The 57,671-nt window shown below is 36.4% G+C and carries 38 protein-coding genes and 3 pseudogenes (2 of these 41 running past the window's edge); 28 read left to right on the forward strand and 13 right to left on the reverse strand.

What is annotated here, in order from left to right; genetic code table 11:
• The 3 genes from ANA_RS15030 to ANA_RS15040 form a co-directional block, all read left to right on the forward strand.
• A protein-coding gene (locus ANA_RS15030) for a non-ribosomal peptide synthetase (protein ID WP_015080897.1) crosses the window boundary here: on the forward strand, positions 1-8,738 show its 3' portion. The gene continues 2,200 nt to the left of window position 1, outside the view; 8,738 of the gene's 10,938 nt are visible here — the last part of the coding sequence; its start codon lies beyond the left edge, outside the window; it ends in the stop codon at positions 8,736-8,738.
• A gap of 18 nt (positions 8,739-8,756) precedes the next feature.
• Positions 8,757-9,815, forward strand: a complete 1,059-nt coding sequence (locus tag ANA_RS15035) for an NAD-dependent epimerase/dehydratase family protein (protein ID WP_015080898.1) — start codon at positions 8,757-8,759, stop codon at positions 9,813-9,815.
• An 83-nt stretch (positions 9,816-9,898) separates the two neighbouring features.
• A complete protein-coding gene (locus ANA_RS15040) occupies positions 9,899-11,104 on the forward strand; it encodes a macrolide family glycosyltransferase (protein WP_015080899.1) in 1,206 nt (401 codons plus the stop codon).
• Positions 11,105-11,194: 90 nt separating this feature from the next.
• Here ANA_RS15040 and ANA_RS15045 read toward each other — a convergent pair whose 3' ends face one another.
• The 5 genes from ANA_RS15045 to ANA_RS15065 form a co-directional block, all read right to left on the reverse strand.
• Positions 11,195-12,301 carry an acyltransferase family protein gene (locus tag ANA_RS15045; protein ID WP_015080900.1) on the reverse strand — a complete coding sequence of 369 codons (1,107 nt, stop codon included), beginning with the start codon at positions 12,299-12,301 and terminating at the stop codon, positions 11,195-11,197.
• Positions 12,302-12,388: 87 nt separating this feature from the next.
• Positions 12,389-12,913 (reverse strand): cupin-like domain-containing protein, encoded by a 525-nt coding sequence (locus ANA_RS15050; RefSeq protein WP_015080901.1) that lies wholly within the window; start codon positions 12,911-12,913, stop codon positions 12,389-12,391.
• A 76-nt stretch (positions 12,914-12,989) separates the two neighbouring features.
• Positions 12,990-13,727 carry a glycosyltransferase family 32 protein gene (locus ANA_RS15055; protein WP_041458094.1) on the reverse strand — a complete coding sequence of 246 codons (738 nt, stop codon included), beginning with the start codon at positions 13,725-13,727 and terminating at the stop codon, positions 12,990-12,992.
• 99 nt (positions 13,728-13,826) lie between these two features.
• Positions 13,827-14,048, reverse strand: a complete 222-nt coding sequence (locus tag ANA_RS15060) for an MbtH family protein (RefSeq protein ID WP_015080903.1) — start codon at positions 14,046-14,048, stop codon at positions 13,827-13,829.
• An 89-nt stretch (positions 14,049-14,137) separates the two neighbouring features.
• Complete coding sequence (locus tag ANA_RS15065; protein WP_015080904.1) at positions 14,138-20,593, reverse strand: non-ribosomal peptide synthetase; 6,456 nt, start codon at positions 20,591-20,593, stop codon at positions 14,138-14,140.
• A gap of 284 nt (positions 20,594-20,877) precedes the next feature.
• Here ANA_RS15065 and ANA_RS15070 point away from each other — a divergent pair.
• The 6 genes and pseudogenes from ANA_RS15070 to ANA_RS28560 form a co-directional block, all read left to right on the forward strand.
• Positions 20,878-21,258, forward strand: a pseudogene (locus tag ANA_RS15070) (hypothetical protein); the annotation flags it as partial.
• Between the two features lie 5 nt (positions 21,259-21,263).
• Entirely contained in the window at positions 21,264-22,205 is a 942-nt protein-coding gene (locus ANA_RS23640; RefSeq protein ID WP_015080906.1) for a glycosyltransferase family 2 protein, read from the forward strand.
• Positions 22,206-22,228: 23 nt separating this feature from the next.
• Positions 22,229-30,775 carry a non-ribosomal peptide synthetase gene (locus ANA_RS15080; protein WP_015080907.1) on the forward strand — a complete coding sequence of 2,849 codons (8,547 nt, stop codon included), beginning with the start codon at positions 22,229-22,231 and terminating at the stop codon, positions 30,773-30,775.
• Between the two features lie 61 nt (positions 30,776-30,836).
• The gene (locus ANA_RS15085) at positions 30,837-32,120 is read left to right on the forward strand and encodes an MFS transporter (RefSeq protein ID WP_015080908.1); all 1,284 of its coding nucleotides are present in this window, start codon (positions 30,837-30,839) and stop codon (positions 32,118-32,120) included.
• A 113-nt stretch (positions 32,121-32,233) separates the two neighbouring features.
• Positions 32,234-32,542: pseudogene (locus ANA_RS28555) on the forward strand (transposase); the annotation flags it as partial.
• Positions 32,543-32,566: 24 nt separating this feature from the next.
• Positions 32,567-32,875: pseudogene (locus ANA_RS28560) on the forward strand (transposase); the annotation flags it as partial.
• A gap of 608 nt (positions 32,876-33,483) precedes the next feature.
• Here the strand turns inward: ANA_RS28560 and ANA_RS15095 are convergent.
• The 4 genes from ANA_RS15095 to sufB all read right to left on the reverse strand — a co-directional run bounded on the left by ANA_RS15095 (position 33,484) and on the right by sufB (position 38,495).
• Complete coding sequence (locus ANA_RS15095) at positions 33,484-34,749, reverse strand: cysteine desulfurase (RefSeq protein WP_015080909.1); 1,266 nt, start codon at positions 34,747-34,749, stop codon at positions 33,484-33,486.
• Between the two features lie 153 nt (positions 34,750-34,902).
• Positions 34,903-36,219, reverse strand: a complete 1,317-nt coding sequence (sufD, locus tag ANA_RS15100) for a Fe-S cluster assembly protein SufD (protein ID WP_015080910.1) — start codon at positions 36,217-36,219, stop codon at positions 34,903-34,905.
• Positions 36,219-37,004: a Fe-S cluster assembly ATPase SufC gene (gene sufC / locus ANA_RS15105; RefSeq protein WP_015080911.1), complete on the reverse strand. Its 786-nt coding sequence runs from the start codon at positions 37,002-37,004 to the stop codon at positions 36,219-36,221. Before sufC ends, sufD begins: the two co-directional genes overlap by 1 nt.
• 51 nt (positions 37,005-37,055) lie before the next feature.
• The gene (gene sufB / locus ANA_RS15110) at positions 37,056-38,495 is read right to left on the reverse strand and encodes a Fe-S cluster assembly protein SufB (RefSeq protein WP_015080912.1); all 1,440 of its coding nucleotides are present in this window, start codon (positions 38,493-38,495) and stop codon (positions 37,056-37,058) included.
• 238 nt (positions 38,496-38,733) lie between these two features.
• On the opposite strand from sufB, the gene sufR reads away from it, so the two are divergent.
• The 13 genes from sufR (at position 38,734) to ANA_RS15175 (ending at position 49,151) form a co-directional block, all read left to right on the forward strand.
• Positions 38,734-39,405: an iron-sulfur cluster biosynthesis transcriptional regulator SufR gene (sufR, locus tag ANA_RS15115; protein ID WP_015080913.1), complete on the forward strand. Its 672-nt coding sequence runs from the start codon at positions 38,734-38,736 to the stop codon at positions 39,403-39,405.
• 167 nt (positions 39,406-39,572) lie between these two features.
• Positions 39,573-40,268, forward strand: coding sequence for a hypothetical protein (locus ANA_RS15120; protein WP_015080914.1), 696 nt, complete (start codon positions 39,573-39,575; stop codon positions 40,266-40,268).
• A 49-nt stretch (positions 40,269-40,317) separates the two neighbouring features.
• A complete protein-coding gene (locus ANA_RS15125; protein ID WP_015080915.1) occupies positions 40,318-40,785 on the forward strand; it encodes a hypothetical protein in 468 nt (155 codons plus the stop codon).
• A gap of 27 nt (positions 40,786-40,812) precedes the next feature.
• Complete coding sequence (locus ANA_RS15130) at positions 40,813-43,521, forward strand: CHAT domain-containing protein (RefSeq protein ID WP_015080916.1); 2,709 nt, start codon at positions 40,813-40,815, stop codon at positions 43,519-43,521.
• Between the two features lie 116 nt (positions 43,522-43,637).
• The gene (locus ANA_RS15135) at positions 43,638-44,285 is read left to right on the forward strand and encodes a Uma2 family endonuclease (RefSeq protein WP_015080917.1); all 648 of its coding nucleotides are present in this window, start codon (positions 43,638-43,640) and stop codon (positions 44,283-44,285) included.
• Between the two features lie 15 nt (positions 44,286-44,300).
• Positions 44,301-44,582, forward strand: a complete 282-nt coding sequence (locus tag ANA_RS15140) for a hypothetical protein (protein ID WP_015080918.1) — start codon at positions 44,301-44,303, stop codon at positions 44,580-44,582.
• Positions 44,567-44,965: a type II toxin-antitoxin system PemK/MazF family toxin gene (locus tag ANA_RS15145; RefSeq protein ID WP_015080919.1), complete on the forward strand. Its 399-nt coding sequence runs from the start codon at positions 44,567-44,569 to the stop codon at positions 44,963-44,965. The genes ANA_RS15140 and ANA_RS15145 overlap by 16 nt, the downstream gene beginning before the upstream one ends.
• Before the next feature lie 148 nt (positions 44,966-45,113).
• On the forward strand, positions 45,114-45,326 hold the full coding sequence (locus tag ANA_RS15150) for a type II toxin-antitoxin system HicB family antitoxin (protein ID WP_028082499.1): 213 nt from the start codon (positions 45,114-45,116) through the stop codon (positions 45,324-45,326).
• Positions 45,323-45,550, forward strand: a complete 228-nt coding sequence (locus ANA_RS15155; RefSeq protein WP_015080921.1) for a type II toxin-antitoxin system HicA family toxin — start codon at positions 45,323-45,325, stop codon at positions 45,548-45,550. Before ANA_RS15150 ends, ANA_RS15155 begins: the two co-directional genes overlap by 4 nt.
• Positions 45,551-45,621: 71 nt before the next feature.
• A complete protein-coding gene (locus ANA_RS15160; RefSeq protein WP_015080922.1) occupies positions 45,622-46,269 on the forward strand; it encodes a Uma2 family endonuclease in 648 nt (215 codons plus the stop codon).
• Positions 46,270-46,404: 135 nt separating this feature from the next.
• Entirely contained in the window at positions 46,405-46,665 is a 261-nt protein-coding gene (locus ANA_RS15165) for a hypothetical protein (protein ID WP_015080923.1), read from the forward strand.
• A 242-nt stretch (positions 46,666-46,907) separates the two neighbouring features.
• Positions 46,908-48,596: a SulP family inorganic anion transporter gene (locus ANA_RS15170; protein WP_015080924.1), complete on the forward strand. Its 1,689-nt coding sequence runs from the start codon at positions 46,908-46,910 to the stop codon at positions 48,594-48,596.
• 6 nt (positions 48,597-48,602) lie between these two features.
• Complete coding sequence (locus ANA_RS15175) at positions 48,603-49,151, forward strand: carbonic anhydrase (RefSeq protein WP_015080925.1); 549 nt, start codon at positions 48,603-48,605, stop codon at positions 49,149-49,151.
• Positions 49,152-49,159: 8 nt separating this feature from the next.
• Here ANA_RS15175 and ANA_RS15180 read toward each other — a convergent pair whose 3' ends face one another.
• Entirely contained in the window at positions 49,160-49,795 is a 636-nt protein-coding gene (locus ANA_RS15180) for a hypothetical protein (RefSeq protein ID WP_015080926.1), read from the reverse strand.
• A 236-nt stretch (positions 49,796-50,031) separates the two neighbouring features.
• Positions 50,032-50,358, reverse strand: coding sequence for a YbjQ family protein (locus tag ANA_RS15185; RefSeq protein ID WP_015080927.1), 327 nt, complete (start codon positions 50,356-50,358; stop codon positions 50,032-50,034).
• Between the two features lie 258 nt (positions 50,359-50,616).
• Between ANA_RS15185 and ANA_RS15190 the strand changes: the two genes are divergently transcribed.
• Positions 50,617-51,297 carry a tetratricopeptide repeat protein gene (locus ANA_RS15190; RefSeq protein WP_015080928.1) on the forward strand — a complete coding sequence of 227 codons (681 nt, stop codon included), beginning with the start codon at positions 50,617-50,619 and terminating at the stop codon, positions 51,295-51,297.
• Between the two features lie 150 nt (positions 51,298-51,447).
• On the opposite strand, the gene ANA_RS15195 is transcribed toward ANA_RS15190, so the two are convergent.
• Entirely contained in the window at positions 51,448-51,597 is a 150-nt protein-coding gene (locus tag ANA_RS15195; RefSeq protein ID WP_015080929.1) for a hypothetical protein, read from the reverse strand.
• 245 nt (positions 51,598-51,842) lie between these two features.
• Positions 51,843-52,820: a carbohydrate kinase family protein gene (locus tag ANA_RS15200; RefSeq protein ID WP_015080930.1), complete on the reverse strand. Its 978-nt coding sequence runs from the start codon at positions 52,818-52,820 to the stop codon at positions 51,843-51,845.
• A gap of 305 nt (positions 52,821-53,125) precedes the next feature.
• On the opposite strand from ANA_RS15200, the gene ANA_RS15205 reads away from it, so the two are divergent.
• The 5 genes from ANA_RS15205 to ANA_RS15225 all read left to right on the forward strand — a co-directional run.
• A complete protein-coding gene (locus tag ANA_RS15205; RefSeq protein WP_015080931.1) occupies positions 53,126-53,401 on the forward strand; it encodes a helix-turn-helix domain-containing protein in 276 nt (91 codons plus the stop codon).
• 572 nt (positions 53,402-53,973) lie between these two features.
• Entirely contained in the window at positions 53,974-54,291 is a 318-nt protein-coding gene (locus ANA_RS15210) for a hypothetical protein (protein ID WP_015080932.1), read from the forward strand.
• 71 nt (positions 54,292-54,362) lie between these two features.
• Positions 54,363-56,090, forward strand: coding sequence for a succinate dehydrogenase/fumarate reductase flavoprotein subunit (locus ANA_RS15215; protein WP_015080933.1), 1,728 nt, complete (start codon positions 54,363-54,365; stop codon positions 56,088-56,090).
• Between the two features lie 719 nt (positions 56,091-56,809).
• Positions 56,810-57,535, forward strand: a complete 726-nt coding sequence (locus ANA_RS15220) for a S1C family serine protease (protein WP_015080934.1) — start codon at positions 56,810-56,812, stop codon at positions 57,533-57,535.
• 117 nt (positions 57,536-57,652) lie between these two features.
• A protein-coding gene (locus ANA_RS15225; protein WP_015080935.1) for a COP23 domain-containing protein crosses the window boundary here: on the forward strand, positions 57,653-57,671 show its 5' end (the start). 512 nt of this gene lie beyond the right edge of the window; only the first 19 of its 531 coding nucleotides appear in the window; it begins with the start codon at positions 57,653-57,655; its stop codon lies off the right edge, out of view.

Genomic DNA, 57,671 nt, shown 5'->3' on the forward strand with positions numbered 1-57,671 from the left:
CAAGTCTGCGTCCTTGGTTTGAACATTATGGGGAAAATCAGACGCGCTTGGTGAATATGTATGGAATTACAGAAACCACAGTTCATGTTACCTATAGACCAATTAGCAAACAAGATGTAGATAATTCATCTGGTAGTTTAATTGGTCAACCAATTCCCGATTTACATCTTTATATTCTTGATTCTGATGGAAATCGTCTCCCAACAGGAGTAATTGGGGAAATGTATGTGGGTGGTGCGGGAGTTGCTCGTGGCTATTTAAACCGCCCAGAATTGACAGCAGAAAGGTTTGTTAAAGATCATTTTTCTTCAAGTTCATGCTTGTATCGTACAGGTGATTTGGGTCGTTTTCTGCCTAATGGCGATTTGGAATATTTAGGAAGGATAGATAACCAAGTTAAAATACGCGGTTTCCGCATTGAAATTGGCGAAATTGAAACTGCTTTTTCTCAGTTTCCTGCTGTGCAAGAAAATATTGTTGTAGTTGCGACTGATGCAGAAACAAATCAAAAACGGTTAATTGCCTATCTGGTTTGTACTTCTGAACAACAACCAACTATTGAAACTCTGCGAAATCATCTGCAACAGCTTTTACCGGACTATATGATCCCGTCGCAGATAGTTTATTTAGATAAATTTCCCCTCACTGCCAACGGTAAAATAGATAGAAAATCCCTACCTGTACCAGAAATTAATCGAGAAAATATAGGGATTGAATTTGTCCCACCAGCCACAGAAATTGAGCAAAAAATAGCGGAAATTTGGCAACAGGTTTTAGGTATAAATCGAGTTGGCAGATTTGATAATTATTTCGTTTTAGGTGGCGATTCTATCCGCAGTATTCGGGTTTGTTCTCTAGCACAAGCCGCTGGATTAAACTTAAAAATTGAGCAAATATTTTCCCATCCTGTTTTATTGGAATTAGCGGAATTTTTGGAGACAGCAGCAACAGTAGAAACTCAAGTTTGGCATCAAGAACCGTTTGCTTTAATTACCGATGCAGATAGAGAAAATTTAGAAAATATTGCCATTGATGCTTATCCTTTAGCACAATTGCAAGCCGGAATGTTATTTCATGGTGAATATTCTCAGAGTTCAACAACTTACCATGATGTTTTTAGTTTTCGGATTCGTATACCTTTTGATTTGCAAGTTTGGGAACAAGCTTATGGTCAAATGTTTGCTAGACATAGGGTATTAAGAACGGCATTTTATTTAGCTGAATTTAGTCAACCAACTCAGGTGATTGTTAAAGATGTACCCGCAAAGGTGATTTTTGCAGATTTAACTAATTTATTGCCATCAGCACAAGATAATTATATCAAAACCTTTATTGATCAAGAACGAGTAAGTCGGTTTGATTATAAAAGTGCGCCGTTAATGCGTTTTCATATTCATTTGCTGGATCAAAATGTGATGGAAGCAACTTTTAGTTTCCATCATGCCATTATAGATGGTTGGAGTTTTGCTAACTTTTTAGCAGAATTAACAGGTTTATATCTAAATTTAATGGGTAAGGGTGTGCCGATTTTACATCCTCAAACTAATTTAGAATATTCTCGATTTATTGCTTTAGAACAACAGGCTTTACAAGATCAGAAAAAAAGGGAATTTTGGCAACAACAACTGAAGGAAATTTCTTTTACTAAAATACCTCGTTTACCGATAACAGTTTCCTCGGAATCACAATCAAGCATGGGGAAAATTGATCTAACTTTATCAGACACAATTTCTCAAGGTTTAAAAGATGTATCTCATCAATTGGGTGTACCTTTAAGGACTGTATTGCTGGCGTTACATCTACATATTCTGGCTGTTTTTTCAGGAGAAGAAGAAATAGTTACAGGTTTGGTAAGTAACGGTAGGCCAGATGAAACAGATAGCGATCGCATTTTAGGACTATTTTTAAATACCTTACCATTACGGTTAAAATTACCTCGTGGTTCTTGGGTAAATTTGATTAAAGAAACATGGCGGGCTGAACAAGCATTAATGCCAAATCGTCGTTTTCCTTTAGCAGAACTGCAACGGCTAAATGGTAATCAACCTTTATTTGAAACTTCTTTGAATTTTGTGCATTTTCATGTTTACAAAGGATTACTAAATTGGCGAGAAGTTGAATTACTAGAATCAACATCTTTTGAGGAAACAAATATTCCTTTTGCAGTTACTTGGAATGAAGAGGTGGCTGCTGTTAACATCAGTTTAAATATTACCTACAACAGTCAGGAACTGACCGCAGCACAAATCAATAACATTGCTAATTACTATCAAACCAGTGCAGAATTATTGAGTAAAAATCCTCAAAAAAATAGAGAATATTTGCTCACACCACAGGAAATTTTCACGAATGATAAAAATGATCAATTAGAAATTACTCCAGTCCATGAAATTGTCACTCAACAAGCAGCCGCAAATCCTGATTCTGTTGCTATTGTTTGTGAAGGTGAAAGTTGGACATATCAGCAATTAAACGAAAAAGCTAATCGCCTAGCGCGGTTTTTACAAAAGCAGGGTATTAGTCAAGAACAACCTGTGGGTATTTGTTTAGAACGTTCTCTAGATATGGTTTGTGCCATGTTAGGGGTACTCAAAGCAGGTGGTTGTTATCTACCGATAGACCCCCATTATCCGACCGTGCGTATTCAATCTATGTTGGAGGATGCCAAGGTTAATTTATTGCTAACTTGGTCAGAATTAAAGGTTAATTATGGTGAAACTATTTGCCTAGACATTCACAAACAAGAAATAGAAAACCAATCTACTGACAACTTAGAAATTACCGTTTTTCCTGACAATATTGCTTATATCATTTTTACTTCTGGTTCAACTGGTAGACCAAAAGGTGTAGCTGTTTCTCACCAAGCATTAGCCTATCATCAAACTTGGTTTTTAGAAAATTTTGCAGTTAATAATCATGATGTAGTTTTGCAAAAAACACCATTTAGTTTTGATGCTTCCGTGTGGGAATTTTGGACACCTTTAATGGTGGGTGCAAAACTGGTTATGGCTAAACCAGGAGGACATCAAGATCCAGCTTATTTGGTGAAAACAATACAACAAGAAAATGTCACATTGCTGCAATTAGTACCCAGTTTATTAGAAATCATCTTGGGTGAACCTAAATTTTCTCAATGTTCTAGTTTGCGATTAGTTTTTAGTGGTGGAGAAGCACTGAAAAAACGGGTTTGGCATGATTTTAAAGACAATTTAGCTATTCCTTTAATCAATCTTTATGGACCAGCAGAAACGACAATTGATGTGGCTGTTCATGATTGTCGAGAAAATGAAAATGCTGATATTATTCCCATTGGTGAACCAGTCACCAATACTAAGTTATATGTTCTTAATTCTCATCTGCAACCTGTACCAGTGGGGACACCAGGAGAGTTATTTGTATCTGGATATCAATTAGCGCGTGGTTACTGGAATGCACCAGGAATGACTGGGGAACGGTTTTTACCCGATCCTTTTGTGGAAGGTGAAAGAATGTATCGCACAGGCGATCGCGCTCGTTACTTACCAGATGGTACAATAGAATTTCTAGGACGTGCAGATCAACAGGTAAAAATTCGGGGTTTCCGCATTGAAACTGCTGAAATTGTCGCTGCTTTAGAACAACAAACTTGGGTGAATCGTGCAGTGGTTAAAGCAATTACTACTCCAGGAAAACCAAATCGGCTGATTGCTTATTTGCAACTACAAGAAACAATCACAAATTGGCAAAAGGTTTTGCGGTTGGAATTAGCACAGATTCTTCCCGATTATATGATTCCCGCTTTCTTGGTGAAGATTGAAAATTGGCCATTATTACCAAATGGCAAAATTGACATTAATTCTTTACCAGATCCAGAAATTGCAGAAACAACAAGGGAAGAATATATAGCCCCAGAAAATGAAACAGAAAAGATTTTAACTCAACTGTGGGAACAGGTATTACAAGTATCTCGTATTGGGGTGACAGATAACTTCTTTGAATTAGGTGGAGACTCAATTATTGGATTACAAATTATTGCTAAAGCCAGGGATTTAGGTTTTTATTTCACACCTCAAGATTTATTTAACTATCCCCAGGTCAGTGATTTGGCTAATCATGTCAGGAAAGTTGATAATCGCCCTGCAAACTTACCAACTATTGAACAAGGTGAAATTCCTTTAACTCCCATTCAAAATTGGTTTTTTCAACAATCTTTAGCTTATCCAGAACATTGGAATCAGGCTATTTTATTGGATATCAAACCACAATTCAATATTGCCAAATTCCAAAAAGCTGTAAATCAACTTGTCACCAAACATCCAGCTTTCCGGTTAAAATTCCGCCAAAGTGAAACAGGTTGGATACAAGAATTAGATCCTAATATTCAAGGTGTAAATTTGGATATTGTTGATTTAACAAATATTCCTGAAACTGAATTATCTGCACAACTGCAAACCATAGCCACTAAGTTTCAAAGCCAACTTAATCTAGAAACTGGTACTCTGTTCCGTGCTGTCTATTTCCAAACAGCAGCAAACACAGCCGATAAACTATTATTGATTATTCATCACCTCATAGTTGATGGTGTTTCTTGGCGTGTGATTTTGCAAGATTTAGCAGCGAAAGTTGTGGAAAATATGCCTCAATCTTTGCAAAAGCAGAGTGTAAGTTTTCCACAATGGAGTAATTATTTACAACAAACCATTCAAAGTGCTAATTGGGAAAAAGATGTTGACTTTTGGAAACACCAAACTGTAGATAATTTCACATTACCCCTGGATTTACCTAATAGCTTGCATGGCGACGTAGGAGACATAGAACTAGCAAATAATACAGAAAATTCGGCAACGCAAATTGAGTGTAATTTCACCAAAGAAGAAACGGATAAACTATTATTTGATATCCCTCGTACCCGCAAAGCACGCATTCAAGAAGTTCTCCTCACAGCACTTTTAGCAGCAGTTAGCGAATGGATTGGTAAATCAGAAATTGTCATTGCTTTGGAAAGTCATGGTAGAGAAACCACTTTAGATATATCTGATGCTGTTGGCTGGTTTACATCTCTATTCCCCTGCAAATTAGCAAAATCAAATGGCAATATTTTAGATAATTTAGCCACAACTAAAGAACATCTCAGAAACTTACCCAATAATGGGTTTTCTTACGGTATTCTCAGTCAAAAACCAGAATATGCTGCTATTTTATCGCCCATTCCCCAAGGGATTATTTTTAACTATTTGGGACAATTTGACGAACAAATTACACCAGATGCACCATTTACACCTGCTGTTGAAGATACAGGAATTTCTCGACATCCAGAAAATCAACGTGCTTTTCAATTAGAAATAACTGGTTTAATTGCTAACGGTAAATTGCAAATGCGATTTGGTTTTAGTAAAGCCTTACATCAAGAAGTAACTATTCACAATCTAGTAAATAGTTATCAAAGATGTTTAAGAGATTTATTAACAGCTAGTGATTATCAAGCTGAAAGTTGGCAACCTAGAGATTTTCCCTTGGTTAATTTAACTCAGGAACAATTAAATATAGCTGTCGAGGGAACTACTGATTTAGAAGATATTTATCCTCTAGCACCAGTGCAAGAAGGTATTCTTTTCCATACTAACTATGAAACTGATAAGGATATTTACCTGCAACAAGTAACAGGTAATATTGAAGGAAATTTGGATGTAGAAATATTTAAAACTGCTTGGGAAAGCTGCATTAATCGTCATTCTAGCTTGCGTACTTCCTTTATTTGGCGATCGCTTCCTCATCCTGTAGCTAGAGTGCATAGTAGTGTAAATTTGCCTTTTATCGTCGAAGATTGGCAGAATTTAGGCGTTAATGAATTAGAGTCAATGTGGACAGATTTATTAACAAATGACCGTCAACAAAACTTATCCACAGAAACAGCACCTTTAATGCGGTTAACGTTAGTAAGAACCGAATCCCAAAAATGGCGATTCTGTTGGACTCATCATCATATATTGTTAGATGGTTGGTCTTTACCTCTAGTTTTTGGCGATGTCATTGCTTTTTATCAAGCACAACAAAGTCATCAAGTTTTGCATTTATCACCAACACCAAATTATCGAGATTTTATTGTCTGGTTAAATCAAAAAGAAACTCACACAGCAGAAGCATTTTGGCGGCAAGAATTAGCAGGTTTACAGTCTGCAACTAGCTTAGGATTAATAAATCAAAAATCTACTGATTACCAAATTTTAGAAGCTACTATTGCGCCGGAAATTTACACACAACTGAAAACCTACGCCAATAAAAATCAAATTACAGTCAATACTTTAGTGCAAGCCGCTTGGGGAATTTTGTTGAGTAAATATAGTGGTGCTGATGAAGTTGTTTTTGGGATGACGGTTTCAGGAAGGACAACAGAATTGTCAGGTTTTAGTGAGATGGTGGGTTTGTTTATTAATACCCTACCTTTGCGGTTAAAATTTGATGCAGCCACACCTGTGCAAAAATGGTTAAAAGAAGTAGGCGATCGCATTTTATCCATCAATGAATATTCCTACAATCGTTTGGTAGATATTCAAGGTTGGAGTGATGTCAACAGAGGGGAGTCTTTATTTGAGTCTATTGTGGTTTATGAAAATTACCCCGTAGGCGAAAATTTACGTAACCATCCCGGTGACTTGGTAATCAATGGTGTAGAGTCTTTAGAAAAAAATCATTATCCTGTCAGTCTCTACGCTTTACCAGGAGAAGATCTAACCCTAAAAATTGCCTTCCAAAAAAATATAGGGACGGTAAAAGAACGGGAGCAATTATTACAGCAACTAACCCATATTTTAACCACCTTTGCCACCAAATCACCACAATATATTGGTGAAATTGGTCTGCGAACTTCCCCTGACCAACCAATTACCCATCATCCATTACCAATTAGTACCATCCTAGATTTATTTAGCCAACAAGTCTCACAAAATCCCGACTCCCCTGCTATTCTTCAAGGTAAAAAATGGTTAACATATCGTGAATTAGATCAAAAATCTGATCAAATTGCCCAAGCATTAATCCAGTTAGGAGTCAAACAAGAAACATTAGTAGCTGTATGTTTAGAACGCCATGCAGGTTTAGTCATGGCATTGTTAGGAATTATCAAAACTGGTGCAGCTTATTTACCACTAGATCCAGCCTTCCCAAGCGATCGCTTACAATGGATACTTGCTGATAGTCAGGCTGGGGTAATCCTCACAGAATCCCAAATTGCCCCCCACATACCCACATCATCAGCCCAAATCCTCTTACTAGAAGCAATACCACAAGATCCAACAGTCATTTCTCCACCGCAAACACCCTTAAATTTAGCATACACAATTTACACTTCTGGTTCGACTGGCAGACCCAAAGGAGTACAAATTCAACATCAATCTTTAGTGAATTTCCTCCTCAGTTTCCAAGCCAAACTACAATTAACTGCGGCTGATACCCAAGTTGCGGTAACAACAATTTCCTTTGATATTGCCGGTTTAGAATTATTTTTACCCTTAATTAGTGGTGCAAAATTAGTTCTAGCTGACAGAGAAACAACCCAGGATGGATTTAAATTAGCTCAATTGTTGCAACAATCTCAAGCAACAATTATGCAAGCCACTCCCACAACTTGGAGATTACTATTAACCGCAGGTTGGCAACCACAAAATGACTTTTGCGCCCTCTGTGGTGGGGAAGCAATGCCAGGAGAATTAGCGGCTTCTCTCTTAGAATCAAAGGTAAATCTGTGGAACGTTTACGGACCTACAGAAACTACTATTTGGTCAGCCATGAAAAAGGTAGAGCAACCAGAAGATGCCCTTTCTATTGGTCAGGGAATTACTAACACATCTTTGTATATTTTGGACAGGGGTTTAAATCCACTACCAGTAGGAATTGCTGGTGAATTGTACATTGGCGGCATGGGACTAGCGCGAGGTTATCGTGGCAATCCAAGACTGACATCAACAACATTTATACCTAACCTATTTTCACAACAACCCGGAGAGCGTTTGTATCGCACTGGAGATTTAGCACGGTGGCTACCAAATGGAGAAATTGAATTTTTAGGAAGACTCGATTATCAAGTAAAAATCCGTGGTTATCGCATTGAGTTGGGAGAAATTGAAACTGTTCTAGAAAGTCATCCAGCCATTACTCAAGCCATTGTCCAAGCAATTGGTGAGACTTTTACAGATCAAAAGCTTGTGGCTTATTTAGTGGCTAAATCTGATAACTTGCGTGGCGTAGCCATTGAGGAAACACCAACAATAGAAACCCTGCGCTTATATCTCTCGACAAAACTGCCCGATTATATGATACCTTCGGCTTGGGTCTTTTTAGATACTATGCCTCTTACCGCTAATAATAAGGTAAATCGCCGTGCTTTACCCATACCTACTCAAGCAGATGCACAAGTAGATTATTTAGCACCCAGAAATCCCATTGAAGAAGCATTAGTAGAAATGTGGCAAGAATTACTCAAAGTTGAAAAAGTGGGGGTAAAAGATAACTTCTTCCATTTGGGGGGACATTCGCTGTTAGCTGGGCAATTTCATGGACGGATTAAAAAAGTATTTGCCGTTGATTTGGCATTAAGAGAACTATTTTCTACTGTAACTATTGAAGAAATAGCGCCACTTCTGGTAGAAAGAGAAACCAAATCAGGAAATACAGAAAAAATTGCTAAAGCCTTTTTACGTCTTAAACGCATGACACCAGAAGAAAAAGCCCAATTATTACAAGCCAAGCAGCAACAAAATTAACCCAAGAAATTAACCAACATGAAAAAACTACTTGTCACTGGATCATCAGGATTAATTGGTTCGGAAGTCTGTGAATATTTTGCTCAAAAAGGTTGGGCAATTCACGGTATTGATAATAATCAAAGAGCCGTATTTTTTGGTAATCAAGGGGATACTCGTTGGAATCAAAAACGGCTAGAGTCGAAAATTAAGGGTTTTGTGCATCATGAAATTGATATCCGCGATCGCACTGCTATTTTAGACTTAATTGATAGTCTTAGACCAGATGCGATCGTGCATACAGCCGCCCAACCCAGTCATGATCTAGCCGCCAAAATCCCTTTTGATGATTTTGATACCAATGCTGTAGGAACACTCAATCTTTTAGAAGCAACTCGGCAATTTGTTCCTTCAGTTCCCTTTGTGCATATGTCAACCAACAAAGTTTATGGTGATGCACCAAATGAAATACCGATGCTGGAGTTAGCAACCCGTTGGGATTATGCTGATCTTACTTATCAGCATGGTATACCCGAATCTTTTCGCATTGATCAATCCAAACACTCCCTATTTGGTGCTTCTAAACTTGCAGCCGATATTATGGTTCAAGAATATGGGCGTTATTTTGGCTTAAAAACCTGCTGTTTACGTGGAGGTTGTCTAACAGGTCCTAATCATTCTGGTGTAGAACTGCACGGTTTTTTGAGTTATTTAGTCAAATGTAATTTAGAAGATCGTACTTACAAAATATTTGGATATCAAGGTAAACAAGTCCGAGATAATATCCATGCTTACGATGTTACCCGTTTTATAGAAGAATTTATGGCAGCACCACGTAGTGGTGAGGTTTATAATTTAGGCGGGGGAAAAGAAAATACCTGTTCAATATTAGAAGCTTTTGAAATCGTGGCTGCATTAACAAATAAACCAATGGTATATGAGTATGTGCCAATAAATCGGGAGGGTGATCATATCTGTTACTATAGCGATTTACGCAAAATTAAAGACCATTATCCTAATTGGTATATTACCAAATCCTTAAACTCAATCTTTGCTGATATTGTTGCAGCTTGGAGAGATGAAATTTGCATGAATTAAGCTGTTATCAAAAAATTAGGTAAAACCCCATCCTGATCAGGATCTATCTTGATAACTTTCTATATACAACAGGGAACTTAAATATGGGTCGTGTAGTTTTTTTCAACGTTTCCGCAGCCGGTCATGTCATCCCCACCTTGGGATTAGTGAAAGAATTAATTCACAGAGGTGAGGAGGTAATTTATTATGAAGCTCCTAATTTTCAAGCAGAAATTGAATCTTTTGGAGCTAAATTTCGTTCTTATCCACCGCTAAATCCGGAAACAGCACCACCAGCAGAAAATGAAATGTCTTTAGTCCCTTCCTTAACTTGGTGCGCCCATCAAATGTTGCCAGAATTGCTGGAGTCAGTACGTGCAGAAAAGCCAGATTATATTATTCATGATTCCCTCTGTCTTTGGGGAAGATTAGTAGCCCAAATCCTGAATATTCCTGCTGTTAATTCCATTGCTACGGCAGCTTTTACTCCTCAAACTTTCTATGAATGTCCTTGGCTAAGAAAGAAATTACCAGGATTTTTAAAACAGGCTGCTGCTGGGATGAAACATTATCGTCAATATCAGCGAGAACTACGAGGAATTTATGGTATACCACCCATTAAATTTGTGGATACCTTTACCAATATTGAACCGCTAAACTTATGTTATTTACCACCAGAATTACAACCCTATAGTGATAAATTTGACGAGCGTTTTCATTTTGTTGGCCCTTGTAATCCGGTGCGAGGAATGGAATATGATTTCCCAATGGAACAACTGCAAAAAGATAAGTTGATTCTAATTTCCTTTGGCAATATTCATGACCCCGGTGTGGAATTTTATCGCAGTTGTCTTCAAGCCTTTGGCAATACAGACGCTCAAGTAGTGATGATATTAAGTCCTGCTATGGATGTAACGCTGCTAGGAGATATTCCAGATAATTTTATTATTCGACCTACTGGTACTGTTCCTCAATTAAAAATATTAGAACGCGCCAGTTTATTTATTATGCACGGAGCAGGTGGCGGTGCAAGGGAAGCTGTTTGGTATGCAGTACCAATGATTGCAGTCCCCCAAACTTATGAACAGGAAATAATTTCCCGTCGCATTCAGGAGCAGGGTGCAGGAATTATGATGATGTTAGAAGATGTTACTGTAGAAAATTTGCAACAGACAGCACAGCAGATTTTTGATGATAGTTCTTTTGGAGTCAATAGTGGTCTTTTAGGTGATGCTTGTCGCGCGGCTGGAGGTGTAGAACGAGCAGTAAATGAAATTTGGCGATATGTGTATGAAAAGAATAGCAATTAGAATATTGGTATTAGAGGATATTTAAAAACTTTTTTATGTGGGATCTCACACTTGTAGATTCCACTAAATCAGCATTTTTTAGTGTGTAAACTATATAATATCTTGGAAAATCGGTAAATTCTTCATAATTTTAGTTATGGAAATTGTCACTACAAGTAATCCTCCAAATATTAAATAATGAACATAATGAGGATAAGGTTGTTCTGGAAATAATCGAATAATTATGAATATCAAGAATATATGTAGACAATAAATACCCAAAGAAAAATCAGAGATAATTTTAATTATTAAAGGAGGTAAATGTCTGATTTTTAGCGAAATTAAAGTGACTAACCAAGAGCAAAGAACTAAAGATACCCTAGAATAAATTGGTAAACCTTCTTTGTTAGCAACACCCCAACCCCATATTATAGGCTGGTTAAAATATCGCCACTCAATGACAAAAAAGCAAAATAATAAAATTATTAAAGACCAAATTTGTGGATTATTGAGATTATAATTAGAATCAATTTTCTTTTGTAATAAAGATTTGCTAATTAAAAAAGAAGAAAATATATAAGGTATAAAATTGAGAGGATTATAAACATCAGTTAAAATAGGAAACTTTCCACCCAGTAAAATTTGGATTAAGGGTAAAAGCAAAAGAATAACGCAGGAAAATATTAAAAATATATAAGATATTACTTGATTATTTATTTGATTATTGGTGTCATTGTTTTCAATATAAAAAGCAAATAATTCAGCTAAGGCAGTTATGAAAAATAATGAAAACAAAAAATAAAAAACTGCTGAGTTTCCATCTGTCAAAATAAAAACTATACCATCTTTAATAGTAAATTTAATGTTGATTAAATCTTTAATAGAAGTTAAATTTATTTTGTTAAAATGGGATATTAAGGAAAATAGCTGATAAAACAAACCCCAAAAAATATACAATTTAATTAGTCTAAACAATCTTTTTTTGAGAAAATAATCCGGCTGCTGTTCTCTCTTCAAAAAAAACAGAATCAAAGATATTTGCAGGAACAGAGGAACAGCCAAATCAAATAAGTTGAAAATCAGGATACCATGTATTATTGGATATTCATCAAATATGCAACTTATATTACTATGTAATGCAATAACAAAAATACAACTGATAGCTCTCAGATAATCAAAAGCGTAAATTCTTTCTAAATTGGAGTCAGGTGGGTTCATAACAATTTCTTGGATAGCCAGATTTTCTAATCAATTAATATATAATTCCACTGAAAAGAGAGTAGGTATTAAATTCCTGCAAAATTCTTAATTTTTTGCCAAATCAGACCAGGTATTTGTGATTTCTGACATATCATAATGTAGTTGAGAGATATTACCACCAGCACCCATCCACAGATTTGTAATAATAAATAATTTTTTATCAATATAATCTGGAACTTCAATATCTGAAACCAGTTCGGGAAAGGTGTCCTTAATGGGACTTTGCTGAAGATAATAATATTCGTCTGTTGTTTTTTCCTCAAGAATCCAATCTGTGAAGTCAGTAAACTTCATTTTTTTACTAGGTATAGTAAAGTCTATTTTAGGATCAAAATTGAATATCTTGTTTTTGGAAAAGTTGACATTAATTTCTTTATGACCTACAACATCCTTTAAATAATCAACTGACCATGAAGAATATGCTTTCCAATCAGTTATTTTACCAGTAATAATCACTGGTTTCCTGGAAGGGAAAATTTTTCGTTTAAACTCATCTAATGTAGGTTGATAAATGCGCTCAATTTGATTTAGTGATGTTTTGTCAAAATTATTTTTTACACTAATATTCATAAATTTTTCCTGACGATTAAAGTGGAACTTTTAGTGGGTTAAGAAGATAATGAGGACTATAGCCAATATGAAATAATTATACTTTACTTTGTACAAAAGAGCGGAAAAACCAATATGGCTCTAAAATTATACCGAATAAAACTCTAGCTATTTGGTGTTTTTTAGGCAACCAAGAAGTAGTCATGTGGTGTATGGTATAAGTCTCTGATGTCTGCCGACTTTTGAAGATTTTACCATTAAGTTCCATTGGCGCACCGGGTTCAAAAATGTACCCTGGACATACAAGAACTGTAGGGTTTTCATGAAATTTACCTGCTACTACACAATCATTTAACATGATTGGTCCGGTACTGTAGCCAACATAAATAGGCATAGTTTTATTGTCTAAATTATGTTGACGTTTTTCTAATTCTTCAAATACTTTCAGCCACAGGGGATGATTGGGAATACTACCCATAATTGCATTACTAAACCCCACTAACTTTGATAATACAAGCTCGAAATCTGCTAATAAATCATCAAGTGGTTTAAGGGATTCAACATCCATATCCAGATAAAATCCTCCGTAGTGATAAAGGATAAAATAACGAATAGCATCACGACGTTGAATATCATGGGGATAACCGTCAAATACTGGTAGAAACCAGGAATAATGTGCTTCCATAAATTGTCTGGCTTTGGCTTCATCCCAAAATTGATGTTCCCAATGAGGATGATTTTGCAGAACTGTTTGATGATAAAGGCGATATTTTTCTGGTACTGCTGCTTCTCCTAGAAAGAAAATCTGATGGATGATTTTGGGAATTTTATTCATAGATTTAGTTATTGATTGGATGCAATGCAATCAAGGGCGCAGGCCCTGCGCCCCTACAGGGCTTTCGATTTACTGAATGTATCTCATTCGAGTGGTTGTTTAATTTGATGATTCTTGCATGGCTTTACGTAAACTTAAAGGACGCATATCCGTCCATACTTCTTCAATATAAGCCAAACATTCAGTTTTAATACCTTCTTTACCCACAGATTTCCACCCTAATGGTAGTTCCTGTTTCCATTTAGGCCAAATTGAATATTGTTCTTCATGATTGACTACTACAAGATAGATAGTTTCGTCGTTTTGTTCGTTGTTACTCATGGTTTTTTATTTCCTTGATCTTATTGATTGGATTATATAATGACAGAACAAAATTACACAGATTAAATTTGATTTTGTCCAAGGACTTGTTATCTATTGTCTTTAACTAAAGTACCATCATCACTTAAGTTGACAGAACGTCTTTGTCGGTTGGCTTTGGGGATATCAGTGGTTGTTGATGCTGTGGGAGAATTTGCTGGTGATAAAGGGATACCTTCGGTCAGCTTGGCGATCGCTTCTGGGGTACGATTACTAAATAACTCCGATAAGGGAAATTCGCTGTTGTATGTTTGACGCAGACGCATGGCTAGTTGTGTTACTAACAAGGAATCTCCACCAATTTCAAAGAAATCATCGGTCACTCCCACCCGTTCTAGCTTTAATAAGGAAGCCATGAGGTTACAAATAGTTGCTTCTTGGTCATTTCTGGGGGCAATATAAGGTTTACTTGTCCAATTCCAATCCGGTGCAGGTAAGGCTTGTTGGTCTACTTTCCCGTTAACTGTTAAGGGTATGGTTTCTAGTGGCACAAAGGCCGCTGGTATCATGTAATCGGGTAGTTTACTCTTTAAAAACTCTGGTAGGTCTGTTTTCAGGTGTGGTGCGGTGTCAGATGTAAAATAAGCAACTATGCGATTTTCCCCAGTTGTGGCTTTTTGCACCATGACTAATGCTTGTTTAACTTGAGGATGGCTATTAATAACTCCAGTAATTTCTCCTAGTTCGATGCGGAAACCACGTATTTTAATTTGCTGGTCAGCACGTCCGAGATATTCTATTTCTCCCTCTGGTAAACGCCTAGCTAAGTCACCGCTACGATATAAACGACTACCAGGGATTTGGCTGTAAGGGTTGGGAATAAATCTTTCTGCACTCAAGCGCGGTTGATGCAAATATCCCCTAGTCACTCCAGCACCACCAACATAAATTTCCCCTGGAACGCATAAGGGTGAAGGTTCTAAGTTCTCATCTAAGATATAAAGTTGTAAATCGGGAATAGGCTGACCGATAAGGCTACCGCGGTTACTGATTATATCTGCTTGAGTAATCGGTCTATAGGTGACGTGAACGGTGGTTTCGGTGATACCGTACATATTAATTAATTTTGGTTGTTCGTCACCATATAATTCCGTCCAAGGTTGTAAACTTGGTAGTTCTAAGGCTTCTCCACCAAAAATTACGTAGCGCAAAGGTAACTTTTCTTGCTTTTCTTTGGCAATGGGGATTAATTGTTTAAAGGCTGAAGGTGTTTGATTTAATACTGTAACTTTGTGTGTTTGTAGCAGTTGGAAAAAGTCTGCTGGTGAACGACTTGTCCAATAAGGAACTACCACCACTTGACCACCATATAATAAAGCTCCCCAGATTTCCCATACTGAGAAGTCGAAGGCGTAGGAGTGAAATAAAGTCCAGACATCTTGACTGTTAAACTCAAACCAGGATGCGGTAGCTTTGAGGAGGCGAATGACGTTACTATGAGTGACTATACAACCTTTGGGCGTGCCTGTAGAACCACTAGTATAAATTACATAGGCTGGACAATCTGGTAATATACGGACTATTGGCGGTTGAGAATTTTCCGGTTTTAACTGGGTGACAATATCTTCGAGGATGAGGATTTCTTTTTCACATTCAGGTAATTGGGAAATTAAGGCTTTTTCTGTGATTAAGAAGATAATACCACTATCTTGTAACAAAAATTCTATGCGATCGCTTGGGTAATTAGGATCAATGGGAACATAAGCAGCACCAGCTTTCAAAATCGCTAAAATGGTAATCACCAATTGTTCTGAACGTTCTAAATACACACCTACCAAGCATTCCGGCTTGACTCCTTGAGTTTGCAGATAATGGGCGAGGCCATTGGCACGGGTTTCTAATTCTGTAAAACTGAGGCTGGTTTGTTGATGAACTAGGGCAGTTTTATTTGTATATTTTATTGCTGCTTGACTAAAGACAGAAACTATGGTATCAGCAGATAAAAAGTTTTGGGGGTTGGTGTTGACTGCTTGCAGTAATTGTTGCCGTTCTGGGATAGAGATGAGTGATCGCCTGTGATATGATATTTGCGGATGAGTCGCCATCTCCGCTAAGGCAGCTTGGTAATACTGGCTATATTGCTCAACTTGTGGATCTGTAAATTGTTGGATGTCATAGATTAAATTCAGTTCTAAAGCTGCACTTCCTGGTACTAAACAAAATTCTGTCAAGAAAGGGAAATCCGTTTCTTCAAAAATATCAATTTTGTCAACTTGAATTTCTGGTAAATTTAGCAATGCTTCATAGACGTGAAAATGCACATAATTAAATCCCACTTCAAATAGGGGGCGTTTGTCAATGAGGCGCTGAATTTCCGCTAAAGGAAAGTCACGATAGGGAAGAATTTCTGTCTCTGCACGAAAAACAGCCTGTATCAAATCCATCCAACTATCAGAAGTTAATTCCAAGCGCAAGGGTACTGTATTCACAAACAAACCCAATAAATTTTCACTATCAGTAGTTTCGGGTCTGGCATTAATTACGTTACCTGTTACCACCTCTTTTTGTCCAGTGATAAAGGAGAGAACCCGCAGATGTAAAGCTAAAAGGGCTGTTTTTAAGGGAACACCGATATTTTTTGTGAGTTTACGAATATTATTGGCTAATTCCTCATTAATAGTTACTGATAGGCGTTTTAACTGGCGTTTTTGAGATTCTTTGGCAGTGCTTCCTGTATGAAGACGCGGGAGGGTAGTTACTTGTAAATTACTGAGATGTTGTTGCCAAAATTGCCGAATTTCTTGATTAGCGATCGCATTTTGTTCTTGAATAATAAAATCTTTGTAAGTAATCTCTGATATGGACAAAGGTAACAAAGTTTCCGATTCTAAATACTGCACATAACGCTGTAATAGTTGCGTTAGTAAAGTTGCCACACTCCAACCATCTAGAATGACATGATGAAAACTAAAACTAAAACTGAGTTCTTCATCTGATACTCTATGAATTTGGAAACGGAACAGAGGTGATTTCTTAATATCAAAAGCCCGGTTTTTTTCAGATTCGATCCATGCAGCAATTTGTGCAAGTGCATTGGCTTTCAAAGTTCGCAAATCAACTACAGTTAAAGGTAGTTCAACGTCTTTATGTACAATTTGGATAGGAGTGCTATATCCTGTCCAATGAAAGGAACTTCTTAACACTGGATTCGCTAAACAAATATCAAGAATTGCCTTTTTCCAGGCTGATTCTGAATAACTCAAATGTAAATCAAAGGTAAAAATTTGGTGAAAAATTGCCGAATCAGGATGTAATTCACTGTGATAAAGCATTCCTCCCTGTAAACTAGAAAGAGGATAAGCATCTTCAGCATCTTGCGGTAAAAGCTGTTTGTCTGCTGCTGAAATTAAATTACTTGCAGGAGTTTGATTAATATTAGATGATGATATTGTACCTGTTGCTTTTTTAGTAGCCAAATAACGCACAGTTGCAAATTCATATAACTCTCTAGCTGAAATCGCAAAACCAGCTTTTTTAGCTTTAGCAATCACTTGTAAAGCTAAAATTGAATCTCCACCAATTTCAAAGAAATTATCATCAATACCTACCTTTTCCAAACCCAAAGTTTCCGCCACAATAGCACATAAACTTTCTTCATCAGCATTGCGGGGAGCGACATAATCCTCTTCTACTCTTAACAAATTCCAATCTGGTGTAGGTAAAGCCTTAACATCAATTTTACCATTCACATTCAAAGGAAAAACATCCACACTTACATAAGCTGCGGGAACCATATAATCAGGCAACTTATTCTTCAAATATTGACGCAGTTCATTTCCATGCAGTTGAGATTCTCCAGGCACATAATAAGCAACTAGACGTTTTTCTTCTTCCCATTCATCAGTAATAACCACCGCTTCTCGGACTTGAAAATGGGATGTTAAAGCTGCTTGAATCTCTCCCAACTCAATCCGAAAACCGCGAATTTTGACTTGTTGATCTATTCTCCCTAAATACTCTAAATCTCCATTGCTTAATCTTTGCGCTAAATCACCACTGCGATAAATTCTTCCACTACCAAAGGGATTTGGTAAAAACCTTTCTGCTGTTAATCCTGGACGATTTAAATAACCACCTGTCACTCCTGCACCAGCTACATAAATTTCTCCAGGAATACCATCAGCAACCGGTTCTAATTTTTCATCTAGTAAGTAGATCGAAAGATCAGGAATTTCTCTACCAATTACACTCGCTTTTACTTTTAAATCCTGACGAGAAATAGGACGATAAGTAACATGAACGGTAGTTTCTGTAATCCCGTACATATTCACTAAACGAGGTTTTTTATCCCCATATTTTTCTAACCAAGGTTGCAAACTTTGTAAATCTAAAGCTTCACCACCAAATATTACATAGCGTAATGCTAATTCTCCCACACTAGCTTCATCAGTGCGAATCAATTGATAAAAAGCTGAAGGGGTTTGATTGAGGACTGTCACTCCTTCTGTGGTGAGAAATTCTCGGAATGTTTCTGGTGTGCGGCTTAACCAAAAAGGAACAATAATTACCTTACCACCATATAATAAAGCACCCCACAATTCCCATACAGAAAAGTCAAAAGCAAAGGAATGAAACAGCGTCCAAATATCATTTTCATTAAAACCAAACCAGGGTTCTGTAGAACGCATTAACCGGATAGCGTTACTGTGAGTGACAATACAACCTTTAGGAGTTCCAGTCGAACCGCTAGTGTAAATAATATAGGCAGGAAATTCCGGTTTTACCGTGATTTGTGGTGATGTCTGTGGTTGCTGGATAAGTTCAGATTCGATAGATTTGAGAGTAAAAGCGGTAATTTTTTCGTCAGTTAATTCTGATAGTAGTGTTTCTTCTGTAATTAATACTAAAATGCCACTATCTTCCAGAATTAATTGCCGACGGACAGCAGGAGAATTAGGATCAAGGGGAACATAAGCTGATCCAGTTTTGAGAATTGCCAAAATAGCAGTAATTATCTGTTCCGAACGTTCCAAACATATTCCTATTCTTGTCCCTGGTTTTACTCCTTGACTAAGTAAATAATGTGCCAACTGATTGGCTTGACTATTCAATTCTGTATAATTCAGAATATGTTTATTAAATTGAACTGCTGATTTTTCTGGATATTTTTGAGCAATACTTACAAAGGCAGAAATTAGTGTTTCCGTGGTGTCTTTTATTAATATTTCGGGTTGAGAAATAGTAATATCTCTTGCTTCTGGCAAGGAAATGGCAAGATCACAAATCGTACTTTCTAAATTATTTGCTGCTTCAGTAAATAGATTTTGGAAATTTGTAGTTATCTGCTCAACTGTTTCTGCATCCAGATAAGAAAGGTTATAATCAAAATCTATTTTAATATCGCTATTTTCTTCATATTCTCGCACATAAATAATTAGAGGGACTTTTTGCTGCTGACTATAAAGAGGAATACAACTTGTTTGAGTATCGGCAAAATATTCATTGTAATCATGTCTTTCATAGGAAAGATAAACTTCAAATAAATGTTCTTTATTATTGGATTGAAACCCAGAAATACGCTTCATTTCTCCCACAGGAAAGCGTTGATGACGATAATCTTGGCGTAGTAAAGAACGAATCTTATTTAATAACTCATGAATTGTTTCATTACCATTAACATCCACACGAAAAGGAATGGTGCTAACAAATAAACCAATGGCATCTTTAAAGCTTTTTTTATTCCGGTTTAAGAGAGACAAACCTACAACTAAATCTTTCTTGCTATAGCGTTTAGTTAAATATATGGAAATCAAACTCAGGATAAAATGAAATACGTTTGATTGGATGTTTTGGCAAAGTTGACTAACCCGGTTATATTGTTCACGGGAAATGTAAATAGATTGTCGTTGTCCGTGCAATTCTTGTTGTTTAATTGAGGTGAAAATATTAGGGGAAATGTCGCTTAAACGTTGCTGCCAATAATTGCGATCGCGCTGAAAATTCTTTGATTCTAAATATGCTGCTTCGTCATCTATATATTCAGCAATTACCCAATCTCTTTCTATTTGATTATCCTTACCATCATGGATAATTTGATTGTAAGTTTTAATTACCTCTCGAAAGAAAATAGCGGTTCCCCAACCATCAGTAATAGCATGATGATATTTTGCGAAAATAATATGGTAATCCTCTCGAACTCGAATTAATTGAAAGTCAACCAAAGAGGCATTTTCACCAAAACTAAAAGGTTTTTTAAATTCCTGATTTATATATTCTTCAGCCTGTTCTTTGCTGTTTTCCCGAATGGAAAAATCAATCAAAGGAATATTAGCATTTTCATGATTTGCTATGGTCTGTAAAGGTTTACCTTCAACTTCATAAATTCGTGTCCGCAAACCGGGATAACAATCAATTATCTTATTCATGGCATAGTTGAAAACTTCCCGTTTAAAAGTGCCATAAACAATTACAGTCGCACCAATATTGAGATGAAAACCTTCTGCCCACATCCTTTGGTCAATATAGATTTCTCTTTGATTGATTGATAATGGCAATATCTGATTCATAATGTATTAGTTCCTTAAATCAATGAACTGTTTAAAATATCTGATGATGCTTTGATAATCAAAACTTTATTTTTTACCACAACACATAATAAGAACCTATCATTGGTTTTAGAAGCATTTGATTGACAAGAAGATGATTATATGAAATATATGGTAATGTCAATACCGTAACCTAAAAAACATAGTGTTGGAGTAAAGATTTAGAAGCATTTGATTGACAAGAAGATGATTATATGAAATATATGGTAATGTCAATACCGTAACCTAAAAAACATAGTGTTGGAGTAAAGATTATGCCTGATTTTTTAAATAGTCCTCAAAGTGAGCATTTGAGAACTTTGGTTGATGTCACAGACCAGCTAAGTTTCTTCGTTCCCTTAGTTCTCCCCGAATCTGGTGGGGAATTGGTAGTCTATGGAATGGAGTGGGACGGTGAGGAGTTAGCATTTGACAACATAAATCGTTCGTATTATAAATCACATTCATTATTTGATCAAGAATATGGGAGTATGACTTTTAAGCCGAATGTTGGAGATATGATGCTTTTTGATGGTGGTCGTTTTTATCATTGTATTGTACCAACAGTGGGCGATCGCACCAGAATAACTATTGGTGGATTTCTTTCCTTCGCTAAAGAGCATGATGCAGTCTATTATTGGAGCTAATTTCTATGGTTCATGTAAGTATTATCACTCCCTGTTACAATGCCGATAAATTTATTGGTAAAGCCATAGAAAGTGTTCGCGCTCAAACATTCACCGATTGGGAACATATTATTGTAGATGATGGCAGTACCGACAGTTCCGCCGAAATTATCGCATCCTATACAGAATTAGAACCACGTTTAAAGTTAATTAGACAGTCTAACTGTGGTCCCTGTGTTGCTAGGAATAATGGCTTTAAAGCCTGTTCTGAAAAATCGCAATACTTACTATTTTTTGATGCAGATGACTGTATAGAACCGCAAATGCTAGAGATAATGATTGCCTACCTGAACACACACACTGATGTTGGGGCAGCTTACTGCGATTTTTATCACATTGATGCGGAGGATAACCCCATAGAAACTGTTTATTGTCCTAGATTAATTCCTTCTGTGTTTGGTGTGAAAACTTTACCATACAATATACCTGAAACACCTTTAGTAGCTATTGCGGCTGGGTTAGGAGGAGGACTAGACGCACGTACTATGTTCCGTCGCAGTATCTATGAACAAACATCAGGATGGAATGAGAATTTTGGAAGAAATAGTGGACAAATCATTGATATTTTGCTACAAATCGCTTTAATTAGCAACGTTCATTTTGTGTCCGAAAAACTGTATCAATATCGTTTACATAATAGCAACCAACTACATATAAATGTCAATTTTGAAGAAGAGGCTAAAAAAATTATCAATAAGTGGAAAAATCAAAACCATTTAAATTCCGAACAAAAAAAACAAGTTGATCACGCCATATTTTTTTATGAAAAAAGATTGGTTCCTTTAGTAGCAATGATGTCTGCTAATCAGTTAATTACAGAAAGGAAAATCCTGCCAGCTTTGAGTTTATATTTCCAAGGGGCAAAAAACTACTTCCTGTCATTGTTTTTTCTGTCCACTTTCAACTAGACATAATTTTAACCAGAGTTAATATGATAAATCACTCAGAAGCTGAAGATATTGATCTTTTAGAATTACTGCTCGAAGAAGAAGGAATCGAATTACAAAACAAAGACCTATTGATTTCCCGTCGTAACCTCACCCAAGCACTTGCTTCCTTTCAACAAAGGCGGTTATGGTTTCTCTATGAATTAGAACCAACATCCTCTGCTTATAATATTTGTTCGGTTTTTAGTCTCCAAGGATTGTTAAATGTCCCAGCTTTGCAGCAAGCTTTTCAACAATTGCAACAACGACATGAAAGCCTACGCACCACATTTATAGATATTGATGGAGAACCTTGGCAAAAAATTCATCCTCATCCTTTGACTGAACTGGTATTAGAAGATTGGAGTACAAATACAACTGAAACTGCACCAATAATTGCTAAAATAGCCCGTTCTGAAGGTGATTATACCTTTGATTTACAAACTAGTCCATTAGTTCGCGCTCGCCTTTTTCAACTTGCAGCAAATCAACATATTCTCACCCTGACTTTACATCATATTATTGCTGATGCCTGGTCTATTGGTGTAATTTTACAAGAAATTGCCCTGCTTTATCAATTAGCAATTGCCGGTGAACAAATAACACTTCCTGAATTAAAATTTCAATATACTGATTATGCCCTATGGCAAAAAGAAAAATCTCATAATTCTCATTTAGAAAATAGTCTCAATTATTGGGAGAAGCAATTAGCAGAATTACCAATTTTACAATTTCCCACTGATTTTTCTAGACCCCGTTTACAAACATTTCGCGGAGATTTAGTTAAATTTGAACTATCAAATCATCTAACTACAGCCATTCGTACCTTGAGTCAAAAAGAGGGGACAACCCTATTTATGACCTTGATGGCTGCTTTTCAAGTGCTATTATCACGTTACACAGGACAAGACGATATACCTGTAGGAACTTCCATTGCTAACCGTCCGGGAATGGATGCAGAAAAACTGATTGGGTTTTTCGTGAATATGTTAGTAATTCGCAGTAATTTAGCTGATGAACCTAGTTTCAAAACTCTATTAAATAGAGTTAAAACAACAATTTTGACGGGTTTTGAACATACAGAAGTTCCCTTTGAAACTTTAGTAGAAAGATTAGATTTAGAAAGAGATACCAGTCGCAATCCTTTATTCCAAATTGCCTTTACTTTATTAAATGCACCCAAACCAGAATTTAGCACAGGTGATTTAGAAGTTTCCATTTTAGCAAATCAAGAAGCGGCTCGTTTTGATTTAGAGTTGTTCATTACTGAAAGCGAAGATAGGTTAAATGGAGTTTTATCCTACAACGTAGATTTATTTAAAAGAGAAACAGTAGAAAGATTTGCCCGTCATTTTTGCCAACTCCTAGAAAATTTAATCTCCCAACCAGATACCCCAGTCAGTCGTGTACCTTTTTTACGAACAGAAGAATTAGCTGTTTTAGCACCAAATCAACCTTCCCAAACTTTTCCTGTGCAGTTTTGTTTGCATGAAATTTTTACTCAACAAGCAAAATTACGTCCTCAACAAATAGCATTGATATTTGAAAATGAGAACCTCACTTACTCAGAAGTAAATCATCGCGCTAACCAATTAGCACATTATTTAATTAGTGCTGGAGTGATACCAGAAGCAAGAGTGGGACTATGGTTGTCCCGTTCCTTAGATTTGATAGTGGCTATTTTGGCTATTTTGAAAGCTGGGGGTGTTTATGTTCCCTTTGATCCTGACTATCCGAGCGATCGCATAGCCTATATGTTAGAGGATAGTCAAGTTACAGTTTTACTCACACATACTCAATTTGAAACACAAATACCACCCCATTCAGCTAAAATTATATTTATTGATAACTGTCAAACTGAACTGGCACAAGCGCCAACAACAGATCCAGAAATATTAGTCTTTCCAGATAACGCCGCCTACATTATTTATACCTCCGGTTCTACAGGAAAACCCAAAGGAGTTGTTGTCAGTCATCGTCATGTTGTGCGGTTAATGTTAGCAACTGAAAAATGGTTTAACTTTAACGCCAAAGATGTTTGGACACTCTTTCATTCCTGCGCTTTTGATTTCTCAGTTTGGGAAATTTGGGGTGCTATTTTCTTTGGTGGTCATTTAGTAATTGTTCCGTATCTAGTTAGTCGTTCACCTGAAGAATTTTATAACTTATTATGTGATTCTAAAGTCACAGTTTTAAACCAAACACCCTCAGCTTTTCGGCAATTAATTCAAGCAGAATCAATACTTTGTCGAGAAGCAGAAATAGAATTACGTTATGTTATTTTTGGAGGTGAAGCCCTCGATTTAGCAAGTTTAGAACCTTGGTTTGAACGTCATGATGATCAATTTCCCTTACTCGTAAATATGTACGGAATTACAGAAACCACAGTTCACGTTACTTACCGTCCGATTTATTTAAAAGATGTTAAACAACGGTTAGGAAGTTTAATTGGTAAACCAATTCCTGATCTTTCCTTATATATTTTAGATCGTCATTGTCAACCCGTTCCCATTGGCGTAGTTGGGGAAATGTATGTTGGTGGTGCAGGTGTAACTCGCGGTTATTTTAATCGTCCACAATTAACCGCAGAGAGGATGATTCCCAATCCATTTAATAATTCAAAACCAGAACGTCTCTACAAAACTGGTGATTTAGCTCGCTTTCTTGATAACGGTGAAATTGAATATATAGGAAGAAACGATCATCAAGTAAAAGTTCGTGGTTTCCGCATTGAATTAGGTGAAATTGAAGCAGTTATTAAGCATCATCCAGAAGTACGTGATGCCTTAGTCATTGTCAGAGAAGAAGCTGAAGAAGATGTACGAATAGAGGCTTATATTGTTCCTAAAAATCAAATTTTCGACTCGGAAACTTTGATAAGAGAACAAACCGAAGAATGGCAATATACTTTTAACGACACCTATCATCTGACTGAAACAGAAACTAACGAATCATTTAATATTATCGGTTGGAATAGTAGTTACGACAATCAACCTATTCCTGCTGAAGAAATGCGTCAATGGTTAAATAATACCTTAACACGAATTCAAGCTCTAAAACCCCAAAGAGTTTTAGAAATTGGTTGCGGTACAGGGATGATATTATTAAATATTGCTGATCAAGTAGAATCTTATTGGGGAACAGATTTTTCCCAAGCTGCAATTATTCGCTTGACAAATATTCTCCAAAATCGCTCCTGGAATCATATCAATTTATTAACTAGAGAAGCCACTGACTTTTCAGAAATTCCTGAAAATTATTTCGATAGCATTGTGATTAATTCTGTTGCTCAATATTTTCCCTCTATTGAGTATTTACAGCAAGTAATTACAGGTGCTTTACGAATACTAGCACCAGGAGGAAGTTTATTTATTGGTGATAATCGGAATTTATCACTTTTAAATTATTTTCATGCCAGTGTTGCCTATTTTCAAGCTAATGATAATACAGATAAAGAAACCTTTAATACCCAAATTAGGCGCATAGCCAAAACAGAAAACGAGTTAGTAATTGATCCGCTTTTCTTTGTTAATTTAACAGAAGTATTCCCCGATTTAACAGCAGTAGAAATTCAACTCAAAGCCGAAAATAGCGATAATGAACTTACTAAATATCGTTATGATGTCGTTTTAGATAAATTAGGTACATCAGCAAATCAACCAATAAAAGTTATTTGGCAAGATTGGGAAACAGCAAATTTACAATTAGAAGATTTAAAACAGCAAATTATCAAAGTGGGTACAATTGGTTGGTGTAATATACCCCATTCTCGGTTAATTAAAGATGTTGCCATTTGTCAATGGATATCAGAGAATAATAGTGAAAATACCATTGCTGAATTAAAGCAAGTTATTGAAAATATTGATATCAAAAAAGCAATTGATCCAGCAGATTTATATGCAGTTGCTCAAGAAATTGGTTGTCAAGTAACTATTAGTTATTCACTAACAAAGCCTGATTATTTTGATGTTTGTTTCTATCCCACAACAGAAGGAAAACGTCTTGCACCAGTAATGCCAATTAGCAGTAAAATATCCACTGAAAGTAATCAATCTTACTGGATTAATCCACTTAAAGGACGTTTTGCCAAATCCTTAATTTCCCAGCTAAAAAAACAGGTGCGGGAAAAATTACCAGAATATATGCGTCCATCTGCTTTTGTGATGTTAGACAGTTTCCCCATGACTCCCAGTGGTAAACTAGATAGACGTGCTTTACCTATACCAGAGCGAGATTTAACTATTAGTAAACAAGCTTTTATTCCAGCCACAACTTCAACAGAAAAGAAATTATCTCAAATCTGGATTGATGTTTTAGGAATTGATAATATTGGTATTACAGAGGATTTCTTCCATTTAGGTGGACATTCACTTTTAGCCACTAAATTAGTTTCTAGAATTAGAGAAGAATTTAGTTTAGCTTTGCCTTTACGTGCGGTTTTTGAATATTCCACTATTGGTGGTTTAGCAGATGAAATTGATAGTTTATCTCTAGTGAGTAATTCTACAAATACACCTCAAGATATTATATCTCATCTAACTCACCGAGAAAATTTACCACTTTCTTTCTCTCAATCTCGACTGTGGTTTTTAGATTTATTAGAACCCAATACTCCTGCTTATAATATCTCTGTTGCTTTCCGTTTAGATGGCAATTTAAACCAAGAAGCATTACATCAAAGTTTGCAAATCATTATTCAACGTCATGAAGTATTACGTACAACCTTTGATAGTCAAGACGGTGTACCAATCCAAGTAATTCATGAATTTTTAGAAGTGCCGTTAACAGTAACAAATCTTAGTCATTTAGACTCTCAAACCCAACAAGAAACACTGAAAAATGCCGTTAAAGAAGTCATCATTTCTCCTTTTAATTTGCGTAAACTGCCTTTATTGCGTGTCCATCTCTATCAGTTATCTGAAGACGTTTATATATTTGTTTTAGTAATACATCATATCATTTCTGATGCTTGGTCTTTGGGATTAATGATTAAGGAATTATCCTTATCTTATACTGCACTCTGTCAGGATAATATCAAATCTTTATCTCCTTTATCTATACAATATGCTGACTTTGCTAATTGGCAACGGACAACTTTTGAGCAAACACAATTACCTGCACAATTAGCTTACTGGAAACAAAAATTAGCTGGTGCAACTGAGGTTTTACAATTACCAACAGATTATCCTCGTCCCCCAGTTGTTAGTCATCAAGGTAGTGCAGTATCCTTTACCATTAATAAACAAACAAGTGAGAAGTTGCAAAAATTATGTGAATCTCAAGGTGCTACCTTATTCATGGGATTATTAGGGGTATTTAGCATCTTATTAATGCGTTATTCAGGGCAAGAGGATTTATTAATTGGGACACCAATTGCTAACCGTAATCGTAAACAAGTTGAAGATTTAATTGGCTTTTTTGTCAATACTTTAGTGATTAGAAATGATTTAAGCGGTAATCCTAATTTTATCAATTTACTCTCCAGAATTAAAGAAGAAACCTTACAAGCTTACGCTTACCAGGATGTACCTTTTGAAAGAATTGTCGAAGAACTACATCCCGAAAGAAATTTGAGCCATCATCCCTTATTTCAGGTGATGTTTGTCCTGCAAAATACACCAATGGGTAAATTAGAATTACCCAATTTACAACTAACTCCCTGGGAAATGGAACAGGTGACAGCGAAGTTTGATTTAGTTCTGTCAATGGTAGAAACAGAACAGGGATTACAAGGGGAATGGGAATACAATACTGATTTGTTCCAGGAAACAACCATTCAGCGAATGGTAGGACATTGGCAAACTTTGCTAGAAAATATTGTTGCTAACCCTGAACAGAGGATTAGGGAATTGACCTTATTAACAGCAACAGAGCAAAATCAATTGTTGTTACAATGGAATCCTCCTCAAGTTGATATTCTTCAAAATCAATGTATTCATCAATTATTTGAATTACAGGTTGAAAAAACACCGGATGCAATTGCAGTGGTGTTTAAAAACAAAAGTCTGACCTATCGGGAGTTAAATCAACGGGCCAATCAATTAGCAAATTATCTGCAATATTTAGGAGTAAAACCAGATGTATTGGTGGGGATTTCTATTAAACGTTCTTTAGAGATGATAGTGGGATTATTAGGAATTTTGAAAGCTGGTGGTGCATACATTCCTTTAGATCCTGATTATCCTCTAGAACGCTTAGAATATATTATTGAAGATACTGGTTTATCCATACTGTTAACACAGGAAAAATTTGCGTCAAAACTAACAGTAAATCACACAGAGATAAATATAGTATGTTTAGATGCAAACTGGCAAAAAATTAACGAATATAACCAAGAAAATCCAGTTAGTATAATTCACCTCAAAAATTTAGCCTATATTATTTATACTTCTGGTTCAACTGGTAAACCAAAAGGAGTAGCGATCGCTCATCAATCTTTAGTTAATTTTGCAACAGTAGCTATTAAAGAATACGAAATCACATCCTTAGATCGCATTATCCAATTTTTCTCCATTAACTTTGATGCCTCAGTAGAACAAATTTATCCCACTCTCATTGTTGGTGCTACCTTAGTTTTACGAACCGATGAAATGTTACTCTCTACCAAAAGTTTTTGGGAACATTGTCATTATCACCAGTTAACATTTATGTCACTACCTACTGCTTTCTGGCATCAGTTAACTTCGGAAATTATCCCTAAAAACATGATTCCTGAATCTATACGGTTAATTGTTTTTGGTGGAGAAAAAGTATTACTAGAAAATGTTCAGAACTGGCAAAAATCTGTATATCACTTACCCCATAAAACTAAATTATTAAATACCTATGGACCCACAGAAGCAACAGTAGTATCATCTATCTATAATTGCAATAACACAGATAAAATATCAATTCCCATCGGTAAACCAATTGATAATGCTCAATATTTTGTTCTTGATCAATATTTACAACCAGTTCCTATTGGAGTTTCAGGAGAATTATATATTGGTGGTAATAATTTAGCCAGGGGTTATTTTCACCGTCCAGGATTAACTGCGGAAAAATTTATTCCTCATCCTTTTAGTTATCAACCTGGTGCGCGTCTCTATAAAACAGGTGACTTAGTTTGTTATCTTTCTGACGGTAACATCGAATTTTTAGGACGCATTGATCATCAAGTAAAAATACGCGGTTTCCGTATCGAATTAGGAGAAATTGAAACGGCATTAATTCAACATCCAGATGTACTTAATGCTGTGGTGATTACTTCGACAGATTCATCTGGTAGTAACTGTCTCATTGCCTATATTGTTACTCAGCAACAGCCATTAATCTCTTCAGGTATATGGCGCGATTTCTTAAAAGCAAAATTACCTGATTACATGATACCCAGTAATTTTGTGATTTTAGATCATCTACCTTTAACACCTAATGGTAAAGTTGATCGGAAAGCCCTATCTACCCTAAGTGTAGACAGAAATATTGACTCTGATCAACAAATTTCACCCCGCACACCTTTAGAATATAAGTTGGTGGAAATATGGGAAGAAATATTAAAAGTCAGTCCTATAGGTGTAACTGAAAACTTCTTTGATTTAGGTGGTCATTCTCTCTTAGCCATTAGATTAATAGCTGCCATTGAACAAAAATTAAAATGTAATTTACCAGTTGTTTCCTTATTCCGAGAAGGCACAATAGAAAAAATTGCCACCTTACTGGAGCAGGAAAAACCCAGCAGTAATTTAGATGTTCTCATTCCTTTGCAAACTAAAGGTAATTTACCTCCCTTATTTCTCATTCACCAAGCAGGTGGTTATGGTTTATCCTATTCAGTATTAGCCGAAAAATTAGCTAAAGAACTGGATAAACAACGTCCTATTTATGCAATTCAAGCACGTGGTTTAGATGGTAAACAACCGCCTTTAGATACTATCGAAGCAATGGCAACTAGTTATATTAGTGCTATTCGAGAAATACAGCCTTCTGGACCTTATTTATTAGGTGGTCACTCTTTAGGAGGATTAATTGCTTTTGTAATGGCTCATCAATTAGAAACTGGAGGAGAACAAATTGCACATCTATTAATTATGGATACCCATCCACCTTTAGCAACTGATGAAATTACAGCTTCCCTTGAAGATGATGCTGGTATTCTTTGCTTTATTGTTGAACAAATAGGATTGCATTTTCAAAAAACCATCAATATTGCCTATGAAGAACTAGCAACTTTAGATCAAGAATCCCAATTTGAATATGTGCTACAAACTTTGCAGCATCATGAAGTTATCCCACCAGACTCAGGACGGAATCTAATTGCAGGTTTAATTAACGTTTATAAAGCTAATTTACAAGCTAGTCTAATTTATCAACCACAGCCTGTGAAATCTCCTATTACAGTCTTTAAAACTGCATCCTTAGCAGAACAGTTTCCAAATGATCCTACAGTTGGTTGGGGAAAATTAACCTGTGAAAAAGTGCGTGTTTCTTGCGTAACAGGTGAACATCAGACCATGCTCAAAGAACCTGATGTCAGAAATTTAGTAGCTGAAATTGTGAAGATTTTAGATAACTAGCTTGTAGCTTGTTATGCTAGTCTCATCTAGATTTATGTGCAGTAGGTTTTATAAATAAAAAATGCAGACTTTTACATTTATTTGGTTAGGACAACTAATTTCTTTAATTGGTGTTTCCATGACCGGGTTTGCTCTGGATATCTCAATTTTTCAGGAAACTCGCTCTGCCACCCAATTTGCTTTCCTTACCGTTGCTTGTACAATACCAATCATTATTGTTTCGCCTATAACAGGCATATTAGTTGATCGTTGGGATCGTCGCTTGATCATGATCATTAGTGATGTCTGTCAAGGACTGTTTACTCTGATGTTGATAGTGCTAATAAGTATTGGTCAATTAGAGATTTGGCACATCTATCTCAGAAATATTTTTACTTCCATCATTGGTGCCTTCCATTCATCTGCTTATCAAGCTTCTATTACCTCTCTAGTGCCTAAAGATGATTTAACACGGGTAAATGGAATAATTCAACTAGGAACGGGCATTCAGCAACTTATTGGACCTTTACTCGGAGGTATTTTGCTGGGTATTCTGAAGCCAAGAGATATTCTTATCATCAACTTTGTAACTGTGTTAGTTGCTCTTGTTCCCCTTGTATTGGTACGATTCCCTCAGTTAAATCATGCTGCTGATGGGAAGCGGGACAATCCATCTTCTTCATTTTGGCAAGAGGCACTAAGCGGTTGGACTTATCTAACAGAGCATCCTGGATTACTTAGCTTTCTGATTCTATTCACCATTTACCAATTTTTTACCGGTTTAATGAGTGTACTAAGCTTTCCACTAATTCTTTCTTTAACCAGTCCATCTGGTTTAGGACAGATAGTATTTGTTAGCGGTATGGGGATGTTAATCAGTTCTATAGTAATGAGTACATGGAAGAAAAATTGGCAGAACTTGATCAATCCTATTCTCATCTCTATGTCGCTGAGTGGGTTGTGCATAATTCTTGCTGGTTTACGCCCTTCTATCATTCAAATTGCTATTGCTACTTTACTTTTCTTCCTGACTACACCTTTTATCAGTGGATCAGTGCAAGTTATCTTACAGACAATAGTTCCTGAATCGTTACAGGGAAGAGTATTTGCCTTAACTGGAGCGATATGGGTAACGGTTGTACCGCTTGCTGCGATTATTGCTGGACCGCTTGCTGATTATGTTTTTGAGCCACTCATGTCTTTTGACGGACCTGGGGCTGGATTACTATTAGGCCAAATAATTGGGTCTGGTCCTGGTCGTGGTATTGGACTATTATTTGTAATCATAGGATTTCTTCTATTAGCGACAGTATTTATTAGCTCTCAATACCCTGCCATTCGAGATTTGGAAGTATCGGCTCAATAAAGAATTGGGAACGAAGTAACCCCCTGATCCCGGATTTCTCACAAAGAAAAGAAAAAAAGGGGTCAAAAACTGCGAAAATGTATATGTAAAAAGCATTTCAGCAATTATAAAATATGACCCCAATAAGAACAGATAGTACACCAAAACAGTTCACTTTTAAACAAGAAAAACTCCCTCCAGTAGTAGTGAATTTCCAGGGTGGTAAAGTAACATCGGATGCAGGTCTAAGTTTAATTGCGGAAATAGACCGAAAATTGCAAATAACATCACGTTTAGCTTTGGGTTTCCAAGACTACAGAAAGCCAAATAAGACGTTACATCCCATAGAAAGCTTATTAACACAACGGATATATGGCTTAATCATGGGATATGAAGACTTAAATGACCATGAAGAATTACGTCATGATCCCATGTTCGCACTGGCATTAGGAAAAAGCATTAGTCAAGAGAAGGAACAACAATTAGAATTATTTAGTGATAGAACCAGTACCCATACATTTGCAGGTAATCAATTACGTTTGTGGTTCTCTTCCATTGCTTATGTTTTGATGAATGCTTTGCGAAATAAATGTTTAGTTAAAACTGAATTACAGAATGCTCAAGTTGGGACTATCCGTACCAAGTTGTTGAAGTTAGGAGCTTTGATTACAATAACAACTAGACGAGTTTTAATTGCGATTAATAGTTCTTGTCCCTATCAGCATATTTATGCTACTGCTTACCGTTGTTTGCAGTTGTTACCCAATCCTGGTTAATTCTTTTGGGACGATTATTACGCTCATTTTTAGCTTTAATTTAGGGTGGGGATAAAAGTTTTTTCTTCACTCTGTTTTCAGATGCCTAATTTTACTATTAAATTATTTATATCAGTATATATTGCCTGAATAGCTCTTGATATTTAACTGAGTTTCTCAAATATATACTTAGAAGATTTCCTTTTTTCATCTTTGCTATTTATGTATCAAATAAACTTCCTTTTTTTCGCTTTTTATGAATATTTTTTTTCGCTTGTGAGAAATCCGGGAAGAAGCTTTAGGCGATTTTACTTTTCTTTACACAGATTGGTTTTATTGTGTTCACTTACTTAATCAATCTGAAATTGGGTGTAAATAGTGTCCATATTGTTAAAACGAGTTGTGTAGGATTAGTGGGCATTACAAATATGAACACTTTGTTAAAAATTATTACAGCATTAATAGGGTAGATCAAAATTAGATCAATTATTTTAGATGTAGTCAAAACCATTACTAACACTGGGTTTTAGATAAATAAATTCTGCCTTGTAATCGGAAGGTCGTAGGTTCAAATCCAACTGCTGGCCTTTATTATTAATTAAAAAAGGTGGGAAATACCCACCCTACATTTACTCAGCAAACACTCCAGCAAAAAAGTCCAAAGTCTCCTTCAAAGCTTTGATGAAAACATCAATTTCCTCACGGGTATTGTAAAAAGATAAACTGGCCCGTGCAGTTCCTGCTAAACCTAGATGACGGTGTAATGGTTGAGTACAATGATGTCCAGAACGAATTGCCACACCTTCTTGATCTAACAAAGTTGCTAAATCATTAGCGTGAACACCTTCTGCCGTAAAAGCTGCTAATGCGGCTCTCCCTTCCCCTTCAGCATTGGGTTTCGGTCCGTGGATTCTAATTTGGGGTATTTGCCCTAATTGCGCGAATAAATAAGCCGTTAATTCCGCTTCATAAGCATGGATTTTATCCATACCAATATTAGTAAGATAATCTATCGCTGCACCAAGGGCGATCGCTTCCCCAATAGCCGGAGTACCAGCTTCAAATTTATGGGGTAATTCTGCATAGGTGGAATGGTCTAAAAATACCTCTGCAATCATCTCACCACCACCGAAAAATGGCGGCATTGCTTCTAGTAATTCCAACTTACCATACAAAAAGCCAATGCCAGTGGGAGCGCACATCTTATGTCCAGAAGCTACCAACCAATCACAGTCTAGTTCTTGAACATCAATAGGAGTATGGGGGACACTTTGACAAGCATCAAGTAAGAACTTCGCACCGTATTTATGAGCAATTTCGGCTATTTCTTTAGCTGGATTTATGCAACCCAAAGTATTAGAAATATGCAGAATAGACACCAGTTTTGTTTTTTCAGAAATCAGGTTTTTAAACTGCTCTAAATCAAAAGTTTCTTCGGTCGTCAACTCCACAAACTTCAATATTGCACCCGTTTTTTGAGCGACAAATTGCCAGGGAACGATATTACTATGGTGTTCCATGACCGAGAGAATAATTTCATCTCCTGGCTGTAAATTGTTCATTCCCCAACTGTAAGCGACTAGGTTAATAGCCTCAGTTGCGTTGCGGGTGTACACAATTTCTTGGCGTGATTTGGCATTAATAAATTTAGCGATTTTATCACGCGCACCCTCATAAGCATCAGTAGCTTTTCCGCTGAGAAAATGTGCGCCACGATGGACATTTGAATTATATTGTTCGTAATAATCACGCCAAGCATTTAATACGAATAAAGGCTTTTGAGAAGTAGCTGCATTATCGAGATAAACCAGGGGTTTACCGTGGACTTCCTGATGTAAAATGGGGAAGTCAGAACGAACTTTATCAGCGAGAGATTTGGTAGAAGTGATGACCATTTTTAATAAAGAGTTCAGGAGAATTTTAAACCGCCAAGGAATAAATTCCCTGGCTAATAGCAGAAGTCGGTTAAAACCGACTATTAATTATTCAGAAATTTAGTTCGTTTTAATGAACTTAAGCTATTAGCCTTGTACTAAAGTGCAAGGCATTTATTTATTCGTGAGACTGGTAACAGTTTTCAACAAACTCTCACGCAAAGAAGCAACAGGAATAAAGTTAATAACTTCCATTGCGAAACCATTAACTAATAATTTTCGAGCATTATTTTCATCAATGCCGCGACTTTCCAGGTAGAATATTTGATCATCTTCCAACTGACTGACCGTAGCACCATGAGCGCATTTAACATTATCAGCAGTGATTTCCAATTGAGGTTTGGTGTCAATTCTGGACTTAGATGATAATAGCAAATTGCGATTTAATTGAGATGCGTTAGTTAATTGCGCCAGTTTAGGAACAAATATTTTACCATTGAAGACACCATGAGCGCGATCGCCTATAATGCACTTATGTAACTGTTTACTCACACCATGAGGATGATTTAAAGACAAAGCACTGTGAGTATCAGCCACCTGATTATCAGCAATCACAGTTAAACCATTCAGCGTCGTTTCCGTTTGTTCACCAGTTTGCAAAATCTCCAAATTGTGACGAGAGATTTTCCCCCCAACCGTCACAGCATTACAACTATAACGACTATATCGCGCCTGAGTAACAGCAGTTTTCCCAACATGAAAAGCCGCAGCACCTTCTCGTGCAATTCTATTATGACTCACCTGAGCATTTTCATTTACCCAAATTTCCGTAACACTATTAGTGAAGTAAACACCCTCATTTTGTGAAGATGCAATATACTCTTCAATTAAAGTTACTTGAGAGTTACTTTCAGCTACTACTAAAACGCGAGGTTGGGAAATAGTCGCAGACTCACCAGAAACAGAAATAAATAATAGATGAATTGGTGTTTCCAGCACCACATTTTTACCAACCCATACCACAGCGACATCATTTAAAGCCGCAGTATTTAAAGCCGTAAAAACTTCCTTCGCACCTTCCGCTTGAGCTAAATATTCCCCTACAATCTCACTGGATAAAACATTCAAATTACCAACAATTAACCCAGCAGGTAAATTTTCAGTATTAGATAAATCAGGTGAGTAAACACCATTAACAAACACTAACCGCTGAGAAACTTCAGGTAAAATATCAGATCCTAAAGATGTTTTCTGAAACATCCCTAACTTAAAATCTACCTGTTTCAAAGATGATAAATCAGTAAACCGCCATTCTTCCTCGCGGGTATTGGGAATAACAGAATGACGAACCCATTTAGCAGCACCGTCACGAAGTTGTTTTAAGCAATCATCCTTTTCCGATACAGTTACCTGATTTAACAAACCAGTTAAAAAAGGATCTCTATCTAATAGAGAATTAGGAATAGAAGTAAGAGAAACTGGAATAGACATTACACACCCACTCCCAAAGCTTCTTCGAGAACCCAATCATAACCACGAGATTCTAACTCTAACGCCAACTCCTTACCACCACTTCTGATAATTTGTCCTTGTGCCATAACGTGAACAAAATCAGGAACAATATAATCGAGAAGACGCTGATAGTGAGTAATCATAATTGTGGCATTTTCAGCATTGGTTAACTGATTAACTCCATTAGCAACAATTTTCAAAGCATCAATATCCAAACCAGAATCAGTTTCATCTAAAATCGCCAACTTTGGTTCTAAAATCGCCATTTGCAGAATTTCATTCCGCTTCTTTTCCCCACCAGAAAAACCCTCATTCACACTGCGATTCAGAAAAGAAGAATTCATCTTCACAATTTCTAACTTTTCCTCAACCAAATCATCAAAATCGAAAGCGTCAACCTCTTCCAAACCTTGAGATTTGCGACGAGAATTATAAGCCACCCGCAGAAAATCCAAATTACTCACACCAGGAATTTCCAGAGGATATTGAAAAGCTAAAAACACACCACCCCTAGCTCTTTCCGCAGCTTCCATTTCCAAAAGATTTTGTCCTTGAAAAACCACCTCACCACCAGTCACAGTATAAGCTGGATGTCCCGCCAAAACCTTAGAAAACGTACTCTTCCCAGAACCATTCGGACCCATAATCGCGTGAACTTCCCCAGCGCGAACCTGCAAATTCAACCCCTTTAAAATCGGAGTTCCATCAACATCAGCCGTCAAATCCTTAACCGACAAAATCAAATCACTATTCTCAACAATCATCTTCTCTTCCTCTCTTTCTCTGCGTACTCTGTGCCTCTGTGGTTCGTTTTCTTAACCCACACTACCCTCTAGTTTCAGACTCAACAACTTATCAGCCTCAACAGCAAACTCCATAGGAAGCTGATTAAAAACATCCTTACAGAAACCGCTAATCATCATCGAAATAGCATCTTCCGAAGAAATACCCCGTTGAGCAAAAAAGAACAATTGATCTTCACCAATTTTAGAAGTAGAAGCCTCATGTTCCACCTTTCCCGTATTATTCTGAACTTGAATATAAGGAAAAGTATTAGCTTGAGCATTATCCCCAATTAACATCGAATCACATTGAGAATAATTTCTTGCACCTTTCGCAGTGGGATTAATCTTCACCAAACCTCGGTAACTATTACTAGATTTACCAGCAGAAATTCCTTTAGAAATAATAGTGCTGCGGGTGTTTTTCCCAACGTGAATCATCTTACTTCCAGTATCAGCTTGCTGCATATTATTTGTTAATGCAACCGAGTAAAATTCACCCACAGAATTATCACCAATCAAAACACAACTGGGATACTTCCAAGTAATCGCAGAACCTGTTTCTACTTGAGTCCAAGAAATCTTAGAATTGACACCTTGACACAAACCACGTTTAGTTACAAAGTTGTAAATTCCGCCTTTACCATTGACATCACCAGCGTACCAGTTCTGCACAGTAGAATATTTAATTTCCGCATTATCTAAAGCTACCAATTCAACAACCGCCGCGTGTAATTGGTTGCTGTCGTACATTGGCGCTGTACAACCTTCTAAATAAGAAACATAACTTCCTGCTTCGGCGACAATTAAAGTCCGTTCAAATTGTCCTGTATCTCCGGTATTAATGCGGAAATAGGTAGACAATTCCATTGGACATTTTAAGCCTTTGGGAATATAAACGAAAGAACCATCACTAAACACAGCCGCATTCAAAGCTGCGAAATAATTATCAGCAATGGGAACAACGCTACCCAAATATTTTTTAATTAATTCTGGGTGTTCTTGTAAAGCTTCCGAAAAAGAACAGAAAATTACGCCATCTTTGGCAAGTTTTTCTTTATATGTAGTCGCAACAGAAACACTATCAAAAATCGCATCAACAGCAACGTTACTTAATCGCTTTTGTTCATTTAAAGGAATACCTAATTTTGCAAAGGTTTCCAATAAAGTCGGATCAACTTCGTCTAAACTGTTGAGTTTAGCTTTCTTTTGTTTCGGTGCGGAATAATAAATAATATCCTGATAATTAATAGGCGGATATTGGACATGAGACCAAGTTGGTTCTGTCATTTTCAGCCATTGATGATATGCTCGGAGACGATATTCCAGCATAAATTCCGGCTCATTCTTTTTGGCGGAAATTAGGCGGACAACATCTTCGCTTAACCCACGAGGAATAGTATCGGCTTCAATATCGGTAACAAAGCCGTACTTGTAAGGTTGGTTGACTAAGGTGGTGACGGATGCGCTCATCGGTTCTCTTGTGTTCTCTTTAAAGGACGGGCGACGGGTTGCACAAAGCTAATTCCCGTTTTCTGTTACCAATTCCTAACAGGACTGCTAGAATAGGTTTAACGACTAAAACAATTCGGCTGTTGTTTAATCTATTTTCATTGTACGATAGATTAACAACAACAATGTTGTTTAAGTTAAATTTTCAGAAAAAAAAGTTTTTTATTTTGGGACGTTTGCGAAGCGTCTAGTAGAGAAGATGGCGACTACCCAGCAGACCTCAACTAAGCAGGATATCCTAGAGTATCTATTGAAACACTCACAAGCAACGGCTGTTGAGTTGGCGAACTTTTTGGATGTGAGTCCCCAAGCGATTCGTCGTCATTTAAAGGATTTAGAGATGGAGGAGTTAGTTCTATATTCGGTATCAGAACAACCGAGTATGGGCAGACCCCAGCACGTTTATCATTTGAGTCGGGGGGGAAGATCACATTTGCAAAAAAGTGCTAACCGCTTAGGTGATGGTTATGGCGAGTTTGCGGTTTCTCTTCTTGACACTTTAGCGGAAACTGTGGGACGTGACCAAGTAAAGTCTATTTTACGGAAACAGTGGGAACGTAAAGCCCAAGAATATCATGAACGGGTGGGTAATGGTTCTTTGCAGGAACGGGTCGCAAATTTGATAGAATTGCGAAAGGCTGAAGGTTTTATGGCGGAGTTTCACGCTGTGGAATCAGATGCTAGTGGTGCGGAAAGATTTATTTTTGTGGAACATACTTGCGCTATTTCTGATGTTGCGGAATCTTTTCCCAGCGTTTGTGGTCATGAATTGGAAATGTTTGCGGCTATTCTTCCAGATTGTACTGTGGAACGGACTCATTGGTTGATTCATGGTGAACATCGTTGTGGTTATTTGGTGGAAAAAAGTTAATTAGGGGTTATTTGTATGCTTCTATACCCACCCGGAAATCAATTTCCGGGCTAATAGCTTAATTACGTTAAAACGTACTCTGGTTAACTAAATAAATTGTTACTTTACAAAACCATTAAAAATATATAAACTAAATAAAAAATTTTATTATTTTTCAGGTATATATTTTGCATCCACAACAGATTAAGGAAAAACTAAAATCATTAATTGAGGAAGCATCAACTATAGATCCCAGTTTAGCAATTAAGTTAAACCAGATTAATAACTGGATTAAAGATGTTAAACCTGGTACATTAATGTCTAAACGTTTTGTTATTTTGTTTTTACAACAATTTATTCGAGATACAGAAATTAGACTTGATATAAAACGTTTAACTTCTGAAGCAGAAAGACAAGACTTTTATGAATCAATGACACCTCCCGAAAGATACTGGTATAGTGAATTGTTTCCTAGATGGTTAAGTAAAAATGACCCCAAATTTCATATTTGGAGAAGAAAATTAATGTCTGGTGAGTTCAATCAGGAGGATGAAAAATTAATTAATTTGATTGCTAATGTCATTAAGCTGAATGGTGGTCAAGCCTTACAACGCTATATTGTAGACTTATCTATGGCAAGTGATATAATAGTTAGTAGTGTTCAAGAACAACCCCTTTGTATTCAGCTGACTAGCCAATCTCAAGAATTTACACAAACAAAAGCTGATGATTGGGAAGATACTTTAATTTCTTGGGGAATAGAGAGAGGATTATTTTTAAGTTTTAATCCTGGTGAAAGTGATTTTATTAATCAGATAGTTAATTTAGCACTAGATAAGAGTGATAATCTGAATAATGGTATTTATCAAAAAATAAATTTATAGTGTTTGGTTAGTTTGATTATGTATAGCAAAAATTCTCACAGAGGTAATTATGATTAACCAAGAAATTACTGAACGTCAAAAAAGACTAGAACAGTTTTTACAGCATTTAGAATCAGCCCGTCAATTAGAAGATGATATCAGAAAATATGGGTTAGAAGCGGCTGATTTATATTTTGAAAATATAGATAGTGATTGGTTGGAAACTTGGGGGGATGATGACGATGAACCGGGTTATATTGAGAAACTTACTACTTTCTTAGAAAGTAATGATGTGGTTGCGGTAAAGGTACGGGAACGGTTACAGGATAAGTCTCTTGATGAAATTATTGGTGGTTTAGAATATTGTTTGAGTCAGTTAAAAGAAGAGGATCGAATTTTTGCTGCTAAGGATTTTTTATTTGGTGATGTTGTGGTTTCTGAAAGTTGTCGCGCTTCTGGTAATAGTTCTATTAATGAGGTTGAGTTGTTGGAGTTAGCGGAAGATTTGATGGAGAAGTTGACAGAGATTTTGGGATAATTTTTATTTAATCAAGGTGCAATAAATATGGCTAAGGGATTTGGAAAGAAGCAAAAAAAAGGTAAATTAAAACGCAGAGATTATTTAGAATTTCTGCATAAAATATTATGGACAATTCGAGAGAATAAGGCTGATACAACAATAAAAATTCTAGAAGATAATGTAGATAAACTAGATAAAAATTTTATATCTATTTTCAGAGATTGGGCAACTGAAACTCTGTCACAGTTAGAACCAGATAAAGCTTATAAAAGAGCTTTAAGTATTGCTAATTTAAGTAAAAATATTAGACACTTGAGAGATGGAAACCAATCTAATAATTTAAATCTTGCGATTCTTTGTTGCGAAGTAATTGAAATTGTTTTTAATAGTCATATAGATCGAGAAGATTGGGCTATAAATAATTTGAATTTAGCTAGTCTTTACATGGATAAATTTGATAGCATTTCTTTTTCTGAACAGCAAGAAAATATAGAAATTGCTATTCATTATTGTAAATTCGCATCAGAAATATTTAATTCAAAAAAATACAAATACGGATTAAACTGGGCTTTTACTCAAGCTATTCTAGGCAGAGCTTATTCTGAAATATTAACTCAGAATATCACTGAAAAAACAGAATACTTAGAATTAGCAATTGCAGCTTATAATAATGATGTTTTAGATATATTTAAACAAAACCAATGTTTTGAAGAATGGGCAAAATGTCAAATGAATTTAGGTATTATATATGATGAAAGAAACAGAATTAAGGGAGAAAAAAATCCAGAAAATTACAATTTAGCATTAACAGCTTATCAAGAAGCATTAAAAGTATATAATCCTAAAAATCTTCCTATTGAATATGCTCAAGTTCAGTATAATCTAGCCATTACTTATGAAATTTTAGGAAAAATTGATGCTGCAATCAACTGTTATAAAATATCTTTCGATATTTTTAAATCTCAAGGATTACCTAGTAAATTAAAAGATGTAGCTGATAAACTTGGATATTTAGCTTTTCAATATCAATTTTGGGAAACGGCTATTGAGGCTTACAAATATGCGATTGAAGCAGTTGAAAAAATTAGAACTTGGTCAAACTCTGAACAGAATAGGGAAGAATTTTTAGAAAAATATATTGAAATTTATCAAAACATAGTACAAGCCTACATCAATACAAACCAAATAGATAAAGCCTTTGAATATTGTCAACGCTCCCGTTCTCAACGTCTAGTAGACTTAATGGCAAGTTTCAACCTCTCCCAAGGTGAAAATATACCTCCAAAAGTCCAAGAATTATTACAAAAATACGAAGAATTAAAACAAAAAATTCACATAGAACGCCAAAATTATAAATCAGAAAATAACCGCCGTACAACCCGCGCTATTTGGCAGGTATACGATAAAAAAATAGAATTATTAGAAACTGCAAAACAAAAAATTTGGGAACAACTCAGAGGAGAAGATCCCATTTTAGCAGGTGAAATTCAAGTTAAACCTCTGAGATTATCAAAGATTCAGAAATTAATTGATCATCCCAAAACCGCTATTCTCAGTTTCTACACTACCAACTCTGATACCCATATTTTTATCATTACCCAAGACTCAATTTATCTCCATACCTGTATAGGTGAAGGATTAGAAAGATTACAAAACTGGATTAAACACCATTGGTCATCACCGTATCAAGAATATGTAGAAAAGAAGTTTAAAGACTGGGAATATAACATGGAATATTTTCTTTATGAACTTTCAGAGAGATTACAATTATCAAAAATAATCCATCAATATCTTCAAAACATAAAAGAATTAATTATAGAACCTCATTTGTTATTACATCAAATACCTTTTGCTGCTTTACCTACAGGAGAAAATAAAAAATATTTAGTAGATAGATTTTTAATTCGTTATACTCCCAGTTGTCAAATTTTAGATTTTTGTCATCAAAACCAAAAAAAGAAACGCCTAAATTTAGATGTTCAATATTTCCAATATGGTACAGTGGCAGATACCGTAGATAATGATCCTCTACCTTTTTCCAGATGGGAAGAGGAAGAAATTGCTAAAATGTATAATATTCCAGCAAACAAAAGATTAATAGGTAGTAGTCAAGCTACGGTTCAAAATTTCCGAAAATTAGCTGAAAATGTGCAAACTCTCCACTGCTGTCACCATGCTGTATCTTGTTTATATAATCCTTTAGAATCTCATTTAAACTTAGGCGGTGGTGATAGTATTACTTTAGGTCAATTAATGTCTCCTAGTTGGCGTTTCCCTAATCTTGTAGATGTGTTTCTTTCTTGTTGTGAAACTAATTTAGGTCAACCCAATATAACTGATAATTTATTGACACTTTCTACTGGTTTTTTATGTGCTGGTGCGACAAATATAATTAGTTCTTTGTGGATGGTTGATGATTTAGCAACTGCGTTATTGTCTATTTTTTACTATCAACAAAGACAAGAAGGTAAAAATTGTCCAGCAGCACTAAAAGAAGCACAAATTAAATTACGGGAGTTAAGAAAAGCAGACTTAGAAGAAATATCCCAAGCAGCAGAAAACCAGCGTCAACAAGCTAGAAATCAGAAAAAACAATATCCACAAGATTCAGAAGAATATTTGGAGTGCGATTTACAACATAAAAAATCTCTAAAAATACTAAATACAATTAATAACATCCAAAAATCAAAAGGAGAATTTCCCTTTGCACATCCCCGTTATTGGTCGGCTTTTATTGCTCAGGGATTACAATAATATCAAGTTAAAAATTGACAACTTTTGTTATCAACTCCTTTTTATCAATCATTTCCTCTAATTGAAATTGATGATAGTGATATAATAGAACAATTAAAACTGCGAGGTGAATTTCTATGGTAACTCTAGCACCTACTCACAGCGACACTCACACCAATAGCGTCATTCTCCATAATATTTCCTGGCAGACATTTGAACGAATTTTATTAGAAACAGGTGATGATCGCCATAACAGGTTTACTTATAATCAGGGAATCTTAGAAATTATGACTCCATTAATGCCCCATGAACATAATAAACGCTTATTAGAAAAGCTAATTGATACTTTAGTTGAAGAATTAAATCTCAATGTCAAAAGTACAGGTTCATTAACTTGTAAAAGAGAAGATTTAGCTAGAGGTGTAGAACCTGATTCTAGTTTCTATATTCAAAATGAACCAATCATGAGAAATAAAACAAGTTTAGATTTAACTCAAGATCCCCCACCTGATTTAGTAATAGAAGTTGATTATGCTAGTTCTTCTATTGATAAATTACCGATTTATTTAGCTTTAGGTGTTCCTGAAGTTTGGCGTTATGAAGAACCTGTGATGCAAATTTATAGTTTATCTGAGGATAAATATATTCCTTGCAATAGTTCACCAACCTTTGCGAATTTACCTTTAAATACAGAAGTTCCTCAGTTTTTAGCTTCTAGTTTACAAGTGGGTGAGGTGTCAATGATTAAGAATTTTCGGAGTTGGTTAAAAACACAAATTTCCTGATTAAATATAAAAAATATGAACAACCTATCAATTCCAGCGCAAACATTACAAGAAGCATGGGAAAAAGGTTTACTGCAAGGTTTAACCCAAGTTGCTATAAATATGTTACGAGAAGGTATTGATTTAGATTTTATCGTCAAACTAACTGGATTACCATTAGCCGTAGTTAAAAATTTACAAGCTGTTGATATAGATGATAATAAAATATTGGTCAAAGAATTTTTAGAAATGAGTGAATCATCATTAAATAAAGTTTGGCTTAATCCAGAGGAAGACGAAGCATGGAAGGATCTATAGAACATTTAATTAAAGGTGATGTGATATCTGTTCCTTTTCCTTTTTCTGATACATCTACCACAAAAAAACGACCAGCTTTAGTGATAGCAGAATCAGACAATAATAATATTATAATTTGTCCTATTACCAGTAAACCAGGACGAGATTATGAAATTAAATTAGAAGATGAAGATTTTAGAGTAGGTAAATTAAATTTAAGCCCTTGTTATATTCGCCCTAATATTATTGCAACGGTTGATAAAAGTAACGTAATTCGGTACATTGGAAAACTCAAAGATGATAAACTTCATCAAGTGATTAGTACAATTATTGAAATTATAGAAAAGCCATCATCACCACTACCAGCATCAAAAGCTTGGGAAAGAAGCAAAAAACCAAAATGATGAAATACCCAGATTCCAGACTTCTTTGATAAATTAACATGATTTACCAAAGATTAAATTGGGAAGTCGGGGATTTTTCGTTTATGTTACAATAAAAGTCGAATATTGCTAACTTTATTAGTAAACTATCGCCATGACAAATAAAACCATGAAAAACAAAGAATTTTATGTAGTAATTGAAAGAGATGAAGATGGTATGTATATTGGTGAAGTTCCTCAACTTAAAGCCTGTTATAGTCAAGGGGAAACTATTGATGAACTTATGAAAAATATTAAAGAAGTTATTGAAATGTGTTTAGAAGAACTAGAAGAGGAATCAATAACTGAATTTATTGGTGTGCAAAAAGTAGTATTATCATGACTAAATTACCAACAATTACAGGAGAAGAACTGATTGCTGCATTAGAAAAAGTAGGTTTTTATATAGTCAGACAAAAGGGAAGTCATGTCAGAATGAAACATGAAGATAATCGAGTTGTTTCTATTCCTTCTCATAGTGGTAAAACTATCGGAAAAGGTTTATTAGTAAAAATAATTCGAGATGCAGATTTGACTAAAGATGAACTGATAGAACTTTTAAATTAGTTCTTAGGGAGAATTTTCCATATTCCCTAAAGTGATATAATAGAATAATTAAAACTGCGAGGTGAATTTTTATGGTAACTCTAGCACCTACTCACAGCGACACTCACACCAATAGCGTCATTCTCCATCATATTTCTTGGCAGACATTTGAACGAATTTTATTAGAAACAGGTGATGATCGCTATAACAGATTTACTTATAATCAGGGAATCTTAGAAATTATGACTCCATTAATGCCCCATGAACATAATAACCGTTTGTTACAAAATCTAATTATTGTTTTAGTTGAAGAGTTAAATCTCAATGTCAAAAGCACTGGTTCATTAACTTGCAAAAGAGAAGATTTAGCTAGAGGTGTAGAACCTGATTCCAGTTTCTATATTCAAAATGAACCAATCATGAGAAATAAAACCAGTTTAGATTTAACTCAAGATCCCCCACCTGATTTAGTAATAGAAGTTGATTATGCTAGTTCTTCTATTGATAAATTACCGATTTATTTAGCTTTAGGTGTTCCTGAAGTTTGGCGTTATGATGAACCTGTGATGCAAATTTATAGTTTATCTGAGGATAAATATATTCCTTGCAATAGTTCACCAACCTTTGCGAATTTACCTTTAAATACAGAAATCCCTCAGTTTTTAGCTTCTAGTTTACAAGTGGGTGAAATGTCAATGATTAAGAATTTTCGGAGTTGGTTAAAAACACAAATTTCCTGATTAAATTAAGAAATCGGGAATCTGGGTATTATGTTTTTTAAGGTTGAGTTACTTATTGCTCTGCTTTTATTGCTCAGGGGTGACAATAATATGATTTAATGGTAGAAAGGCAATTAAACAGAATTTTGAATTTTTATGGATATCTCACCTAATCAATCATCAACTCAATTTTTATCTTCAGAAGAATCCGCTCAAGTTGACGCGGCTTTGTTATCTTCTCCTGAAAAGTTTTTAAGTAGATTGACAATTTCCTCTTTGCGGATTTTACAACACATTGCTCAGGAATATGATGTTTCTATTGAGGAATTGACGACAAAGCAAATTATTACCTGGTTTGAGATTGATGCCAAAATTAGAAGAGAGAAAGGGATTGAGGAAGCGTTTTTGAAGTGGTAAGTTGTGTCTTGCAGTAATCTTTTCACTGTTCAACGCCAATATAAAGTATTGGGGGTTGACAATTGATTTAAAATTTGCTATAATGGTTTCGATAAGGAAGAACTATCTTGTAATAAATACCATAAGAAATCGCGTGTTTGGTAGACAGCGATGTTTTAGAGAGCAAAATTAAACCTTACTAACAAGTAAATAACTATTACTGCGTGTATCAACTAATTTTGTATAAGAGTTGAAATAACAATATGGCAATCTCTGATACCCTGCAAGAATCAAAGCTTTCGCGTCTAGGTTCCTGGTTGAGTAGTTTCCGTGGCGATTTGACGGGAGGATTAACAGCAGCAGTAGTAGCATTGCCTTTGGCTTTAGCTTTTGCTGTAGCCAGTGGAGTCGAACCAAAAGCGGGACTCTATACTGCTATTGTTGCGGGAATTGTGGCGGCCATTTTTGGCGGTTCTCCAGTCCAGATTACCGGACCAACGGGGGCAATGGCCGTGGTTTTGGTGGGAATTGTGGCTAAATACGGGATTGAGAAAGTTTGGATTGCTGGAGTAATGGCTGGTATGATCCAAATTGCTTTGGGTGTGGCCAAACTCGGACAGCTAGTGAAGTTTATTCCCTACCCAGTGACAGCAGGTTTTACTAATGGGATTGCTGTTATTATTTTTTGTGGTCAATTAAATAATTTCTTTGGTTTAAAACTACCCCGGAGTGAACATTTTTTGCCGGGAGTTTGGCAAAGTTTAACTCATGTAGAAGCTTTAAATTGGGCAGCAGTGGGACTGGCAATTGTGGTAATTGTCACTACAGTTTTGTGGCCGAAGATTAATAATACCATACCCGGTTCTTTAGTGGGGTTGGTGTTAGCGACGGGAATAGCTACTTATTTCCATCTGAATATTCCCACAATTGGGGCGATTCCCCAATCTTTACCCATGCCCCAAGGGATTCCCCATTGGAATGATTTTAGTGTCATTCGAGAACTAATTAATCCAGCTTTGGCTTTGGCAGCATTGGGAAGTATTGAATCTTTATTATCAGCGGTTGTGGCTGATGGGATGACGGTCAGTGAGAAACATAATAGTGATCGCGAATTAATTGGTCAAGGGTTAGCAAATATCATTGTCCCATTTTTTGCTGGTATTCCTGCCACGGGGGCAATTGCGCGAACTGCTGTGAATGTCCGTTCTGGTGGAAAAACCCGACTATCTGGAGTAATTCACGGTGCTGCATTAGCCATGATTGTGCTAACTTTAGCACCCCTAGCGGCACAGATTCCCCTAGCGGCATTAGCGGGAATCCTGATGGTAGTTAGTGTGCGAATGATTGAATGGGAAGCCATTGGTTTATTAATGCGGGCTACCTATTCTGACTTTGCGGTGATGATTCTGACTTGGTTGGTAACAATCTTGTTTGACTTAGTTCTCGCTGTCGAGGTAGGATTAATTGCTGCCGGCGCTTTGTTCATCAAACGCATGAGTGATTTGAGTTTGGTGAAGATTCCCGAAACCGAAGTATTCCCCCCCGGAACTTCGCTAGAATTAGGGAAAGAAATTGCTGTTTATCGAGTAGATGGTCCGGTATTTTTTGGGGCTGCGGAGAGATTTGCTACCTTTATTCGAGATGAACCAGAGGTAAAATACTTAATTCTGCGGTTGCGGTTTGTGCCAAATATGGATACCACTGGGTTAGTAGCGTTAGAGGATATTTACCACGACTTAGAACGCCATAATTGCCGTTTAATTCTCACAGGTTTACAACCGGAAGTTAAACAACTGCTAGAACGTTCAGGATTATTAGAAACTATTGGTTTATCAAATTGTTTTGAAACAACCACAGATGCTATTTGTTCTATTTCTCCCCAGATTGTCGGATGTTTGCAACCGGGCGCAACTGATTTAAAATCAAAAGAATTGCTGGAATTAAATGACTAATCAAATATGAATAAAAATATCAATCAGTGTCTTTGTTGTTCTAGTCGTCGTCATTTTCTGAAATCTTTCCTTCCGGGAGTAATAGCCTTTACTGTCCTGCAATCAGCGCAATCAGCTAAGGCCGAAGTTCATCAAACAAAAGCGTTAGTTCTCAGTTGTATTGACTTTCGGTTTTTAACAGCAGAACAGTCTTTTTTAAGGAATAAAAATTTAACTGATAAGTATGATTTAACAGCTTTAGCAGGTGCTTCATTAGCTTTAACAGGATTCCCCCACCCATCTGATGCTGAAGCATTTTGGGATCAGTTAGATATCTCCTACAAACTCCATCATATCAACAAAGTTATTATTATTGATCATCAAGATTGTGGGGCTTATGCAATGATGATTGATGCTAATTTAAGTAAAGATCCAGAACGAGAGTTGCAAGTACATACAGATTATTTAAATCAAGCGTATTCATCAATTCGCAGTCGCTATTCTGATATTGAAATTGAAATGTATTTTGCAACTCTCAATCAAGGAGAATTTCCACAAATTTTCCCGAAATTGTAATTTTTAAATCAAGAATTGTAATTATTAATTCGAGGAGTTCGCGCCCCTGCAACTGCTCCCAATAAAGAAGTAAGTAAACCTAATAAAGAACCAAAAACATAAAACCACAAAGTTCTCGAAGTTGCAGCAGCAACATCACGAGTTTGTTCAGCAGTTAATATCGGTACATTCGGTGCTATAACATTTCCTTGTTGCTGTAGTTGATTAATAACTTGTGCTGTATTATAAGCCACTACACCAAAAGCCCCCCAGACTCCATTTGCTAAGAGAAAAGAGCTAAGTGCTAGAGTTGTTGCCCAGAGAATTGCCCCGTTGAGTATGGCTGTATCTCTGTGCATTGGTCCACAAGCACGAGTCGTTATCCAAGCACCGATAAATAGAGATAGTAATAAAGCAATTGTTGACCAAATTCCGACATTACTAATAATAGTAGGAGCAATTGTTCTTGGGTTTAAAGAATCAGCAATTCTCCCCGCACCAAGGGCGCTAAAAAATGAACTCAAGACTAATTGAGTTGCTAAAGCCACTAACACACCGGAAACTATTGGACCCCAGCGCACTCTGTCCCGATATTCAGTTACTCTACCAGCTAACAAAGACTCGGAAGAATTAATTTCCTCGCCTACCCGATTTATGTATGCCATAGCTATTTTTCTCTCTTGCTATTACAGCAAAGTTACTCACAGATTGGATATTTTTACAGAAAAAAATCCCTGGTTTTGAATTCTTTTCTGCTTACGTCTTTTTTATCCCCATGTTTAAAATTAAATCGCTAATTATAATTCTCAATCTCTATCAATAGCAAGAGTTATTTGCTATTTCTTTAGTTATAAATTGGCTGAATGAGTAATTGTTTGAAAATTACAAAATCAGGAAAATATTAACGAATTTTTACGGCTGTTCCTGTGGCTGTAATGACTAATAAAACACCAGATTGATCAACATTAATTGTGCCTGTATCAACGGCAATGCCGACAACCGCATCTGCGCCTAAACGTTGCGCTCTTTGTTCTAATTCTTCCATTGCTTTCCGTTGTCCTTCTTCAAAGAGACGCTCATAGCTGCCAGTGCGGCCACCGACAATATCTCGAATACTCGCTAAAAAATCCCGCAGGAAGTTGCTACCATAAACAACTTCGGCTGTGACAATACCTAAGTATGAGTGAATTACAGCACCTTGAATAACATCAGTAGTAGTTAAAAGCATAAATTTAGGTAAAATAGGTAATTATGGCCAAATTTAGGGATAAATATCCGTTAATACTTCATTATACCTGTAATTTTGTGTAATTTATCAGTACCGATTGGCGAAAAGATTAATTTATTGCTATAATTCCGAAGGTATCAAGTGATTTAAGAAATTATTAATATTGTATAAATGTGAATAAATACAGATTACAAAGATTAATATTTTTGTTTTAATGTAGGAATAAAAACGGTTTAAGAGAATTTAGGAAAATTTACTATGTACAAAAAAACATCACTTCTGTTAACTACTTTATTATTAGGATGTTTATTTATTAGTACACCTGTAGTAGCGAAAGCTGATGTCTTAGTGACACAGGCGAATAATCCAGAGTTAAAAAACTTGATAGATGAGGGGAAAAGACTGGTAGATTCTAAAGATTATAATGGAGCGATCGCTGTTTATCAACAAGCAGCAAAATTAGATCCCAAAAATGAGAGAATTCATGCTGGTATTGGCTACTTATATACTCAACAAGGCAATTTTACCTCAGCCTTAGATGCTTATCGTCGAGCTATTGCCATTAATCCTAATAATAGTGATTTTTACTATGCTGTGGGTTATCTTAAAAGCAGTACGAGAGATAACAAAGGTGCAAAAGAAGCTTACCGTCGGGCTATCCAGTTAAATCGCAATAATGTCAACGCCTATTTAGGATTAGGAGTTGCTCAAACTAGCTTAGGTGATTATCAATCAGCCCTGTGGGCTTATGAACAAGCAGTTAATTTAGATAAAAATAATCCCCGCACCTATGAGTTAATTGGTTCTATGTTCAAACAAAAACGGCAAACTCCACAAGCAAATAAAGTTCTCAGGAAAGCATTAGATTTATATCAGCGGGGAAATGATCCAGAAGGCGCTGCCAGAATACAAACAATGCTGCAAGAAATAGGCGGTTAAAAGCACCTCATAGGATTCAGATCCCCGACTTCTTCAAGAAGTCGGGGATCTTTTTATTCACCAAATCTAGAACTCGTTATTTGCCAGTTCCTTGTTAAAATCTTGGGAATGCCACCCAAAGAAATGGTATGACTTTTCTCAAGTCAATACTTACCAAACTGCTTTACCTTTTTTATATATACTACCTGTAAAAGGCTGTACCCCAGTCACAGGATAGGCATCATTAGCAGGGGTGAAAATCCGCATGAAGGCTTCAGAAATAAACTGAGCCATATCAATAAACATTTTGGAGATAGTCATAATACTATAGCCCCTTTTTTAAGTCTTTTAATTGGTCATATCTGCACCTTAATACTATTATTATCTAACTGCTCATATTCTTCATATATCTATATTAAACACAATGTTTTTTGAGATAACTTTGCAATAATTTATAATCTAGATTGTTATAACTTTTTTAGTTGATGGGATGATGATTCTCGTCCGGTTTCCAACCGGGAATATCAAGCAATTTTAGCTGATATTCCCGTTGAATGTGCTACTATTTAAAGTCTATGGGAAGCAAGAAAAGCCTCAACTTCCGCCGCAGTGGGTTGGGATGCGATCGCACCTGGTTTAATAGTAGTTAATGCTCCCACAGCACTGGCATAGGTGACAATCCTGTTTGCTGTATCTCCGTCTTTAAGGCTGTGAATCCCAACTTGTTGTAATTGATGAATAAACCCAGCCAAGAAACTATCTCCTGCACCAGTGGTATCCACTACAGACATGGAAAACGCCGGGATTTTACCTTCATTTTCCCCTAAACAATAGGCACAACCATTTTCACCATCTGTGACCAAAACCCCTTCCAAGGAATTGAGTCTATAAGTAATTGCTCCTGGATCAGTAGTATCAAATAGCCAATGAGCTTCCTCTTTGGTTAGTTTGAGAAAATCAAATCGCTTTAATAATGCCAGAATTTTGCTCTTAGCTGTATTTTCATCTTGCCAAAATACTGGTCGCCAATTGACATCGAGAATAATTTTTAGGTCATATTGTTCTGCTAAGTCTAAAGCCCGCAAAACAGCTTTTTCACTGTCAGGATAGGCTAGTTCTAAAGTTCCCACTACCAAAAAATCAGCTTCATTAAAAAGCGCAGGTGGCAATTTTGCAGATTCTAGACGGGTATCAGCAAATTCGGAAGTATCATATTTACCAAAACCTGCAAAAGTGCGATCGCCCCCCAAATCCCTAACCACGTATACTTGTCTAGTTGGTGCTGTAGAATGACGTTGTACACCCATTGTATCTACACCAACATCTTCTAATAATTTTACCAGTGTATTCCCTGCTTCATCCTCACCCACAGCACCAATAAATCCGGCTGATGTCCCCAACTTCACCAAAGCACAAGCCACATTAGCAGGCGCTCCTCCGGGGTAGGGAGTCCATGATTTCACTGCATCTAACTCAAGTCCCAATTGATCAGCTAAACAATCAAACAAGACTTCACCAAGACATAAAATAGAGGGATTACTCATTGCATTTTTGATTTTCGATGGGGCATGATCTAAATTTAGTTTGACACTAATTGAAAATGAAGCTCCAGATCATCAGGTTTCCAGAATTATTTAACGCAGATAAACGCAGATAAACGCAGATAAATTACGTGTAAAGTTAAAGTAAATACCTTTGATCTGTAGCATCTGTGACTACAAACCTAAAATTAAAAGAAAATCTTGATATTAGTATTATTAGTAACATTTAAAACTATCTACCTCGGAAAGAATCTTCTAGAATGAGGAATAAGATTTGAGTACATATACTAAGGGAGAAATAGTAAGTCATGGCTACTAGTGAGCCTGGGACCCGTGTTAGTCTGTCAGACAGAGAACTGCAAATCATCGACTTAGTGGCCACAGGCTTAACTAACCAAGAAATTGCGGTCAAACTGGAAATTAGTAAACGGACAGTTGATAACCACATCAGTAATATTCTCACCAAGACAAAAACTGATAACCGTGTGGCTTTGGTGCGTTGGGCTTTACAATGGGGTAAAGTCTGTTTAGATAATGTTAATTGCTGTTCGCTTTTGCTGAGGAATGATGAAAGTATGTCTTAGTCACAATACTATTGCCAAAATAAGAGCCTTGATAATTTTTGGCAAAAACGGCAAAAATAATCATATATAAGCGTTTCGATGAAAAGGTAGTTTAGAATCTAAAACCCTTATCCTACCGTCAATACATTTAAAAAATCCTTGTCGGAAACCTTTAAGGAATTTTTAGGGGTGATTGTTTTTGCCAAGCAAGAGCGAGGAACGGGAGTTCATGGTTAAAGCATTATCATCTCACCCTCGTAATTTGACTAAGGTATTGAGTCAAGCAGCTAATTAATCTAGCTTTTTTGCTATTTTGTAGATTGCTGATTGAGAGGATGGGTGGTTGATTTACGCTGTTGTGTACTACTCTGCATCTTTAATAAGATAAAAACACAGGTATTTAGAGGCGTAAATCAATTATCCTGCAAATATGATCAAATATGTAGATTGACAATTTTGCAGAAGATGTGACTGAAAAATTAGTTTTTTGTAAAGTAATATTACAAACCTTGGAAAAATATTGAGAAATTGTTCTGGAGGCAAACATAGATTTAAGGTAGAAGCTAGAGGACAAAATTGAGGCCAGTTTTAAAATGAACAAAAATAATATTCAAAACTATCGCTTTGTCTGTACCTTAACTTTTGGTGATATTTACGGTCAAATTATTATTTGGTTAATTACGATTACCATTAGCTTGGCTTCAGCTTTAGCACTGATGGGTGCAAAAAGACCAGTATACGCTTTAGCTACAGTAGGTCTTGTTGTTCTCTTATCTCTACCTTTTTTACTTTTTGCCTTTGTGACGACTTTATTAAATAATATTGAACTCAATGCTGTAGAGCCAAAAACAAAGACAGAATCAATCTCAAATAATATTCCCCAACAAAACCCAGTCCAAGCAACTAGCTAAAAGGAATTTTATCAATTTCTCTATTACCCTGTCTTGTAGATGGGGAATTTTTTTATAATTGGTGGTTAATAATGCTCGAACATGATGTAATTATTGTTGGTGGCGGTTTAGCTGGATGTCGGGCTGCGCTGGAAATCGCCAGGACTGACCCTAGTTTGAAGGTAGCGGTAGTTGCTAAAACTCACCCGATTCGCTCTCATTCAGTGGCTGCTCAAGGTGGAATGGCGGCATCTTTAAAGAATGTGGATGATACCGATTCTTGGGAAGCTCACGCTTTTGATACTGTTAAGGGTTCTGATTATTTGGCAGATCAAGATGCAGTCGCAATTTTGACCCAAGAAGCCCCAGATGTGGTGATTGATTTAGAACATCTGGGGGTGTTATTTTCTCGTTTACCTGATGGTCGCATTGCTCAACGGGCTTTTGGTGGTCATTCTCACAACCGCACTTGTTATGCGGCTGATAAAACCGGTCATGCAATTTTACATGAGTTGGTGAATAATTTGCGCCGTTATGGTGTGCAAATTTACGAAGAATGGTATGTAATGCGCCTGATTTTGGAGGATGGTCAGGCTAAGGGTGTGGTGATGTTTCACCTCTTGGATGGACATATTGAGGTATTACGAGCAAAGGCTGTGATGTTTGCCACCGGGGGCTATGGTCGCGTTTATAACACGACTTCTAATGATTATGCTTCCACTGGTGACGGTTTGGCAATGACCGCTTTGGCTGGTTTGCCTTTGGCAGATATGGAGTTTGTCCAATTTCATCCTACCGGTTTGTATCCTGTGGGCGTGCTGATTTCCGAGGCTGTGCGCGGTGAAGGGGCATATTTAATTAATGCCGATGGCGATCGCTTTATGTCCAATTATGCCCCCAGTCGCATGGAATTAGCCCCTCGTGATATTACCTCACGGGCAATTACCTATGAAATCCGGGCTGGTCGTGGTGTAAATACTGATGGTAGCGCGGGTGGTCCCTTTGTCTATCTGGATTTACGCCATTTAGGTAAGGAAAAAATCATGAGTCGTGTTCCCTTTTGCTGGGAAGAAGCCCATCGTTTGCTTGGTGTAGATGCTGTCACTCAACCTATGCCTGTGCGTCCTACCAATCATTATTGTATGGGTGGTATTCCTGTCAACACTGACGGACAAGTTAGAAGTAATAATGATAGTTTTGTCGAAGGCTTTTTTGCGGCTGGGGAAACTGCTTGCGTGTCGGTTCACGGTGCAAATCGTCTCGGTAGTAACTCCTTATTAGAATGTGTAGTTTATGGTAAAAGGACTGGAGCAGCGATCGCTAATTATGTCCAAAATCGGCAATTACCATCCATAGATGAAACACGCTACATCAACGAAGCCAAACAACAAATACAACTCTTAATAGACCAACCAGGACAGTACAGAATTAATCAAATCCGTCAAGCTTTTCAAGATAATATGACTGAAAATTGTGGCGTTTTCCGCACCGACGAAGTCATGCGTCAGGGATTGGAAAAAATCGCCCAACTACAACAAAAATATTCACAAATATATTTAGATGACAAAGGAAAAAGCTGGAATACAGAATTAGTTGAAGCCTTAGAATTGCAAAGTTTAATGGTAGTTGGACAAACAATTTTAACTTCTGCCCTCAACCGTCAAGAAAGTCGCGGCGCACACTTTAGAGAAGACTTTGCCGAAAGGGACGATAATAAGTTTTTACAACACACAATGGCTTATTATTCACCCACAGGAATTGACATTCAATATCGTCCCGTGACAATCACAATGTTTGCACCAAAAGAGCGAAAATATTAATTAAAGATACAGCACTTTCCGGTGTTATGAGGTACATATCCAGCGGGCAAGATGCCCGCACTACAAGAGTTTCATGATTCAACTTTGTACCTCATAAGAGCGGAAACCGCTGTAATATTTAATTTTCTAAAATATGCGGTTATTCGGTTCTTTTTATGGAAAACCTGGTTCAAAATCAATGGCGGCCTTAGAGGATGTTTGAAAAGTCCCTCATGGTGTATCAAATATTTTCAGATCCCCCTAAATCCCCCTTAAAAAGGGGGACTTTGACTCTAGTTCCCCCCTTGCTAAGGGGGGTTAGGGGGGATCTGTAAGTGCCTAAAATCACAACCTAAAACTTTTCAAACAACCTCTTAGAGGATGTTTGAAAAGTTTTTAATGTATCAATAAACCCCTCTCCAAACCTCTCCCCGACGCGGGGAGAGGCTTTGAAACCCCCATTCCCTTGTAGGGAAGGGGGGAAGGGGGGTTAGGTTTCGGAGATTGTTGGTTTCATCTAATACTTTTCAAACAACCTCTTATTGTGTGGGCATTTCATTGAAAATATAGAGATAATTGTTCAGAACCCTTGTCCCGCAAGGGTTTTGTTATAATCAATTCTCAATCATCATCAAAGAGGCTGTTACAAAAATGGTAACAACAGTTGAATTTTGTCAATTATCCTAGATAATCTTCTAAATACAATGTCATAGCTACCTTAGTCTATACCAAGTTCACCAATGAACAGAAAACCATATCTGATAGCAGTTACAGGGCTTGCTGTTTTATCCATACAGGCTCTAGCATCACCAAATGGCTTGGCATTTCCCCAACCAAATCATCATTCCAACCCTGTCATAGCCCAAAACTCGGAGGAACAAACGCGCATTCGAGTGAATCAAAAAGCCAGTCCAGCCGTAGTTTATATCAACACAGGTAAATCAAGCGGCAGTGGCTTTATTGTTAGTTCTGACGGGTTAATTATTACCAATGCTCACGTTTTGCAAGATGCACCCGCAACCGTTACTGTAGTTTTAGAAGACGGGAAACGACTTCCTGCTAACGTGATTGGCTTTGCTAAAAATGGAGTAGATTTAGCAGCCATTAAAATTCGTAACCAGAAGAATTTACCCACATTATCTTTAGCAAAATCAGCCCAAGTGGGACAGTCTGTATATGCTATTGGTAGTCCCTTTGGCTATGGCAATCTAAATAATTTTACTGCCGGTGTTTTGAGCAATATTGACGAGCAAGATGGTATAATTAAACATGATGCTAGAATTAATCCCGGTAATTCTGGTGGTCCACTTCTCAATTCCCAAGCCCAAGTTATTGGCGTAAATACTGCTATTCAACTTGATAGAAATGGCAGCAATAGTGGTATTAGTATTGCCATCCTGGTAAATAAAATACAACCTTTCTTAACGGCAATTCGTCAGGGAAATATTTCCCGTTTACGGCGCTAATAGTCTGTTGAGAATTTAGATTGGTATAGGCTTCTAGCTAGTTTGTCTATCTGAACAGGCAGGATGCCCACCCCACAGAAATTAAATGTCCCTTTCCCAAATTAGGAGATTTAAGAAATGATGAAATTAACATTAT

Origin of the sequence: Anabaena sp. 90 (assembly GCF_000312705.1) — a bacterium.
GTDB classification, from domain to species: domain Bacteria; phylum Cyanobacteriota; class Cyanobacteriia; order Cyanobacteriales; family Nostocaceae; genus Dolichospermum; species Dolichospermum lemmermannii.

Excerpts from the sequence above, each read along its gene's own strand:
- ANA_RS15035 (WP_015080898.1), top strand. The coding sequence starts at position 8,757 with ATGAAAAAACTACTTGTCACTGGATCATCAGGATTAATTGGTTCGGAA.
- ANA_RS15040 (WP_015080899.1), top strand. The coding sequence starts at position 9,899 with ATGGGTCGTGTAGTTTTTTTCAACGTTTCCGCAGCCGGTCATGTCATC.
- ANA_RS15045 (WP_015080900.1), bottom strand. The coding sequence starts at position 12,301 with ATGAACCCACCTGACTCCAATTTAGAAAGAATTTACGCTTTTGATTAT.
- ANA_RS15050 (WP_015080901.1), bottom strand. The coding sequence starts at position 12,913 with ATGAATATTAGTGTAAAAAATAATTTTGACAAAACATCACTAAATCAA.
- ANA_RS15055 (WP_041458094.1), bottom strand. The coding sequence starts at position 13,727 with ATGAATAAAATTCCCAAAATCATCCATCAGATTTTCTTTCTAGGAGAA.
- ANA_RS15060 (WP_015080903.1), bottom strand. The coding sequence starts at position 14,048 with ATGAGTAACAACGAACAAAACGACGAAACTATCTATCTTGTAGTAGTC.
- ANA_RS15065 (WP_015080904.1), bottom strand. The coding sequence starts at position 20,593 with ATGAATCAGATATTGCCATTATCAATCAATCAAAGAGAAATCTATATT.
- ANA_RS23640 (WP_015080906.1), top strand. The coding sequence starts at position 21,264 with ATGGTTCATGTAAGTATTATCACTCCCTGTTACAATGCCGATAAATTT.
- ANA_RS15080 (WP_015080907.1), top strand. The coding sequence starts at position 22,229 with ATGATAAATCACTCAGAAGCTGAAGATATTGATCTTTTAGAATTACTG.
- ANA_RS15085 (WP_015080908.1), top strand. The coding sequence starts at position 30,837 with ATGCAGACTTTTACATTTATTTGGTTAGGACAACTAATTTCTTTAATT.
- ANA_RS15095 (WP_015080909.1), bottom strand. The coding sequence starts at position 34,749 with ATGGTCATCACTTCTACCAAATCTCTCGCTGATAAAGTTCGTTCTGAC.
- sufD (WP_015080910.1), bottom strand. The coding sequence starts at position 36,219 with ATGTCTATTCCAGTTTCTCTTACTTCTATTCCTAATTCTCTATTAGAT.
- sufC (WP_015080911.1), bottom strand. The coding sequence starts at position 37,004 with ATGATTGTTGAGAATAGTGATTTGATTTTGTCGGTTAAGGATTTGACG.
- sufB (WP_015080912.1), bottom strand. The coding sequence starts at position 38,495 with ATGAGCGCATCCGTCACCACCTTAGTCAACCAACCTTACAAGTACGGC.
- sufR (WP_015080913.1), top strand. The coding sequence starts at position 38,734 with ATGGCGACTACCCAGCAGACCTCAACTAAGCAGGATATCCTAGAGTAT.
- ANA_RS15125 (WP_015080915.1), top strand. The coding sequence starts at position 40,318 with ATGATTAACCAAGAAATTACTGAACGTCAAAAAAGACTAGAACAGTTT.
- ANA_RS15130 (WP_015080916.1), top strand. The coding sequence starts at position 40,813 with ATGGCTAAGGGATTTGGAAAGAAGCAAAAAAAAGGTAAATTAAAACGC.
- ANA_RS15135 (WP_015080917.1), top strand. The coding sequence starts at position 43,638 with ATGGTAACTCTAGCACCTACTCACAGCGACACTCACACCAATAGCGTC.
- ANA_RS15140 (WP_015080918.1), top strand. The coding sequence starts at position 44,301 with ATGAACAACCTATCAATTCCAGCGCAAACATTACAAGAAGCATGGGAA.
- ANA_RS15145 (WP_015080919.1), top strand. The coding sequence starts at position 44,567 with ATGGAAGGATCTATAGAACATTTAATTAAAGGTGATGTGATATCTGTT.
- ANA_RS15150 (WP_028082499.1), top strand. The coding sequence starts at position 45,114 with ATGAAAAACAAAGAATTTTATGTAGTAATTGAAAGAGATGAAGATGGT.
- ANA_RS15155 (WP_015080921.1), top strand. The coding sequence starts at position 45,323 with ATGACTAAATTACCAACAATTACAGGAGAAGAACTGATTGCTGCATTA.
- ANA_RS15160 (WP_015080922.1), top strand. The coding sequence starts at position 45,622 with ATGGTAACTCTAGCACCTACTCACAGCGACACTCACACCAATAGCGTC.
- ANA_RS15165 (WP_015080923.1), top strand. The coding sequence starts at position 46,405 with ATGGATATCTCACCTAATCAATCATCAACTCAATTTTTATCTTCAGAA.
- ANA_RS15170 (WP_015080924.1), top strand. The coding sequence starts at position 46,908 with ATGGCAATCTCTGATACCCTGCAAGAATCAAAGCTTTCGCGTCTAGGT.
- ANA_RS15175 (WP_015080925.1), top strand. The coding sequence starts at position 48,603 with ATGAATAAAAATATCAATCAGTGTCTTTGTTGTTCTAGTCGTCGTCAT.
- ANA_RS15180 (WP_015080926.1), bottom strand. The coding sequence starts at position 49,795 with ATGGCATACATAAATCGGGTAGGCGAGGAAATTAATTCTTCCGAGTCT.
- ANA_RS15185 (WP_015080927.1), bottom strand. The coding sequence starts at position 50,358 with ATGCTTTTAACTACTACTGATGTTATTCAAGGTGCTGTAATTCACTCA.
- ANA_RS15190 (WP_015080928.1), top strand. The coding sequence starts at position 50,617 with ATGTACAAAAAAACATCACTTCTGTTAACTACTTTATTATTAGGATGT.
- ANA_RS15195 (WP_015080929.1), bottom strand. The coding sequence starts at position 51,597 with ATGACTATCTCCAAAATGTTTATTGATATGGCTCAGTTTATTTCTGAA.
- ANA_RS15200 (WP_015080930.1), bottom strand. The coding sequence starts at position 52,820 with ATGAGTAATCCCTCTATTTTATGTCTTGGTGAAGTCTTGTTTGATTGT.
- ANA_RS15205 (WP_015080931.1), top strand. The coding sequence starts at position 53,126 with ATGGCTACTAGTGAGCCTGGGACCCGTGTTAGTCTGTCAGACAGAGAA.
- ANA_RS15210 (WP_015080932.1), top strand. The coding sequence starts at position 53,974 with ATGAACAAAAATAATATTCAAAACTATCGCTTTGTCTGTACCTTAACT.
- ANA_RS15215 (WP_015080933.1), top strand. The coding sequence starts at position 54,363 with ATGCTCGAACATGATGTAATTATTGTTGGTGGCGGTTTAGCTGGATGT.
- ANA_RS15220 (WP_015080934.1), top strand. The coding sequence starts at position 56,810 with ATGAACAGAAAACCATATCTGATAGCAGTTACAGGGCTTGCTGTTTTA.